45 protein-coding genes are annotated in these 48,098 nt (G+C 40.9%); 28 read left to right on the forward strand and 17 right to left on the reverse strand.

The genetic code is table 11. The features are described 5' to 3' along the window. From JWG41_RS05070 to JWG41_RS05120, 11 genes are all read left to right on the forward strand, one after another. Positions 1-222: ATP synthase F0 subunit C (locus tag JWG41_RS05070; RefSeq protein ID WP_205268861.1), on the forward strand; the 222-nt coding region annotated here is incomplete at its 5' end. 2 nt (positions 223-224) lie between these two features. Further along, the gene (locus tag JWG41_RS05075; RefSeq protein WP_205268862.1) at positions 225-749 is read left to right on the forward strand and encodes a F0F1 ATP synthase subunit B; all 525 of its coding nucleotides are present in this window, start codon (positions 225-227) and stop codon (positions 747-749) included. Beyond that, entirely contained in the window at positions 746-1,309 is a 564-nt protein-coding gene (atpH, locus tag JWG41_RS05080) for an ATP synthase F1 subunit delta (protein ID WP_205268863.1), read from the forward strand. The genes JWG41_RS05075 and atpH overlap by 4 nt, the downstream gene beginning before the upstream one ends. Further along, positions 1,306-2,820, forward strand: a complete 1,515-nt coding sequence (gene atpA, locus JWG41_RS05085) for a F0F1 ATP synthase subunit alpha (RefSeq protein WP_205268864.1) — start codon at positions 1,306-1,308, stop codon at positions 2,818-2,820. Before atpH ends, atpA begins: the two co-directional genes overlap by 4 nt. Before the next feature lie 11 nt (positions 2,821-2,831). After that, a complete protein-coding gene (gene atpG / locus JWG41_RS05090; protein WP_205268865.1) occupies positions 2,832-3,701 on the forward strand; it encodes an ATP synthase F1 subunit gamma in 870 nt (289 codons plus the stop codon). 21 nt (positions 3,702-3,722) lie between these two features. Further along, positions 3,723-5,129, forward strand: a complete 1,407-nt coding sequence (gene atpD, locus JWG41_RS05095; RefSeq protein WP_205268866.1) for a F0F1 ATP synthase subunit beta — start codon at positions 3,723-3,725, stop codon at positions 5,127-5,129. A 5-nt stretch (positions 5,130-5,134) separates the two neighbouring features. Beyond that, a complete protein-coding gene (gene atpC, locus JWG41_RS05100) occupies positions 5,135-5,515 on the forward strand; it encodes an ATP synthase F1 subunit epsilon (protein WP_205268867.1) in 381 nt (126 codons plus the stop codon). A gap of 353 nt (positions 5,516-5,868) precedes the next feature. After that, positions 5,869-8,109, forward strand: a complete 2,241-nt coding sequence (locus tag JWG41_RS05105) for a putative sodium/potassium/calcium exchanger (RefSeq protein ID WP_205268868.1) — start codon at positions 5,869-5,871, stop codon at positions 8,107-8,109. Between the two features lies 1 nt (position 8,110). After that, a complete protein-coding gene (locus JWG41_RS05110; protein WP_205268869.1) occupies positions 8,111-10,354 on the forward strand; it encodes a GAF domain-containing protein in 2,244 nt (747 codons plus the stop codon). A 10-nt stretch (positions 10,355-10,364) separates the two neighbouring features. Then, positions 10,365-11,762, forward strand: coding sequence for an MBOAT family O-acyltransferase (locus JWG41_RS05115; RefSeq protein ID WP_205268870.1), 1,398 nt, complete (start codon positions 10,365-10,367; stop codon positions 11,760-11,762). 9 nt (positions 11,763-11,771) lie between these two features. After that, complete coding sequence (locus tag JWG41_RS05120) at positions 11,772-12,815, forward strand: hypothetical protein (RefSeq protein ID WP_205268871.1); 1,044 nt, start codon at positions 11,772-11,774, stop codon at positions 12,813-12,815. On the opposite strand, the gene JWG41_RS05125 is transcribed toward JWG41_RS05120, so the two are convergent. From JWG41_RS05125 to JWG41_RS05135, 3 genes are read right to left on the reverse strand one after another with little or no spacing between them, the layout of a single operon-like run. Then, positions 12,777-12,962, reverse strand: coding sequence for a DUF5808 domain-containing protein (locus tag JWG41_RS05125; protein ID WP_002975080.1), 186 nt, complete (start codon positions 12,960-12,962; stop codon positions 12,777-12,779). The two genes, JWG41_RS05120 and JWG41_RS05125, sit on opposite strands and share 39 nt — an antisense overlap. A gap of 27 nt (positions 12,963-12,989) precedes the next feature. Next, complete coding sequence (gene carA, locus JWG41_RS05130; protein ID WP_205268898.1) at positions 12,990-14,075, reverse strand: glutamine-hydrolyzing carbamoyl-phosphate synthase small subunit; 1,086 nt, start codon at positions 14,073-14,075, stop codon at positions 12,990-12,992. A 46-nt stretch (positions 14,076-14,121) separates the two neighbouring features. Continuing rightward, the gene (locus JWG41_RS05135; protein WP_332461278.1) at positions 14,122-14,595 is read right to left on the reverse strand and encodes a hypothetical protein; all 474 of its coding nucleotides are present in this window, start codon (positions 14,593-14,595) and stop codon (positions 14,122-14,124) included. Between the two features lie 271 nt (positions 14,596-14,866). Here JWG41_RS05135 and JWG41_RS05140 point away from each other — a divergent pair, with 271 nt between their 5' ends. After that, positions 14,867-15,796 carry a porin OmpL1 gene (locus JWG41_RS05140; protein WP_205268873.1) on the forward strand — a complete coding sequence of 310 codons (930 nt, stop codon included), beginning with the start codon at positions 14,867-14,869 and terminating at the stop codon, positions 15,794-15,796. Positions 15,797-15,916: 120 nt separating this feature from the next. Here JWG41_RS05140 and JWG41_RS05145 read toward each other — a convergent pair whose 3' ends face one another. From JWG41_RS05145 to JWG41_RS05160, 4 genes are read right to left on the reverse strand one after another with little or no spacing between them, the layout of a single operon-like run. Continuing rightward, complete coding sequence (locus JWG41_RS05145) at positions 15,917-16,213, reverse strand: 4a-hydroxytetrahydrobiopterin dehydratase (RefSeq protein WP_205268874.1); 297 nt, start codon at positions 16,211-16,213, stop codon at positions 15,917-15,919. Next, complete coding sequence (locus tag JWG41_RS05150; RefSeq protein WP_205268875.1) at positions 16,210-17,097, reverse strand: DMT family transporter; 888 nt, start codon at positions 17,095-17,097, stop codon at positions 16,210-16,212. Before JWG41_RS05150 ends, JWG41_RS05145 begins: the two co-directional genes overlap by 4 nt. Beyond that, entirely contained in the window at positions 17,087-17,752 is a 666-nt protein-coding gene (ung, locus tag JWG41_RS05155) for a uracil-DNA glycosylase (RefSeq protein WP_205268876.1), read from the reverse strand. The genes JWG41_RS05150 and ung overlap by 11 nt, the downstream gene beginning before the upstream one ends. Next, positions 17,733-18,938 (reverse strand): hypothetical protein, encoded by a 1,206-nt coding sequence (locus tag JWG41_RS05160; RefSeq protein ID WP_205268877.1) that lies wholly within the window; start codon positions 18,936-18,938, stop codon positions 17,733-17,735. Before JWG41_RS05160 ends, ung begins: the two co-directional genes overlap by 20 nt. 42 nt (positions 18,939-18,980) lie before the next feature. Between JWG41_RS05160 and JWG41_RS05165 the strand changes: the two genes are divergently transcribed. Continuing rightward, positions 18,981-19,895 (forward strand): DMT family transporter, encoded by a 915-nt coding sequence (locus JWG41_RS05165; RefSeq protein WP_205268878.1) that lies wholly within the window; start codon positions 18,981-18,983, stop codon positions 19,893-19,895. A gap of 38 nt (positions 19,896-19,933) precedes the next feature. Here JWG41_RS05165 and JWG41_RS05170 read toward each other — a convergent pair whose 3' ends face one another. After that, complete coding sequence (locus JWG41_RS05170) at positions 19,934-20,992, reverse strand: AI-2E family transporter (RefSeq protein WP_205268879.1); 1,059 nt, start codon at positions 20,990-20,992, stop codon at positions 19,934-19,936. Beyond that, entirely contained in the window at positions 20,989-21,510 is a 522-nt protein-coding gene (locus JWG41_RS05175) for a cyclic nucleotide-binding domain-containing protein (protein WP_100791304.1), read from the reverse strand. Before JWG41_RS05175 ends, JWG41_RS05170 begins: the two co-directional genes overlap by 4 nt. Positions 21,511-21,569: 59 nt before the next feature. On the opposite strand from JWG41_RS05175, the gene bioD reads away from it, so the two are divergent. From bioD to serB, 7 genes are all read left to right on the forward strand, one after another. Continuing rightward, complete coding sequence (bioD, locus tag JWG41_RS05180; RefSeq protein ID WP_205268880.1) at positions 21,570-22,262, forward strand: dethiobiotin synthase; 693 nt, start codon at positions 21,570-21,572, stop codon at positions 22,260-22,262. After that, positions 22,252-23,574 carry an adenosylmethionine--8-amino-7-oxononanoate transaminase gene (bioA, locus tag JWG41_RS05185; RefSeq protein WP_205268899.1) on the forward strand — a complete coding sequence of 441 codons (1,323 nt, stop codon included), beginning with the start codon at positions 22,252-22,254 and terminating at the stop codon, positions 23,572-23,574. The genes bioD and bioA overlap by 11 nt, the downstream gene beginning before the upstream one ends. Before the next feature lie 63 nt (positions 23,575-23,637). Then, complete coding sequence (bioB, locus tag JWG41_RS05190; RefSeq protein WP_205268881.1) at positions 23,638-24,693, forward strand: biotin synthase BioB; 1,056 nt, start codon at positions 23,638-23,640, stop codon at positions 24,691-24,693. A 92-nt stretch (positions 24,694-24,785) separates the two neighbouring features. Then, positions 24,786-26,300: an MFS transporter gene (locus JWG41_RS05195; protein WP_205268900.1), complete on the forward strand. Its 1,515-nt coding sequence runs from the start codon at positions 24,786-24,788 to the stop codon at positions 26,298-26,300. Between the two features lie 24 nt (positions 26,301-26,324). Continuing rightward, a complete protein-coding gene (locus JWG41_RS05200) occupies positions 26,325-26,504 on the forward strand; it encodes a hypothetical protein (protein ID WP_002975048.1) in 180 nt (59 codons plus the stop codon). A gap of 19 nt (positions 26,505-26,523) precedes the next feature. Further along, positions 26,524-27,249, forward strand: a complete 726-nt coding sequence (locus JWG41_RS05205) for a GDSL-type esterase/lipase family protein (protein ID WP_205268882.1) — start codon at positions 26,524-26,526, stop codon at positions 27,247-27,249. A 2-nt stretch (positions 27,250-27,251) separates the two neighbouring features. Further along, entirely contained in the window at positions 27,252-28,169 is a 918-nt protein-coding gene (gene serB, locus JWG41_RS05210) for a phosphoserine phosphatase SerB (protein ID WP_205268883.1), read from the forward strand. Here the strand turns inward: serB and mutS are convergent. The 5 genes from mutS to JWG41_RS05235 all read right to left on the reverse strand — a co-directional run bounded on the left by mutS (position 28,140) and on the right by JWG41_RS05235 (position 34,115). After that, on the reverse strand, positions 28,140-30,662 hold the full coding sequence (gene mutS, locus JWG41_RS05215) for a DNA mismatch repair protein MutS (protein WP_205268884.1): 2,523 nt from the start codon (positions 30,660-30,662) through the stop codon (positions 28,140-28,142). The two genes, serB and mutS, sit on opposite strands and share 30 nt — an antisense overlap. Next, complete coding sequence (locus tag JWG41_RS05220; RefSeq protein ID WP_205268885.1) at positions 30,646-31,278, reverse strand: phosphoribosylanthranilate isomerase; 633 nt, start codon at positions 31,276-31,278, stop codon at positions 30,646-30,648. The genes mutS and JWG41_RS05220 overlap by 17 nt, the downstream gene beginning before the upstream one ends. A gap of 17 nt (positions 31,279-31,295) precedes the next feature. Further along, positions 31,296-31,916, reverse strand: coding sequence for a TetR/AcrR family transcriptional regulator (locus JWG41_RS05225; RefSeq protein WP_205268886.1), 621 nt, complete (start codon positions 31,914-31,916; stop codon positions 31,296-31,298). A 62-nt stretch (positions 31,917-31,978) separates the two neighbouring features. Next, positions 31,979-33,178 carry a folylpolyglutamate synthase/dihydrofolate synthase family protein gene (locus JWG41_RS05230; protein WP_205268887.1) on the reverse strand — a complete coding sequence of 400 codons (1,200 nt, stop codon included), beginning with the start codon at positions 33,176-33,178 and terminating at the stop codon, positions 31,979-31,981. 46 nt (positions 33,179-33,224) lie between these two features. Further along, on the reverse strand, positions 33,225-34,115 hold the full coding sequence (locus JWG41_RS05235) for a shikimate dehydrogenase family protein (protein WP_205268888.1): 891 nt from the start codon (positions 34,113-34,115) through the stop codon (positions 33,225-33,227). A gap of 74 nt (positions 34,116-34,189) precedes the next feature. Here JWG41_RS05235 and JWG41_RS05240 point away from each other — a divergent pair, with 74 nt between their 5' ends. Further along, entirely contained in the window at positions 34,190-34,534 is a 345-nt protein-coding gene (locus tag JWG41_RS05240) for a hypothetical protein (protein WP_040917277.1), read from the forward strand. Here JWG41_RS05240 and JWG41_RS05245 read toward each other — a convergent pair. Then, entirely contained in the window at positions 34,439-35,281 is an 843-nt protein-coding gene (locus JWG41_RS05245) for a glycosyltransferase family 2 protein (RefSeq protein ID WP_205268889.1), read from the reverse strand. The two genes, JWG41_RS05240 and JWG41_RS05245, sit on opposite strands and share 96 nt — an antisense overlap. Positions 35,282-35,283: 2 nt before the next feature. Next, positions 35,284-35,988 (reverse strand): histidine kinase, encoded by a 705-nt coding sequence (locus tag JWG41_RS05250; protein WP_135577241.1) that lies wholly within the window; start codon positions 35,986-35,988, stop codon positions 35,284-35,286. Positions 35,989-36,025: 37 nt separating this feature from the next. On the opposite strand from JWG41_RS05250, the gene JWG41_RS05255 reads away from it, so the two are divergent. From JWG41_RS05255 to JWG41_RS05285, 7 genes are read left to right on the forward strand one after another with little or no spacing between them, the layout of a single operon-like run. Beyond that, positions 36,026-37,408: a hypothetical protein gene (locus JWG41_RS05255; protein WP_205268890.1), complete on the forward strand. Its 1,383-nt coding sequence runs from the start codon at positions 36,026-36,028 to the stop codon at positions 37,406-37,408. Further along, a complete protein-coding gene (locus JWG41_RS05260) occupies positions 37,405-38,559 on the forward strand; it encodes a S1 RNA-binding domain-containing protein (RefSeq protein WP_205268891.1) in 1,155 nt (384 codons plus the stop codon). Before JWG41_RS05255 ends, JWG41_RS05260 begins: the two co-directional genes overlap by 4 nt. An 8-nt stretch (positions 38,560-38,567) precedes the next feature. After that, on the forward strand, positions 38,568-39,035 hold the full coding sequence (locus tag JWG41_RS05265; RefSeq protein ID WP_205268892.1) for a tRNA (cytidine(34)-2'-O)-methyltransferase: 468 nt from the start codon (positions 38,568-38,570) through the stop codon (positions 39,033-39,035). Positions 39,036-39,083: 48 nt separating this feature from the next. Next, positions 39,084-39,752, forward strand: a complete 669-nt coding sequence (locus tag JWG41_RS05270) for an ATP-binding protein (RefSeq protein ID WP_205268893.1) — start codon at positions 39,084-39,086, stop codon at positions 39,750-39,752. 6 nt (positions 39,753-39,758) lie between these two features. Next, complete coding sequence (gene uvrB / locus JWG41_RS05275; RefSeq protein ID WP_205268894.1) at positions 39,759-41,753, forward strand: excinuclease ABC subunit UvrB; 1,995 nt, start codon at positions 39,759-39,761, stop codon at positions 41,751-41,753. 13 nt (positions 41,754-41,766) lie between these two features. Further along, positions 41,767-44,139, forward strand: a complete 2,373-nt coding sequence (lon, locus tag JWG41_RS05280) for an endopeptidase La (protein ID WP_205268895.1) — start codon at positions 41,767-41,769, stop codon at positions 44,137-44,139. Then, positions 44,136-46,619 carry a transglycosylase domain-containing protein gene (locus JWG41_RS05285; protein WP_205268896.1) on the forward strand — a complete coding sequence of 828 codons (2,484 nt, stop codon included), beginning with the start codon at positions 44,136-44,138 and terminating at the stop codon, positions 46,617-46,619. Before lon ends, JWG41_RS05285 begins: the two co-directional genes overlap by 4 nt. Here the strand turns inward: JWG41_RS05285 and JWG41_RS05290 are convergent. Then, positions 46,576-48,000 carry an ABC transporter substrate-binding protein gene (locus JWG41_RS05290; RefSeq protein WP_205268897.1) on the reverse strand — a complete coding sequence of 475 codons (1,425 nt, stop codon included), beginning with the start codon at positions 47,998-48,000 and terminating at the stop codon, positions 46,576-46,578. The genes JWG41_RS05285 and JWG41_RS05290 overlap by 44 nt on opposite strands. Positions 48,001-48,098: the final 98 nt, after the last annotated feature.

Below are 48,098 nucleotides of genomic sequence, written 5' to 3' on the forward strand. Positions count from 1 at the left end.
GGAATCGGTATTGGTAGAATTGGTGGATCAGTGGCTGAAAGCATTAGCCGTCAACCAGAAGCAGCTGGAAAGATCCAACTCGTTCTTTACGTAGCAGCAGGTATGATTGAAGGGGCAGCACTTTTCGCAGTGGTTATCGCTCTTCTTATCGCGCTTAAACTCAATGGCTCAATTGATAAAACAATTGGTGCTGGTGCCACTAAAGTAGAACAAGGACAATAGTCTTGGTTATCCTCGCGGCTTCCGGCTTCAATTTGCTGAAAGTCAATCCGGGTCTGGTCATCTGGACCCTGGTCACTTTCGGAGTTGTTGTCCTCGTTCTTAAAAAATTTGCATGGGACAAGATCCTTCATGCTCTCGAAGAACGTGCTTCCGGCATCCAAGGCGATATCAACAAAGCAGAAACTCTTCGCGTTGAAGCAGAAAAGTCTTTAAAAGAATATAAAGACCAACTCTTCAAAGCGACAGAAGAAGCACACAAAATTGTAGATGAAGCTAAGAAAGATGCAGTTGCTCTCCGCACTCGATTGACGGAAGAAGCACACAACGAAGTAAAAGGCATTAAAGACAGTGCAATTCGCGAAATCGAACTAGCGAAAGGCAGAGCTTTATCTGAAATGCAAAACCAAATTGTGGAAATGTCCGTTCTCATCGCGAGTGAGATCTTGGAAAAACAATTAAAGAAGGAAGACTATGCTTCCTTTGTCGAAAAAGAGATCGCAAAACTCGATAAACTTAAAATCAAATGAGTCTGAACCAAATTTCAAAGGTTTACGCAACGGCACTTTTGGAGTTAGCTCAGGAAGCTAACTCGCTTGAGTCAACGGAAGAGGAACTTTCAACCCTGGTTGATATTTTCTTTTCCGATGATTCAATCCGCCATTATTTCCTTTCTCCGTTAGTTGATCCTTCTGAGAAAGAACGAACTGCTGAAAAGTCAGTTCAAGGGAAGGCATCAGAAATCGTTGCCAACTTCATTACACTTGTGGTTCGTAAGAATCGATTTCTATTCCTCAAGGATATTTTGGAAGATTTTAGAACAGGAGTGGACCGACTTAAAAATCGTAGTTCTCTTCGCATTGTTTCCAAAGATTCTCTTGGCAAAGAAGCCGTAGATCGAATCACCAAGTCTATCTCTTCCAAGTTCGGACGCGAAGTTCGCGTATCAGAACAAACGGATCCAACCCTTATTGGTGGATTCAAAATCTATATAGACGACTTTTTAATCGATGCCTCGATCCGTGCAAAACTTGCCGGAATTGAAGAGGCTCTCCTCCAAAAGAAAATCCCAGTCGGAGCATTTGAATGAAAATTAAAACAGACGAAGTAACGTCGGTACTAAAACAAGAAATTAAAAACTTCAAAAAAGACCTTCAAGTTGAAGAAGTTGGAACGGTTCTCGAAGTAGGGGACGGGATTGCGAGAGTTTACGGACTCACTAACGTAATGTCAGGAGAGCTTGTCGAATTCCAAAACGGAGTTCGTGGGCAAGCCTTCAACTTAGAAGAAAACTCCGTAGGGGTTGTAATCTTTGGTGATTATATTAAAATTGAAGAAGGTTTTTCCGTTAAACGTGTTGGAAAAATCTTCGAAGTTCCGGTCGGACCGGAACTCCTTGGCCGAGTGCTGAACCCTCTTGGGGAAGTGATCGACGGTAAAGGACCACTGAACGCAAAAAAAACAAGACCTGTGGAGTCACCAGCTCCAGGGATTGCGATGAGAAAGTCCGTTCATGAGCCAATGCAAACAGGAATCAAAGCAATCGATGCAATGATCCCAATTGGTCGTGGACAACGAGAACTTATCATTGGTGACCGCGGAACGGGAAAAACTTCCATCGCGATCGATACCATCATCAACCAAAAAGGAAAAGGTGTGATCTGCGTTTATGTAGCGATTGGACAAAAAGCATCTACTGTTGCTTCCACCATCGAAATGTTACGTGAAAAAGGTGCTCTTGAGTATACCATCATCGTATCGGCAAACGCATCAGAACCTGCTCCTATGTTATTCATTGCTCCATACTCTGGTGCAACTATGGCTGAATACTTTATGTATGAAGAAGGAAAAGCTACACTTGTTGTGTATGATGACCTTTCTAAACAAGCCGTAGCATACCGACAAATGTGCCTTTTACTTCGCCGCCCACCAGGTCGTGAAGCTTATCCTGGGGACGTATTCTATCTTCACTCTCGCCTTCTCGAAAGAGCAGCGAAACTCGATGACAAATTTGGTGGTGGATCTATGACAGCACTTCCTATCATTGAAACACAAGAAGGGGAAGTATCTGCATACATTCCTACAAACGTAATCTCCATCACTGATGGTCAGATTTACCTTCAGTCCAACCTCTTTGCATCGGGCCTTCGCCCTGCGGTGGATGTGGGAATTTCTGTATCAAGGGTAGGATCGGCAGCGCAAATCAAAGCGATGAAAAAAGTAGCAGGAACTTTGAAGTCTGATTTGGCTCAGTTCCGTGACTTGGAAGCGTTTGCGCAGTTAGGAACAGAACTCGATCCAGTAACGCAAGCTCAGCTTGATCGTGGTTACCGAGTTCTAGAAATTCTGAAACAACCAAACAATTCACCGACTCCAGTAGAAGAACAAGTAATCTCTATTTTTGCGGTTTCTAAAGGTTTTATGGATGTGGTTCCTACAGCAAAGGTTCGTGAATTCGAAACTTTCCTACTCAGAACTATGAGAGAACAACACCCAGAAATTTTAGAAGAAATCAGAACTGCGAAAGAAGTAAAACAAGAAGCAGCTCTGCAAAAAACAATCAAATCGATTGTAGAACATTTTCTAGCAAAGAATAACTAAGGGGAAAGATCTTGGCGACACCGCGTGAGATAAAAAAGAGGATTAACTCGGTTAAAAACACGAGAAAAATCACTCGAACCATGGAGATGGTCTCCACGGCAAAGGCAAAAAAAGCGACTAACAAAGTTAATGCGGCAAAACCATATGCTGACTTGACTCGTCAGTTAGTTTCTTCTTTGTCTAGCCTTGCTTCGATCATCCATAGCCCTTACTTAAGGAAGCCGGACAAAATCCGAAAAGTTGCTATCCTTGCAATTGCCGCCAATCGTGGATTATGTGGTGGTTTTAACTCCAACCTTCTTCGTATGGTAAAAAACCGTATCGAAGAGTTGAAGTCCAAAGGTGTGGAAGTTGAAGTCCATGCTGCAGGAAAAAAAGCGATCGCCTTCTTTAAATTTGCGAAGATCGAATTGGTAACATCACAAACCAATATCGATGATAAAGCGGGAAGTAAAGAAGCGAACGAACTTGCTTCTTATTTTATGGAACGTTTCGCAAATGAATCGGTGGATTCTGTTGAAATTATTTCCACTCATTACTATTCGGCAGCCAACCAAAAACCTGAGATCACAACTGTTCTTCCTTTGAAAATGGAAGAAACTGGATCAAAAGGTTCTTCGGGGCCAGATGTATTGTATGAGCCAGATCCAAAAACAATTTTGGAAAACCTTCTTCCTATGGTGATCAAAACAACTTTTGTTAAGATCATTTTGGAGTCGGTAGCATCCGAACACATTGCACGAAGAGTGGCCATGAAGGCGGCAACAGATGCTGCAGGTGAGATGATCAAACTTCTTACTCGCGGTTACAACCGTGTTCGTCAGGCAAAAATCACGCAGGAAATTTCAGAAATCGTAGGGGGAGCGGAAGCCATCTCCTAACAAAGGTCTTTCGGAGTATATATGAATAAAGGTAAAATTAAACAAATCATCGGTTCGGTATTGGACATCAGTTTTGATTCCGGGAATATGCCTGAAATCTACAATGCCGTAGAGATTCAATCTAAAGTAAACGGCAAAGATGTTACAATTACTGCCGAAGTGCAACAACACATCGGAGACAACACAGTTCGTGCGATCTCCCTTCAGTCCACAGACGGATTAAAAAGAGGACTCGAAGTTGTTGATACAGGAATACCAATCTCTGTTCCAGTAGGAACAAAAACTCTTGGTCGTATTTTTAACGTATTAGGTGAAGTCATCGATGAGTTAGGTGATCTTCCTAAAGACGTAAAAAGAATGCCAATCCATAGAAACGCACCTTCTTATGAAGAAATTAAACCTAAAACAGAAATCTTTGAAACAGGGATCAAGGTCATCGACCTTCTTGCTCCTTATATCAAAGGGGGAAAAACAGGACTATTCGGTGGTGCTGGGGTAGGAAAAACAGTTCTTATTCAAGAGCTTATCAACAACATCGCAAAACAACATGGTGGTTACTCTGTGTTCGCTGGTGTGGGTGAAAGAACTCGTGAAGGAAACGACCTTTGGAATGAGATGAAGGAATCGGGAGTAATTGACAAAACAGTTCTTTGTTTTGGTCAGATGAACGAACCTCCTGGTGCTCGTCTTCGTGTGGCTCTTTCTGCATTAACTATGGCAGAAAACTTCCGTGATGAATCCGGTTCTGATATTTTACTTTTCGTAGATAACATCTTCCGTTTCTCTCAAGCAGGATCTGAAGTATCAGCCCTTCTTGGTCGTATGCCTTCTGCGGTAGGTTACCAACCAACTCTATCTACCGAAATGGGTGGATTACAAGAACGGATTACATCAACGGTTCGCGGATCCATCACTTCTGTGCAAGCGATCTACGTTCCTGCCGACGACTTAACTGACCCGGCTCCTGCGACTGCGTTCACTCACTTAGATGCAACAACAGTTCTTTCTCGTGCGATTTCTGAGAAAGGGATTTATCCTGCGGTGGATCCACTCGATTCCACTTCTCGCATCATGAACCCACAAATCGTGGGAGACGAACACTACAACACTGCGCGTGAAGTACAAAGAATTCTTCAAAGATACAAAGACCTTCAAGATATCATTGCGATCCTTGGTATGGACGAACTTTCTGAAGACGATAAAGTCCTAGTGGCTCGTGCTCGTCGTTTGGAGAAATTCCTCTCACAACCATTCCACGTAGCAGAGCAGTTTACTGGTCGACCTGGAAAGTATGTGAAATTGGAAGATACCATTCGTTCCTTCAAAGGAATTATTGAAGGTAAATATGACACACTTCCTGAGCAAGCGTTCTACATGGTCGGATCGATTGACGAAGTAATCGAAGCGGCGAAACAACTCAAAGGTTAATCAGGATGAGTAAAGAACTGACTTTAACGGTCATCTCTCCTGACAAAATCCTTTACCAAGGCAAGGCAGAGTCTGTGATTCTGCCGGGTTCTGTGGGTTATTTTGGGATTTTACCGGGACACGCCACTCTGGTGTCCCAGTTGGACTTTGGGCTCATCAAATTGCACACAGCCGGAAAAGAGTTCCGGATCGCCATTGATGGGGGATTCTGTGAAGTGAGAAATGACCAAATCCGAGTCCTTACCGAAGGTGGGGATTCTGAGGATGATTTGTCCCATGACCACGCTGTGGAACTCCTGGAAGAAGCGGAAGCCCTTCCGTCCTCTAAAGACAAAGAAATTCTTCTAAAGAAAGCAAAAGTTCGCATTTTACTGCACGAACGTTAATTTTTTTCCCCCCTTCTTGCCGAAAATATACCAGAGGGGGATTTCCTTTGGCTGTAGATTGGATTCGACGTTTTGTATTGGTATCGATACTATTCACCGGATTCTATTACTTAAAGGAAAACCCTGATTTGCGAAAAAGAATCTATTCTGAAGAACCGATTCGTGTTAAAATTGAGGGACCCGTATTGAATCCCGGGTTTTATTCATTGGATGCGGGTTCGAGCGGAAAAGATTTGATTGAGATGGCGGGTGGATACGTACCCGGAGCGCAAATCAAAACGGAGGACAGTATCTTGGAACAGCCGTTAGAGGATGGCGAGATACTAAATTTGGGAAAACGGTAACCGAGGCGAATGGCGGATCAAGAACAGAATAAAAACGAAGATCTAGAAAACATCGAACCTGTACTCGATGAAGACTCGTTTTCTTTGGATTTGGATGATTTTGATATGGGCGATGATGATTTGGATGTCTCGCCAGGGATTGAAGCTCCAAACCTAGACGATATTTCCGCCTTTGACGATGAAGACGATTCCATTTCGGATATGGTCGCATCTTCCGATTCCTATGATGATTTATTAGATATAGATTTAGATTCTGACCTTAATTTACTTGGGGAAGAAGATCCCATTTTACATGATGAAGACATTCACGCCGATTTTTCTGATTACGAAGAAGAATCGGAAAAAGAACAAAGTAGCTCTCATAACCCCACCAAACAATCATATAACGACGATATCAATGATGATGATCTTGAACTAGAGTTTGATGATGATTTGATTGATCTTGATAAAGAAATCGAATCGATACTCAATGGTGAAGACGGAATTCTTACCTCCAAAAAATCCAAACAAGAATTGGAAGAAGAAGAGGAGGGACCTATCTCCCTCTCTCTAGAAGAACTAGAAAACATTACCGGTGATTTAGAAGAGGAAGACCATTCTGGCGAACCGGAACGTTCTTCTTCTTCTTTTGAAGAAGAACATGCACTGATCGATGAACATTCAGACTTAGATTTGGATTTGGATGATTCTGAAATTGATACCGACCTTTCCTTCGATGAAGAAGGAAAACCTGAATTTGATTTAACAGACCTAAACGAAGAAGATTCTTTCCTACCTATAGACGATTTAGGACCCGCAACTGATGAGACAGAGGAAACAGGATTCCAACCACTTGTGGATCCCGAGGAAGAAGAACTATTTGGAAAAACCAAAGAAGATGAAAATCTCACACTTTCCGATGAAGAACTGGGAAGTATCCTTGGTGCTGGTGGCGAAGCAAGTTTAGAAGAAACTCTTGGTTCTGAAGAAGAATTTTTAACTTCGGATGATGAATCCGAACTTCCTAGCTTTTCTGATGAAGAGGGCGGATTTGACCTGTTAGGTGGTGAATTTGAACCGACAGAAGACGAACCTTCCGTTGAAGAAGAGGACGAAGGCCCACTCACTTTATCTTTAGAAGAATTAGAAAATATTTCTGGTGAAGCAGTCGAAGAAGACTACGAAGAACCAAGCTCTGATATCTTAAGTGAGGAATTGGAAGACGAATCCATCACACTCAGTCCAGACGAACTTGGAAATATCATTGCGGGTGATCCGGTTGAAGAATCGGAAGAATCCGATCTAGAAGAAACACACGAATTAGATACAGATATTGGAGATGACTTTGATTTCGCTTTAGGCGAACCTGAATCGGATTTGGAAGAAGCAGAAAGTTCTGAAGAAGGCCTTGAAGGTCAAATGGAAGGTTTCGAATCTTCTGATGAAGAGGATGAAGGTCCGATTGCTCTTTCTATGGAAGAATTAGAATCCATTGCTTCCGAAGCAGAAGAAAGTTCTGAAGAAGAACTTGTGGATAGTTTAGACCGAGCTCCACTCCCTTACGAAGAAGAGTTGGCTCCTAAGTCGGATCTACTGGCTGAAGATGAAGAAGACGAATCCATTGCTTTGTCAATGGAGGAATTAGAAAATATTACAGCCTCTGAAGAAGAAGATATTGAGGAGGAAGACATCACTCTTTCTCCGGAAAGCCTGGATGAAATTTTAGGTGAGGAACTTCCTGGTGAAGGTTTAGACGATATTGCTGACCTTCCTGAAGAAGAAGAATTTTCTTTATCAGAACCAATCGGTGATGAAGAATCTTCAGAATTCGATTTCACTGCAAACGATGGCGATGATTTAGTCGAACACGAAGGTGGAATGGATTTCGGAGATTTAACTTCGGATTCCGTTATAGACGATAGTTTTGATTTATCAACTCCAGACCTAACGAAAGATATACGAAATCCTACACTTGCTGGTGATGATTCCGAAGAATATGAAGTTGATTTGGATGAATATGCAATGGAAGGAAAACTCTCTCCATTGGAAGAACTTCGTAAATCAGATGTATCCGCTCCAGAGACAAAATCATCTTCTGCGGAAGCATTTGCCGATGCGGGTGGGGATAACCTATCTACAGGGGATCGAAAGAAAGTTTTAGGTTACTTAGATAACTTACTTGGAAATCTTCCTGATGATGTGATCCGAGAATTCTCGAAATCCCAATACTTCGAGTTATACAAAAAAATGATGAAAGAATTGGAGTTATAAAGTGGGACTTCTCGATAGAGCCGAAGAAATTAAAAAAACTTCGGGTTCTCAGGCTTCAAAACCTTCCTCCAGTCCCCAAGGGAAACCATCTTTATTAAAAAAAGCAGAGTCCTTTCGTGAAGAGACGGCTCCGCCAAAAAAAGAATCAGTTCCGGTGGCAGATACCGACTCGGAATGGTTAGACGATAGTTTTCCTGACAGTTTGGCTACTGAAATCGGGGACCTTCCCAATCCTGATGGGGAAGAGGAATTTGATCTCAGTGACATTCCTGAACTGACAGACGCTGACTTTGGTGATCTCGCAGAGGAACCTTGGGATGCGGATCCACTCCCCAATCTAGAAAATGATTTGGATGATATCTCTTCTGACTACGAACCTGTTTCTTCTGAAGATTCGGAACCAGAGTCACCAGCCGAACCTGATTTAGATTTGGATTTTGATTTACCTTCTTTTGATGAGGAACCTTCTCCCGATGTTTCGGGTGAAGAGACGAAACCTCAAGAATCAAATCCGGAACCCGTGGCAGAACCTAAACTTCCACCTGCCAGCGAACCAGACTTTGGTGATGATTTAATTGATCGTGATTACCATGACGAAACTGAAGAACCAGATACACCTCTTCCAGAAGTCAATATCTTTGATGAGTGGGAAAACGATGCCAAAAGAGAAGCCGCAAAACAGCCGCTAAGACCAGCCAAAGATGATCCGGCTCCCATTGGAGAAGATGTACTTTTTGATGATGAATCGGATTTTGGTACAGCACCAATGTCCTACCATTTAGCTTCTAAAAAACGAATCGAGAATTACCAAGCTATCTTTGAAATCACAAAAGAAATTGCTTCTTCGAAAGAGTTTTCTGATTATTTCGACAACTTAGTTTATAGTTTGATTGGCCAAGTGGGATGTAACTCTGTAGTGATTCTCACATCTACCAATCCAAAAAATCCAAAATGGGAAGCCGTTGCGGCCCAAGGAATTCCATCCAAAGATTCTTGGTATCTTTCTCCTAATGATGAAATTTATTCTCGTATCTCCGATTCCGAAACCGTTATCTATGCCGGAGAATTTAAATCTTCTCGATTGCCTGATCGAGAATTCAGATTATTAAATGAAATGGGTTCTGAAATCCTTGTTCCCATTCGTCATGGAGAAAAGTGTTTTGGAGTTTTGTCTCTCGGAAAATTAATCAATGGTGAAGAATACATCACTGATGATTTAGAATTTGCTAAAATCGTTGGGGACATTGCGGGTTCTGTTTTTGAAAGAGTATCCGAATTCGAATCGATGACGGATGACTTAGTACAAGCGAAAGAAGTCATTGAAATCAATGAATCGGTTTTGCGATTTGCTCGTGATTTCGCTCGTGTTCGTAAAATGGACGAAGCGTTTGACCTTCTCATTGATAATATCAAAAACAAATTGGGCGTAAAACAATTTTCCTTTTTGGTTTTGGATTCTGAAACTCGCTCCGACTATATTGTGTTTGGTTCTAATTTCATCTTACCGGAACGAGCGAAAGACTTTAGGCTGAGTAAAGATTCTGATATTGTGGGTATGGTCTCCAATGTTGCGGGAGTGTATCGATTAGAAAATTTCCGCGAAGATTCAGAACTAAAATCTATTTTTACAAATGATGAACTAGGGATTATGAGTGAATTCACAATCCTACCAATCATCAATTTAAATTGGCTTGTGGGTATGGTAATTGTTCATTCTACCGGAACGGCATGGACAGATACAACAAGAGATGTGGCGGTTACGCTTCTTGAAACTTCGGCTCCCGTGTTTGCCAACCTTCTCATCTTACAAGAAAAAGAAGCACTATTTAGAAATCCTTTCAATCCGCTGGAATCTAGAATTTTAACGGAAATTGAAAAAGCATCCCAAATGAATACGGACTTTACTGTATCTTTATTTAAAATTCAAAATGTATCTCGCATGGTGCACTTAGTGGGAGCAGGAACATTTGCTCGTTATGCGGATGCACTGCGAAAAACGATGATGGATCATATCGGAGAATTGGATTTTTTTACAAGAGTAGGGCAGGGTAAGTTCGCTATGGTTCTTCATGGAAAAGACAAAGAAGAAACCGATGTTGTGATTAAAAAAATCAAATCTTCGTTTGCGAAAAAAGAAGATGCGATCATTGGATCATTCCGGGCCACATATAGAGTATTGAATTTATCATATCCGCATGATACCAAGGACAAAAATCAATTTTTGGAAATGGTTGAAGAAGCCTAAGTAAGGATCTGTGTTATTTAATTCGATTTCCTTTCTTTCGCATTTTTTAATTTTTTATTTCGTTTATTATTTTGCCTCTAATCGAATTCGGAAGTATTCACTTTTGTTCTTCGGTGTTTATTTTTATTCCCAATGGAATATAAATGCCAGTTTTCTTTTATTCATCTCTATTGTATTTAATTACAGCTTAGCAAGATATCTGACTTACCTTTCCGGGAAACCTAGGAAATTTGTTTTTATCTTGGGGATCACTTCCAACTTACTTTATCTTGGCGTTTTTAAATATTTTGTTTTTGTTTGGGAATTGTTTTCTGATTTAAAAATTGGATTTGGATCCACTGGGCTGGAATGGAAACCAGAGATCCTTTTGCCCATTGGAATTTCTTTTTATACATTTCATAATATCAGTTATTTGATCGAAGTTTATGAGGAAAGAATTCTTCCTTGCAAAAACTTTTTCACATTTGCCATCTATGATTTGTTTTTTCCCTTATTGTTACTTGGTCCAATCGAAAGGCCGGGTAATCTCATCCCACAAATTGAATCGAAACAAACGATCACAAGAGAAAATATTTGGAACGGCCTCTCTCTTTTTATCTGGGGTGTATTCATTAAATCTACGATTGCCGATCCCTTCTCTCGTTATGTGGAAATCCATGCCCAAGGTTTTGAATCTCTAGAAGCGGGCATTTTGTGGATCGTTGCACCGGTAATTGCTTTTCAGGTTTATGCAGACTTCTTTGGTTATTCCCTTTGTGCCATGGGTCTTGCCGAAATGATGGGTTTTCGTTTGATGAATAATTTTAAAAGACCATTTTTCTCCTCGAATCCATCGGAGTTCTGGTCCAAATGGCATATCTCTCTTTCAACTTGGTTACGAGATTACGTATATATTAGGTTAGGTGGAAATAGGCATGGGTTTTTTCGTGAAAATATAAACTTATTGGTCGTTTGGTTTTTGGCAGGAATTTGGCATGGAGCCGGATATGGATTTGTGATTTGGGGATTGTATTTAGGGCTTTGTTTGGTATTGTACAGAACTCTCAAACATTTTGGTTTTGTAAAAACGGGAAGTCGCTTCCAGTCTATGTTTGGAGTGTTTTTTACTTTTTATAGCTTTTCATTGGGACTTCTTCTGTTCCGGATTCATTCCCCATTGGAAACCATATCAATTTTAGAAAACCTTTCTCATCTACCGAAACTTTCTTCTATTCCTCTGATGATTCTTTTCACAACCATTCCGCTTCTGGCATTTGATCTTTGGCAAGAGTGGAAAGAAACAGAACGGCCAGACTTTTTTGTATCATCAAAGCCGTTTTCGTTTTTAGTTATGTTCTTTTTATTATTCCTTTGGTTTTCTTTATTTTCACCATTCGGGAAACAGGATTTTTTCTATTTCCAGTTTTGATCCAAATTTATGAAATTAAGATACATCACAGCCACACTGATTTTTCTTTCTCTTTTTATGCATCTCACATGGGAATGGCTCATCCCTTACTGTGAAACCACATCTACTTATTGGTATTTAGCTCGGAAAAGGAAAATCTCAAACGAAGTTAAAGTACTAGTATTAGGTGATAGCCAGATAGTGAGTGGGATCACACCGAAAACCATTGCTGATATTGAATCTGTATCTGAGAATGAAGTTTTATACCTTCCGAAACCCAGTGAACAACCAGAAGGAATTCTTACTGATTCATTAAAGCTTATCTACAAGCTCCCTAAACTTAAAAAAATCTATGTAAACCTTTCTCCTTTAAATACGAGTAAAAACTCAATCACAGATGCCCATAAACAACTGTTTTATTCTTTTGGGAACTTTACTTTCGATACAATTGCAAATCCATTATTACGTAAGGCATACTTTTCTAATCTAACAGATCTCAGTTGGAAGTTTGTCATCGAAGTGTTTCCTTACTTTGGGTTGAGTCCTAACCTGAACCGTTTGGTATATGACAGATCGGCGCAAATGGATTTGCCAAGAAGGAAAGAGGAATATAGGTCCATCAAACAAAGTATGGAAAAAGAAAACGGAGCTTGGATTTGGAAATCGATAGGTGATGATCCCACTCTCCAGGAATCAGAAGAGTTCCCTAATTTAAATACAACAATCCTTGCTGGGAGGAGAGAACTTTCGATGTTACTTTGGTCGGAATGTTTGCAAGTTTGGGAGAAACAAAACTTAGAAGTGGTTTTTCTTCGAATTCCTTTTTCCCCAAAGATGGAAAAAGATATTTTGTTAACCAAAGCCAATGCAGCTGGAGAGGATTTTTTTTCTCAGATTGTAGCAAGACCTAACAAAGAAAAGGTTGCGGTGTTTGATTTTAAATCAGGGTTTTTGACTGAGTATCAGTATTTTGCAGATTTGACACATCTCAACCAAAAAGGAAGAGATGCGTTTTCTAAAATTTTGAAAAAGAAACTATTTGATCACACCCACTCGTCGTCCGAGGGCATGTAGGTTGATTCCCCAACCAAGACCAAAAAATTGTTTTGGCGTGAGGATCTCCTCAGTACTTGGATCCCAAATATCTTTTACAAATGCTTCTGCAGTGATTTCGGTTCCGTAAGGAATTCCCCAAAAATTTTTATCTTCATTATATGACATGAACTAACCTCCGTAATTTACCAAATCTTAAGATTTGGAGGATTCTACCATAGTATAAAATTCTTGGAAATGGTAGGCTGAATCATGGGGTCCTGGACTTGCTTCCGGATGGTATTGGACAGCCATCACCGGTAGGCCCGTAGTTTTAAGACCAGCCACCGTATTGTCAAAAAGATTGATCCTTGTGATCGGCGTATCACTCGTTGATTCACCTAACACATGGAAACCATGGTTTTGTGATGTGATTTCAATTTTCCCTGTTTCTTCGTTTCGAACCGGATGGTTCCCACCACGGTGACCAAACTTAAGTTTGGCTGTCTTTTTCCCAAGTGCTAGGCCAATGATTTGGTGGCCCAAACAAATTCCAAAGAGTGGTTTTTTTGCATCCATAATGGCTTTTGCCGAAGCGATCGCATAATCTAGTGGTGCCGGATCTCCCGGGCCATTGGAAAGAAAATAAGCATCAAAACCATCTTTGAGTAAATCTTCTGCTTTTGTTTTTGCAGGAAAAACATGGACATTGAATCCAGCAGAGTCGAGAAGTTTGAGGATATTACGTTTGATTCCGAAGTCGTAGACCGCGAGTTTGAACTTACTAGGAGAGTGAGCTCCAAACAAGTATGGTTTTTCGCAAGTGACTACTTGAGCGAGATCCTGACCTTCCATAGAAGGGGCATTTTTCACTGCCTCTAAAAAAGAATCTTCATAGGTTTCACTCACGAAGATTCCGCAAGACATCGCACCCGCGTCTCGGATAATTCGTGTTAGTTTGCGGGTATCGATCCCTTCGATCGCAGGCACTCCAAACCGAATCAGAAACTCGCTGAGAGTTTCTTTGGATTGGAAGTTGGAAGGTCGTTTGACATATTCTTTGACGATGAGGCCGGAAGCCTGGATCCTGTCGGATTCCATATCGTCTGGATTGATTCCATAATTCCCAATCATAGGGTAGGTGAGGGTCACGAGTTGGCCTTTGTAAGAAGGGTCAGTGATGATTTCCTGATAACCTGCCATAGAGGTGTTAAAGACCACCTCGCCAATCGAATTCTTATTTGCACCGAAGGATCGGCCCTTCATGACCGTTCCGTTTGCTAAAACCAAAAAAGCCTGCATCAAATCCATTCCAAAGAATCGAGTCCTATTGACGAACAAAAATTCATCAGTCTTTTGTGTAATAGCGTTTTATCCTGTCATAGCGGTAATCTCCGTTGATTTCTACGGTTTGCATTTGGGAAAGGGATTCCGCCATTTCCTTGGCCAAAGAGGGCTCGATTGTCAAATAGGAGCGTCTTCCTCGGACTAGATAAACAATTTGGCCCGATTCTCCGTCTGCCTCAATCACCTGTCCTTGGATCCTTTTGGACTGAGAGGCCGGCGAACTCACGGAAACTTGGTATTTTTGGAAGATATGGGGTCGTCCCACACAAAGCCAAACATCGGAAGTGGGAGAAAGTTGTGTGGCCTTTCCTTCGATATGGCGTTTTTCAAAGGGTTGGTTGCCGAGAGCGAGACGCATCGTGTCGGCATCGCAGAAGATGATTTTCTCCCTGAGGGTTGTGCTATCCAAATAGCGGAATTGAGGTTCTACCCCTTTTGCATCCCAAAGCACCAATTCGCCCGAAAAACGGATCACTTTTCGCTCCATGGCAAAGCGATCGCTCGAAAACAGAACAAAAAGCAAGAACAATCTGCAAATAAGGAAAACTTGTTTAGAAGGCATTAGACTCATCCGAATTACCACATTTAACACAATTTTCGTTTAGATTTAACAATTTTATTTGACAAATCCTAGAAGAACGACTAGTTTCATTGCAATTGTCGGTATGAACGGCTGCTCACTTGCATTCGTTTGTCCACAGGTACGAAAAAAATTCAGGAAACACTCACTAAGGAGTAATCATCGCATGCTGAAATCTCTACGTTTTGGAATGATGGGGTTCTTACTTTTGTGCTTAGCTGGTAGCTTAAGCGCACAAACAGGTCCTCGTTCTTATTTTATGATCGGTCTTGGAGCTCAATTTGACCTAGCTCAACTCGGTGGAACCATCACTAAAGATGGTCTTGATTCAGGTAACCCTCGGGTAACCTCTACTGGGGCACCTTACGGAACTCCTCAAAAAGCAATCTATGCGGAAAACACATTGATCAGCTTAAAGAGAACGACTGGTGGTGCTGTTGGTGCAAAAACTAGCGGAGCTATGGTTGGTGGAAACGTAAACGTAGGTTACGAAAAAGAAGGGATCTTTGGAATCAATAGCCTTTTTTGGAGAATCAACGTTAACTACACTACCAAAATCTCTGGTGGTGAAACATCTTCAACTGTAATGGGTTACAAATGGTTAGACCAAGAGTGGCACTATACTGCTTGGACTGTTCCTACTTATCTTGGTATCAAATTGTATAACGCTGCAAACGACACAGCGATTTACATTGCTGGTGGTGTGAACTACTTCCAAGGATGGTGGGGAGTTTCTGGAACTATCAACACTCCAGCTCTTCAAGGATTTACTGCTGGATTAAATCCAAGCACTGGTGGACCATTATTAGGTTCTGGTGGTGGAGTTCTTCTTGGTGATGCTCCAAACCCTGGTGTTTACAAAGAAAACGTTCGTTTCGGCGCAAGCGGAATCGGTTTAAACTGGTTAGTGGGTGCTCAAACAAAAATCACTGACAAAGGTCACCTTTTCTTCGAATTGGAAACTATCCTTTCCGCAGGAATGGGAGTTGGTGGAGTATCGTCTATCGGTGGAGCTTCTGCTCTCGCTCCTTGGGTTGCATACCCAGTGGTTGTCGGTGGACAAACTTACCGCGTAGGTTACAAAATCGAGATCTAATCAGTTCTTTACTGAAAAGACAAAAGCCGGTGTTGGATTCCAACCCCGGCTTTTTTTATGCCCCGACAAAATAGGATACTCTATATGTTTAAAAAGGAAGGTTAATCTTTAAGTTCATCATCAATCCATCAGTTTGGTGATAAAATCTTTATCTCTTGAGGTCAGTGCATTGGTTTCATGTGTAAAAAGTTTGAGTCGCACCTTGTTGTATACATTCCAAATTTCTGCATGGTGGTCGAGGGCTTCCGATACTAAGGCAAGTTTTGTGATAAACCCAAAAGCTTCTTTGAAGTTACGAAATTCCTTGTAAAAAACAAAAAAGGTAAGATTCCCTTCTGTTTCTAGTTTCCAATCCAAGTAAGTTTCTAGGAGGTTTTGAATTTCCGATTCCATTAGGTTCTTTGGAATTTCTCTCATGGTTTTACCTTTCGTTTGTGGAATACAATCAAATACAATCCGAATAGAATGAGGCCTGCCCCTAAAAGTTTTTGGCCGTCAACGGGTTCTTTCATAAACAAAATACCAACAAACATTAAGAAGATGGGTTCTATAAGAAGGGTTGCATTCAGTTTACTTATGGGTAAATGGTTGTGCGCTTCGAAGTAAAAGGCCCTTCCTAAAAAATATCCAAGTAACGAGAATAATCCGAGGATGACGATGATCGAAAAATCTGGAATATGAAAGGAATGAATGTATAAAGAATATAAAAAGAAAAACATACTCAAAAGCAAAAGTCGTAAATAAGCATATTCTAGACCCAAAATTTCTGGAATGTATTTTTTAATCATATAACTTTGGATCGCAAAGAGAAAGGCACTGGCTAAAATACAAAAGGCAGAGACAACATGGATTTGTCCTTCCAAAGTAGAAATCATATAGATTCCGAGAATTGCTATGATAATTCCAAAAACTTCTGCACTCCTTAGTCGCTCTCCAAGGAAAAAGACTCCGAGTAACACATTGTACAATACTGTTGTTTTGATAAGAATCGCGGCTGGGCCCAAGTCCGTTTGTTTCAATGCATAATAGTACAAAACAATACCGATTGCATTGGATATGGTTCCTAAAGTAAGGATGGTCCCATCTCGCCTGATGGTTGTTAGAACTTTTATCCTTCGTTTTTTAGAGAATAAAAAATACGGAGTGACGACTAAAAACGCAAAACCCACTCCAAAGAGGGCTGCAATTTCCGGCTCCGTGTTGTAATTACGGAAAATTTCTTTAAAACCAATCACTTCTAAAGCAAAGAATACCCCTGTCAAAAATACAAAGAAGTATCCTTTTTTCTCGTTACCAGTCAATGGGTTCTTTTCCTTGAGAAATTAAGTATTCGTTGGTTTTTGAAAAATGTTTGTTCCCTAAAAATCCTCGGTAAGCGGAGAGGGGAGAAGGATGGGCTGATTTTAAAACAAAATGTTTGTTTGGTGGGATAAGAATTTCTTTTTTCCCTGCAAAAGCACCCCATAACAAAAACACAATATTTGATTTTTTTTCTGCCAAGATTTTGATCGCAGCATCCGTAAACTCTTCCCATCCTTTGTTTTGGTGAGAGCCCGCTTTGTCTTTTTGTACGGTAAGAGTGGCATTGAGAAGAAGCACTCCCTGGTTTGCCAAACGAGTTAAGTCTCCCGATTTGGGGACTGGTTTTCCTAGATCATCGGTAATTTCTTTAAATATGTTTTGTAAAGAAGGGGGAAAGGGAACACCCTCATTCACAGAAAAACAAAGGCCATGGGCCTGGCCTGGACCGTGGTAAGGGTCTTGGCCGAGGATCACTACCTTTACTTTGTCAAAAGGACAAGAGTCAAAGGCATTGAAGATTAACTTTGCTGGTGGGTATACAACCTTGGATTTATATTCTTCTCTGATCCAGTCCCGTAACGCAGAAAAATAAGGTTTTTCAAATTCGGCTGTTAAAACTTCTTTCCATCCTGATTCAATTTGTACGTCTTTCAACTCTCCCCTCCGAATGAAAGTATAATACTCGTAAGTCGATTCCTCCATGTGTGACATGGATTGTTTTTTTAGAAAAATTACGCAATTCTCTCATACAATCACTCCATTTTTCCTCTGTGGGACAAAGAATGAATCCAATGAGTTTGGGGCGATTTTTGGTGAGTTTTAAAAGTTCTTCTAAACGTTTTCCAATTTTAGAATAGAGTTTTTCTTCTGGTTCTGTCCTTTCGTGTTTGCGGAGACCATAGGGTGGGTTTAGTGGCAAAAAATAATGAGCGGTTTCCGATTCTGCTTCGGGTAAAACAGGGAAGGTTCTAAAAAAATCAGAGATACTATGATCCCAATCCTTTACCTGGATTGTTTTTTTCCATCGTTTGAATTCTTCCAACCAATAACTTTCTAAAGCAGGATCTGTATCTTGGATGACAATGGGTGTGGAGTAGGACGTGGAACTTTCTTTTTGTTTCTTTTTATAATGGTCTAATGATTTTTCTGGAAACAAAACCATCTTTTGAAATAAAAACTCTCTCGGTAAAGAAAGCAGGGGGATTTTTTCGGCTTGTAACGCCCATTCGGTGGCAAAGGTGAGTGTCCCTGCAAAAGGGATATATAGTGCCGCTACGTCTTCTTTCGGAATTAAAAAGTGATCAAAACATTGTTGGATGAGGATTTGTGTTAGGTCTTCGGGAACAGGGGCACTGGTCGGAAAATTGGCTTTGATTCCTCGTTTGTATCCCGGCTCTCCGAGGACCGACAGAGAAACTGTAATTTCATCTTCAAAGTAACTGATATGAAGGTTCTCTTTAATTTCATAAAATTTAATATTTGAATCAGTGAACAATGGTTTTGCGATTCCAACTGCTTCTGTAAGGATTCGGTCCCATTCTTCTTCTCTTACATCAGCTGAGGAATCCCAATCCTTTGTGCGTGCAATGACCAGTCGGATGTCCCGAAAACAAAGTCCATGAAACAAAAGATAGGCGATTTGATGAGAATTGGTATTTTCTAATTTGATTTTTTCGGAAAAAACCCGGACAGTAGGCTCTGGTTGGTTTGGTAAGGGAACGGAATCTAAAATTTCTTTGACTTGTTCCCCAACCCAGGTCGCGGTTCCAGGTGGAAAATACAACTCCCAACTTAAGGTTGTCCCGGTTTGTGGTTTTCGGATTCTAAATTTCCAATTCATCTTTTCCTTGCTCTGGCCCTTTCCTTCAAGAGATTGACTCATATGTCCAGGATCTTCACTCCGGAACTCTTTTTGGTGATTGCCGCCATTCTTTGGGGTGGAACCTTTGTGGTCATCAAACTTGCACTGGATTCGGTGCCGCCCTTTCTATTTTTAGCGGTCCGGTTTTGGCTCGCTGGAATTGTCACTTTACTCCTCTACCGAAAGACTTTGTTTTCCAAGGCGAACAGGAGATGGGACTATATCATCCCGGCCTTCCTTGTGGCTTTGTCTGCCCTTTTGGGTTACGCCTTCCAAACCATTGGTCTTGTTTATACGACAGCCACCCAGTCTGGTTTTATGACGGGCGCCTATGTTATTTTTGTTCCTTTGTTACAAATTGCCATCGAAAGGAAATTACCTTCGCTTCGTACATGGATTGCGGTTTTGATTGTAGTGGCGGGATTATTTTTAATTTCACAAAACGGAAAAACCTATGAGGAGATCCTTCAGTCCACAGGTTTTGGATTAGGTGATGGACTCACTCTCATTGGTGCTTTTTTCTTTGCCATCTACATCATACTCATCGATATTTTTAGTAAAAAAATTCCCGCACAGATTCTTGTATCTTTTGAGATCCTTCTCATTGCGATTGTTTCTACGACTTTGTTTCCAGTAGAATCCGTTTTTTTAAACCAACCCATCTCCATCCAATTTGATTTAAAATTTTGGATTGGGATCATCTATACTTCTATTTTTGCAACGATATTCACGACACAGATCCAAACCAGATACCAGAAAGCAGTTCCTCCGGCAAGAGCGGGACTACTTTATAGTATGGAACCTGTGTTTTCCTTCTTTCTCGCCTATTTGGTATTAGGGGAGAGGTTGGGGGTTGTGGGAATGATTGGATCCGGGCTTACCCTATTCGGGATTGTATTTTCCGAAATGGGTAAGTGGAACAAAAGAGAAGAATGAATTTTAAAGGAATGCCTTTTCCTTAACTTAAAATCCAACTAAATGATTTGGTGTTCTTTGAGTGCATGATAAAGAATTCCAATGGTTACTTTTAGGATGGATAAAACGGGAATGGCGAGTAACATTCCAAAGATTCCAAAGAAATTTCCCCCTACAGCAATCCCAATTAAGATCGCAAGCGGATGGAGAGAAACTGCATTGGCAATCACTACCGGTTGCACTATGGCATTATCCACTAACTGAGCAACGACGACCACAGAAGCAATGGAACCAGGCGAAGGTGACATTTCTGGAAAGAGAATCGAAAATAAAATGGGTGGGACAGCACCGACGAGTGGTCCTAAGTAAGGAATGGAATTGGCAATACCCAGAAATACTCCAAATAGAATGAAAAACTTTACACCAACAATATAAAATCCAATGGATGCAACGATTGCCATAATCCCACACTGGATCACCAAACTTTTTAAGTAACTTGTGATCTGTTGGTTCATTCGATAAAAAACCATTAGAAACATTTCAAAAAAACGATTGGGTATAAAACTAATCACAGTTTTGTAAATCAAATTGGCATCCAAAAGTAAAAAGAAACTAATGATAGGGATGATGATCATCCAACTAATAAAAGTGGGAATCATCACCACAAGCCCACGTAAAAATTCTTCCAAATTACTCGTTGCCATTTTGGCAACTTCCTCTGGATTGATGATTTTTTTCCATAACTCTGGGTTTTGTGACACTACGGGGAGTTTATTAAAATCGAGTAACTGAAAATTGGGATCATCCATTTTGTTCGACCACTCGGAGACTATGGGTTGGGCTTTTTCAAAAAGATTAGGTAAGTAAAAAGCTAAAAACCAATAAGCCACTCCTATCAAAATGGAAAAGATAAGAATGATTGTGATCGACCTATGAATTCCTCTGGATTCAAAATAATCCACTATCCCACGAAAGAGATAAAAATGAATTCCTGAAATAAGAAGGGGAATGGCGAGGAACTTAACTCCCACAATCCCAATCAAAATAGTAAGCCCAATCAGACCAAAAAAAGCAGTCCTTAAAATGAATGAAGATATATTGAATTCTTTCATATTCATTTGGTTTTATTTTTTTTACTTTTGAAGTAAGCTGCTTCTAGTGTATCGTTTGTTTTGCGAAGTCTATCTGCAATGATGGATGCAAAACTGAGTAGTAAGTCGTTTCCTACTCTTGGTTTTGTTTCTAAAAGGGTTTTTAATTCTGGTTGAAAGAATCCAAGTAAGATGGAATCAACAAGAGCTACAGCAGTAGCTGACCTGGGAAAGTCTTGGAAGAGAGCTAACTCTCCAAAAAAGGCACCTTTCTCTAGTTCGGCGAGTTTTAAGGTAACACCTTCTCTTTCTGAATAAATCTCTACCTTACCTTGTAAGATGAGATACACTCCCGTTCCTGCTTGGCCTTGGTAAAAGATAGTTTCACCGGCGTAATACTTACGTTTGTGGATCAGCCTTGCGACTTCGCGTAAGGTTCTACGAGACATACCTTCGAAGATTGCAGTTTCGCGTAAAAAATGTGAAATCTCCGTAATCGGGTTTTCGTCACGTTTGAGAATGGATTTCCAAAGGGGAAGTTGCATAGAGCCTCTCCTATATAAATCGGATAGACGGGGCCTGGAATTGATAAAACTTGATCCGTATGGGCCAAGCTTTTTACGTAGCGGGAACCGGAACGGACATAGGTAAGACTTTTTTCTCAAGCCTCTTTATGGCCAAATATGCGAAAAACCATGGGTTTCGGTATTGGAAACCCATCCAAACAGGCCTTACCGGCCCAAGCGATACCGAATTTGTCCAAAAAACAACGGCATTGCCAGATTCCTTCTTTTTAAAACCAGTTTACGAATTTGTTGCGCCCGCAAGCCCACATTATGCCGCCAAACAGGAAGGAAAAATTTTAGATCCTAAATACCTTTTGAACGCAATTGCTAAAGAAAGAAAAACCAATACCCTGATCGAAGGAGCGGGTGGTGTTTTTGTTCCTTGGACTGCGGACTACATTGCCATCAAAGGAATCCAGGAAAGTAACTTACCCGTCGTTGTTGTTGGTTCCACGGAGCTCGGAACCATCAATCATACTCTACTCACTTTGGATGTATTAACCAATCGCTTCATTCCGATTCTTGGATTTTACCTAGTGGGACCGAAAAACGAATTACAAACTGACAATGCAGAAACCATACAAAGATTAGGCGGCACTCCTTGTTTGGGAGTTACCAACTTCCCGGAACAAAAACTTTCCCCCAATGATTTTATTTCCTTTGCCAATGAATCTTTTGATACCAATCGAAATGTAATGGAAAGCCTGCTCGGTCCAGATGATGAAGGATAATCCAGTCCACATACATACTTGGGTTCCCTTAACCATCCAAGACGAAGAAGAAAGTTTACTCGGTATCGTTAAAGCAGAAGCTGAGTTTGTCACTGACTCCGAAGGGAACACTTGGATTGATGCCATTGCCAGTTGGTGGACGATGATTTTTGGCCACCGCCATCCAGAGTTAATTGCTGCACTCAATACACAAATGGCGGAGCTCGATCATGTGATGCTTGCAGGCCATATCCATCCAAAAGCAGAGTCTTTGTCTAAGTCTTTATTAGAACTCACAAACTTTGATTTTCATAAAGTGTTTTATTCGGATAACGGATCGAATGCGATAGAGATTGCTTTAAAGCTAGCCATTCAATACTACCAGAATCATCCAGATCTATCGCCAAGGTCAGAGTTTCTTGTATTTTCCAATTCCTATCATGGAGATAGTATTGGAGCTATGAATGTTTCTGGAAAAAATTACTTCAATCGTATCTTTTCCGATCTAAGGTTTCCCACAAAAGAATTTCCTGCACCCAATTGCCAACATTGTCCTTGGGGGAAGCTCCCAAACACTTGTTCTACGGAATGTTTGGATGATTTAGAACTAACAATCAAACAAAAGAACTATGTGGGAATTGTGATCGAACCTTTGGTATTTGGCGCCAATGGAATGTTATTTTATGATAAAAAAGTTTTGGTAAAACTAAGAGAACTTGCCACAGAAACTCATACCCTTCTGATCTTTGATGAAGTTTTTACGGGGATGGGGAGACTCGGCACCGCTTTCGCTTACCAGAAGGCAGAAACAAAACCGGATCTACTTGTGATGGCCAAGGGACTGACCGGAGGAATGCTTCCTCTCGGAGCCACCCTTGTCTCCGAATTCATTTATAAACAGTTTATCTCAAAAGATCCATACCGTGCTTTTTTTCATGCACATACGATGACAGGAAATCCTTTAGCGTGTAGCGTCGGTTATGCGTCTGTGCAATTATTACAAGAGAGTGGTCTCGAACTTGTGAAACAACTGGAGGTCTCTTTACAAAGCAGAGTAGAACCATTCCAAAGAACACTCGGAAAACGAATTGAAAATGTCCGAGTGATGGGCGGGATTTTTGCTTTTGAATATAAGGAAACCATAGCCGAAGATGAATATTTGAATCCCGTTGGAAAAAGAATTCGTGAAAAAATGAAAGAATTTCGAATTCTACTCCGACCACTCGGCCGCACCATCTACATCACTCCGCCTTATACCATCACGGAAAAATCCCTCGACCAAATTTTTTTGGCTTTGGAACAAACACTCCTCAGCATTGCCGAATCAGATTGAGACTAAATATACGAAGAGATTTTCTTCGTTTACACAGGTTCCGGCAGTCCAGAACCTGTTCTCATGATTGCAGAAATCCAAGAAAAAACAATATCTTCGGCCTCGTCCCTCATTACGGAAGCGGAAGCCCTGGAGATCCTAGAAGGAAAAGCCCCTTTGCTTTCGGTTGTCGCTCGTGCGTCGGAAGAACGAAACCGTTACTTTGCCAATCGTGTTCGCATTCATATATTAGATAATATCAAAAACGGATACTGCCCTGAAGATTGCGGTTACTGTGCCCAAAGAAAAGGGGGAGATTCAGGAATCCAAGAGTATTCTTTGAAGTCTCCTGAAGAGATTTGGGAAGATGCCAAACGTGCCAAAGACAACGGTGCTTACCGATTTTGTATGGTAACTTCGGGTCGTGGTCCAACAGACAAAGCTGTCGACAAACTCGCAGAGACAATCTCCAAAATCAATGGAGAGTTGGGAATGAAGGTTTGTTTGTCTGCAGGAATCTTGGATGCAAAAAAAGCAAGAGTTCTGAAAGACGCAGGTCTCGACAGATACAATCATAACCTCAACACTTCCGAATCCAAATACAATGAAATCTGTTCTACACATACTTTCAAAGACCGACTAACAACACTCGAGGCGGCAAAAGAAGCCGATATCGGACTTTGCTCGGGAATCATCGTGGGGATGGGTGAGGAACTAAAAGATCTAGTCCAAGTGGCATTTGAACTTAAAAAACTTGGTGTGATCTCGATTCCTGTTAACTTTTTTATTCCGATCAAAGGTCATGCTATCCAGAAGTCGTCACTCACTCCTGAATTTTGTATTCGCGTTTTGTCTGTTTTCCGTTTAGTGAATCCAGATTCTGAAATTCGTATCGGTGCGGGAAGAGAAGGTCATTTGGGTTCCTTACAATCCATGGCTCTTTTTGTAGCCAATTCATTGTTTGCTGAAGGATATTTGAATGTGAAGGGAAGTGAGATGGTTCAAACAATGAACCTAATTCGTGACTGTTCTATGGTGCCTGAGTTTACCGAAGGTGTACCAGAAGGATGGGATGATTACGAATCACAAGCCCTCTACGACGAGAAAAATTTTCCAGAGCTCTACAAACATAAAAAGTAGTTTGCCTTTTTTACTTTTGGCGGTATCATGCTCCTACTTTACCGCCTCTAGTGAGAAACATGCGAAAACCGTTTTTACCATTTTCAAAACAGATGAGTTATGCGATCGGCCAATTGGGTTGGTCCACTCTCATCAATATCATTGGTCTCCATCAAGTTTACTTTTATCTTCCTCCGGCTCCAAAACCAGGTCAGGAATGTTTTCCCGATCTCATTGAAAAAATGGCCTTTTGGGGGCTTTCGACCATTGGTATTGTTGCTGCTGTGGGTCGTTTGTGGGACGCCTTTACCGATCCCATCATTGCCAATTCTTCTGATCGGTTTTCCTCGCGGTTTGGTCGGAGGATTCCTTTCCTCTTCCTTGGTGGCCTTCCTGCTGCTGTATTCTGTTGGCTGATTTTTGTCCCTCCCCACAATTTCGTCTCCTCTGCAAACCTCGTTTGGATGACGGGTTGTATGTTGCTTTTTTATTTATTTCTAACGGTGTATGTCACTCCTTTCTTTGCCCTCATCCCAGAACTCGGACATACTCCTGAAGAACGATTGAACCTTTCCACATATATCTCGGTGACATATGCCCTTGGAATCATTGTCGCATCCACAGAGCCCATGATTGCCAATGTATTGAAAGCAAACTTTGTTTTTGATGCAGATCTGTCTGTTCAGACCTTGGTCTCTCGCCAATATGCTTTGGGAATTTTATGTGTGTTTGCTGCAATTTGTATGTACTTCCCAGTATTTACGATCCATGAAAAAACCTATTGTGAATCGGAAGCATCGAGCGTTCCTTTCAAAGAGGCCATCCTCCTTACATTCAAAAATAAGAATTTTCTATACTTCGCTTTATCCGACCTTTGTTATTTCCTCGCCCTTACCATTCTCACAACAGGTATCTCTTACTATGTGACAGTCCTATTAGAATTGGAACGGGAATTTGTAACTCAATTACTTACGGTGATGTTACTCGTTTCTTTTGCTTTTTACCCTGTGGTCAATGCTGTCGCACGAAAGATCGGTAAGAAAAAAACCGTTCTATTTGGATTCTATGTTTTTTTGGCTTTGTTCCTTTCGATTTATTTTATCGGAAAAGATAGTTTGCCTGTATCACCGTATATCCAAGGTTATTTGATCGTGGCTATTGCGGCTGTCCCCATTGCGATTCTTGGTATTTTACCGAATGCCATTCTTGCCGATATTGCTGAACTTGATTCGTTAAAAACAGGATCGAGAAGGGAAGGACTGTTCTATGCCGGCAGAACCTTTATGCAAAAACTAGGACAAACGCTGGCTGTTCTTATCTTTAGTTCTGTCATTCTTCTTGGATTGGACCGAGACACAAAGAAAAATGTATCCCCCCATGTAACGGGGATCATTGCTCCTTCTGTGTCAGAATCTAAGGCAGAAGGGAAAAAAAATTTAGAAGTCGAGGCAAAAATAAGTAAGGATTCCACCATTTGCAAAGTCGAAGAAGTAGAAGCGGGAGGGGAACTCGGCGTACGGCTGACTGGTCCTCTAGCCTCTGCATTCTGTATATTGGCCATCTTTCTCTTTGGAAAATACAAAGAAGATGAAACTTTAGAAGAGATTGCAAAGATACGTGGAAATTAAATCCTGGTTTTTGGAGCTATTCAGATGAGATATCGCATTGAGACAACCAAGTTAAAGAACGGGTATATCGAAGCCAAACTCATCGAGACAACCACAAACAACCCGATCGAGTTTCGGATTTGTGACACGGAAGAATATGCGCAGGCCCAAATCAAAGATTGGCAAAAGCGCTTCCGAATGAATGAACCGCAAGAACAGGATTAAATTCTTCCTTCGATGGGGCATGGTTCTTGCCCTGGTTTCGGGTTTTACTGATTGTAAATCATCCTCGAAACGAGACTATTTCGATACCAGTTTCCAATGTTTTGCAGAGCCAGGGTGGCGAGACGACTCTAACTTTAAAAAGTATATAGAGAAGGCTTGGCTCCCCACACGGTTGTTATACGCAGAAGACAATTCAAAAATCAAAAAAACGGACATAGTGTTCGCTGGTGATAGTTTGGTTCATTTATTTGTACCAGACCTAATGGCCAAAGAATTTCCGGGCCAATCGGTCACCAATCGTGGGATTGGTGGGGATATGACAGAAACTCTACTTTCTCGCATAGAAGAGGATGCCCTTGTCCTCCATCCCGAAAAGGTGGTGATTGAAATTGGTGGGAACGATTTCATCCAAGGAAAGTGTTTGAGTTTGGTGCAAAACAACTTACTTTCCATCATCCAAAAGATTCATTCCAAAAATAGAAATACAAAGATCTTTCTTTTGGCAGTTCCGCCCACGAGGGTGAAGGAGCTAAACCAAATTGTTCCTGTATTCAATTTGTTTTTGAATCAGGTGGCAAGGACTACGGCCAATGTAGAATACATTGAAGTTTGGGACAGTATGAGAAAAATCGATTCTCCTACTCTTCGTGATGAATTCATTCGTCCCAATGGGGACAGTCTGCATTTTAATGAAAAAGGATATGAACTTTGGGGTAAAAAACTCAGACCCTATTTACAAAAGTAAAAATGAATTCACTGTTACTCGTTTCTCGTTCTCCTATTTCCAACTCTCTTCTTTCCGAAACATTTCCCCAAATCAAGTTTGATACGGTAGGTTCTTCTTCTAAAGAAAATTCTGCGAGCGCGGGTTCTCTTCCCTTAATTTCCCATGCGGAAAAGTATGGATTACATTGTGTACGGATATCGCAAAAAGACTCGCTAAAGAGAGAAGAAGTTCTTGTCATTCGAAGGAAGTTAGCAAACCATCAAATTGATTTTTTGTCTGTAGGTCCCTTATTACCTAAAAACAAAGAATCTCTATTTGTATTCGATATGGATTCTACTGTCATCAAAGAAGAAGTCATTGATGAGTTGGCAAGAAAACATGGTGTGTTTGATGCTGTGGCCTCTGTTACCAAACAGGCTATGGAAGGTGGGATGGGTTTTGATGAAGCCCTTCGTTTGCGAGTGAAACACTTGGCGGGACTTTCAAAGGAGAGTTTCAAAGAAGTTTATGATCTATTGACTCTAAATGATGGAATGGAAAAAGTCTTTCAATTTGTTCCAAACAATGGATCCAAACTGGGAATTCTCAGTGGTGGATTCACTCCTGTTCTACAATTGTTCTCGGAAAAATATCCTGTCAGTTTTTACAAGGCCAATGGATTGGAAGAGATGGGTGGAAACTTTACCGGCGAGATTTTTGGTGAGATCATCAATAGAGAAAAAAAAGAAATCTACCTAAAAAGGTACGCTAAAGATCTTTCCATCCCTCTGGATCAAGTGGTGGCTGTGGGGGACGGGGCAAACGATGCCTTGATGCTCGGTGTCGCAGGAATCGGTATTGGAATCCACGCTAAACAAGGATTAAAAGATCAAATCACCAATTGGATTGATTTTACCGATCTATCGGCTTTAGTCTTTCTCTTTGAGGATACGTTTTAATTCATCTAAAATAGACAATGCTTCTAGTGGTGGAATTTGATTGGGATCAATTTGTTTCAATCGTTTCAAAACCTTTTCTTCGTTTGGCGACATGTTAGACGTATTATTGTCCATAAGGCCTGCAAACAAACTCGGCTCTTCGTTTTTAATTTTAATTTCCCTTTTTTTGGATTCGAGACCGGAAAGAATTTCTTTGGCACGATCCGAAACGGTTTCAGGAATCCCTGCGAGTTTTGCTACATAGATTCCGAAAGATTGTTTGGATTTGCCTCGTTTGACTTTTTTCAGGAATAGAATCTCTCCTTCCTTCTCAAAAGTATCCAAATACAAATTAAAGATCCCATTTCCTTTTTCAAGTTCTGTCAACTCATGGTAGTGAGTGGCAAAGATTGTTTTGGGTTTGGGGAATTTGACTGTTAAAAATTCTAAAATGGCCCAGGCAATTGAGAGTCCATCATAGGTAGAAGTTCCCCGACCCACTTCATCAAAGAGAATGAGACTGTTCTCTGAAAACTGATTGAGGATGGTGGCGGTCTCCTTCATCTCTACAAAAAAAGTAGATTCTCCTTTGGTTAGGTTGTCTCCCGAACCGATCCGAGTGAAGATCCGATCCACAACGGCAAGGGATGCTTTTTTTGCCGGAACATAAGAGCCCATTTGGAATAGGATTTGATTGATGGCAATTTGGCGCATAAAAGTGGACTTACCGGCCATATTCGGACCAGTTAACACTGCTATGGCGTTGTCCTTGGGATTGAGCTCTAAACTATTGGGTACAAAACGTTCGCCAATGGGTAAAAAGGTTTCTACAACAGGATGGCGGGATTCGGAATAATTTAGGATTCCATCATTACGGATCTCAGGTCTTGTCCACTGGTATTCTTCTTTGATTTCTGTAAGGGATAGATGGTAATCTAAGGAAGCCACTTCATTGGAGAGAGTTAAGAATTCTTCATAAAGAGAAATGCAGTGGGCCACGAGTTCATCAAATTTTTCTTTTTCAATCCTTTCGATGATTTCGTCGGCTTGGAGGATGGCTCTTTCTAATTCTTCTAACTCAGGGGAAGTGAATCTTTCTCCCGTAACTAAAGTTTGTTTTTTTAGAAAATGAGAAGGAACTTCTTTGGCTTGGGCTTTGGAAATTTCGATAAAGTATCCGAGGATTTTGTTATAACGAATTTTAAGTGAAGAAATGCCGGATGATTTTTTTTCCTTCTCCTCTAATTCCAAAATCCAATCTTTTCCTTTTTCGCGAGCAAGGATAGCATCATCGTATTCTTTATTGAATCCCGATTTTAAAAAAGGTGAATTTCCAAGGAATACAGGTAATTCCCCCTCAAACAGAGTGTCGAAAAATAATTTAGATAAAGCGTTTAGTTCCTTGGGTAGTTTGGAAAAATCGAAACCGATTCCGTCCAAAATGGTTTTGATGGTGGAAGTCGATTCTAAACTTTTATCAATCCCGCGAAAGTCTCGGGGGAGGGCTTTTCCCACGCGAAACCGAGTGAGGACTCGTTCCAAGTCAATCAAGTCACCTAACAATTCTTTAATTTGAAATCTTTCTTTTTTATTGGCCGATAGGATTTCTATTTTATCCCAATGGGCTTTGATTTTATTTTCATCTCGAGTGGGGAATAAAATCCTTTGTTTTAAATATCGTTTTCCAGTGGCAGTGATACAACGGTTGAGTACTCCAAAGAGAGTATGGTTTTTATCATTGGGATTTTCAACGAGTTCTAAATGAGAGACGGTTTGTTCATCTAAGACCAGATATTCACTTTCATCGATTCGTCTAGGTGATTGGAAAACAAAATTTTGTTTGCGATAGTTGTATTGGAGATAGGCATCGAGAACATGGACTACCGTATCAATTCCTGCTCCCTTTTTTTTGGGAATATAGTCGGGAGGAATTTGGGAAAGGATGATTTTGGAATCTTTAGTGATTGGGGGAGCTACATCAGTAAAAATGATTTCTTTGGGTGAAAACCGTTTAATAGTGTCGTTGATTCGTTCAGTTTCTGTTTCGGAAAAAAAGAAATATACGAGTTCGGATGTAGAAACATCAGCAAACGCTAAATATACAGATGTTTTCTCTTTATAATACAAAGATAAATAATTGTTTTGGTATCCGCCGAGTAAATTGTCTTCTACGACTGTGCCTGGTGTGATGATTCGCACCACTTCTCTCGACATGATTTTGGCTTTTGGGTCTTCTGCTTTTGTTTGTTCACAGACCACCACTTTTTTTCCAGCAGCAATCAGTCTTGAAATATAACTTTCTGTAGCATGATAAGGAATCCCCGCCATTGGAATTTGGTTTTGTCTTTTGGTGAGAGTGATGTCTAAAATTTGTGCAGCAATCTTGGCATCATCTAGAAACATCTCATAAAAATCGCCCATCCGAAAGAATACAATCCCATCAGGATGTTGTTCTTTTACTTCCATATATTGGCGCATCACGGGAGTATTTAAGGCTTCATAATGTTCGGACATTTTGTACCAATTCTTGTATTTTCTTTGGATCTTTTTTGCCGCCTGTTTCCACACCACTGGCCACATCAATCCCGTAAGGATGGACAGTTTCTAAAGCAGTTTTTACATTTTCCGGAGTGATGCCACCAGCAAGTAAGAATGGTCGTTTTACGGATGTTACATACTCCCAAGGGAAACTATGCCCAGTCCCACCACCCAAGTCTTTATTATAACTATCTAAAATCACTAAGTCTGATTTTGGTTCTAAGTCTGCATCAGAAACTACTTTCTCTTGGATCCGAATGGCAGGCAGGAGGGATTTTTTTTCTGTTAAGCTTTCCCAGAGTTCTTTTGTGAGAAACTTGTCCCCACGAATGAGCTGTACTAGGTCTGGTTGGAAACGCATCCTAAGATTTTGGATTTCGGTAACAGGGTTTTCAAAAAATAAAAATACGAGTTTAGGAAATCCTGGTTTGGATTTGAGTGTGAGTAAAGTCTCCGCTGTCTTTGCATCAATAGAACGTGGAGAGCGAGGGGAAAAGTTGAGACCAACAAAATCGACCTGGAGATCCACACAGAGTTCCAATGTGGCCAGGTCTTTGATTCCGCAGATTTTGATTTTGTATCCGGTTCCCATTCAAGAACCAGATTGAATCAACTCAGATCAGAGGCAATCGATCCTTTGTATCCGTAGTGCAAAAATTTAAGGAAACTATCCTGATAGAATAACATATCCTGTTTGGAAATTCCTTGTCTCACCATCTGGACGAAGATATTGAGAAAGAAGGAAAGGATATTGCGAACAACAAACTCACTCACTTCCCCTTTATAACTCGGAGTTTTTTCTTTAAAGGCGGTGTACTGTTCAAAATTGATTTTGGTCAAACGCGTGAGGACGGTATCTGGAAATTCTTCTAGATGCGAACCTTGTGATTTGGTTAACAAAAGGATAAAGTCATCTCGGTTGGAGTCAACATATTCGAGTGCAATATGGAAACGTTCTTTCCAAGCATCATAACTGTCGTTAAATCTTTTTTCGAAATAATCGGGATGGGAAACGTAAGCAAAAGCTTTTTCCATCCCAGAAAGAACTGGTTGTAAAATCTCTGTTAGAAGGTGTTCTTTGTTTTCAAAGTAATTGTATATATTACTCGTTGAGACCTTTGCTTTTTTGGCAATGGTTCGCATACTGGCCTTCTCAAATCCGAGTTGAATGAATTCATCCCGAGCCGCTTGTAAGATTTCTTTTCGTGTGTGTTCTTTGGGAGTTTGCATGGTCCTGAACGATGTTTCCTAAAAGAACAATGTCGTTCAGGATTCATTTGTAAAGTCCAATTTTACATGTTTGTTGTATTTTGTATTAATTTTGCCACAATTCCATACAGGCGAAAACTTCCTAACACCAATACCGGGAGTCTGCCCCGGAATAGAGGTATGAGTTCGTCTTCTGTCTGAACCTTGGTGGTTTTGGTTCTTAACACCTCTGGGAGTTCCGGAAAGCTACCAAATCCAGCTCCTTCCCAAAGATAAAGGGAGTGGATCGGGAGGTCCAAGAGTTCCGCTAGAATTCCTTCCCGGTCTTTGTCGGGAAGGCTCCCCAAAACCAAGGAAAAGGAAGGGTGGGACTTGGCAAATTCATGGGTAGTGGTTGCGATCGCCTCCGGGTTGTGGGCAGGATCAAAGACAATTTCTGGAGAGGGTCTTAAGACTTCCATCCGGCCACGAGGAGGTTCTGTATCTATCCAAGTTATGGATTCGATTTGAATTTTTTTTTCGGGAACGAAGGTGGCAAGGGCAGTCTTTGCAAAAAGAAAGTTCGTTTCTAAATACGTGGGTTTTTCTTCCAGGGGGACGATCCGAACGGGGGTTTTGTTTTTTGGATAATTCTGGATCATAGTTTCTAGGCCTTGGTCCTTCGGATCCATTACCACAAGTCCCCGGCAAACATCGGTTAGAATTCCTAGTTTCTCAAGGCAGATTTTTTCTTTCGAATCTCCGAGGATTTCGGAATGATCCACTCCGATCTTTGTCAGCACCACAAAATCTGCTTGGACAAGTTTTGTGGCATCAAGCCTTCCTCCAAGTCCCGCTTCCCAAATTTCAAACTCCGTCTTTTGAAAAGAAAAGTAGAGATAAGAAAATATAGTTAAAAATTCGAAGTAGGAAAGGGATTCAAATTCTTTCCGATCGGGGAGAATGGAATGGATAAAGAAGTCCTCCACATCCTTTTCATTGGGAAGTTGTGGTTTGCCATCTCGAAAGATTTGGAACCGTTCCAAAGGAGAGAGAAGGTGGGGTGAGGTATAGAGTCCTGTTTTGTACCCTAAAATGGATAGAAGAGAAGCTAAGTAATGTGATGTGGAACCTTTTCCATTGGTTCCAACAACACTGATCCGAATGGGTTTATGAACTTTGTGTTTGGAACTCTGAGATAGAAAGAGTTTAGATAATCCTTCCAATGTATAGGATTTGAATACATTGAAGTTTCTTGTTTTTTCTATATTTTGTAAACTATGTAAAAAATCTAAAAACTGCATGGCCTATTTTATTGGATCAAAGGAAACGAATTGATACTCATAAAACCTAAGATCTACTTTTCAGTTGTTTCAAAAGTAAAGATTCTACTTTTTCGATCCATTTGGTTTTGGCTTTCGAGTTTGTAAACAGTTCAAATTGTTTGATTCCTTGGTAAAGTAACATATGATACCCAGGAATGATCTCTGCTTTTTTCTTCTTTGCTTGTTTTACCAAATCCGTTTCTAACGGATTGTAAACAATGTCGAATAACGTGTGTTTTTTGGTGAAAAATTGCGAATCTAGTAGTGGCTCCCCGCCATATCCTTTCATACCCACAGGGGTTGTATGAATGATTAAATCATATTGGTCTTTTTCCTTTTGGCATTCTTCTTTCGTAGTGAGTTCCAACCAATTCGGATTTCCGAGAGACGTTTGGATTTCTTGAGACGTAGATGCATTCCTTGCGAGAAGTTTGATCTTTCTTTGAATCTTTTTGTCACGAGTGTTATTTTTAAGAGCCTCGGCCAATGCAAAAACAATTCCTTTGGCACTTCCCCCGCTCCCGAGAATTAAAATTTGTTTTTCGATTCCAGGATCTAAGAGCTTTGGATTGGATTTCGTGATGGAAAGAACGGCACCAGTTCCATCGGTATTCACAGCTTCGATGCCATCCCGCAAGAGTAAGGTATTGGAAGCACCCATGGTTTTCGATGCGTTACAAACAATGTTCGCTTGTGAATAGGCCCATTCTTTGAAAGGAATGGTAACAGAAACACCTTTTACACCCAAATCCATGAGGGGGCGTAGTCCGATCTCCTTCCACTTTTCGTTTTCAAATACCAGATACACTCCATCATATCCAGAGAGTTGGAATAGGGTATTATGAATCCAAGGGGAAAGGGTATGGCCTAAGGGATATCCCAAGATCCCAAATATCTCAGTGTGTTTTGAATACAAGGAAAACCTCTTTTTTTATCTTATGGACTAAACAATGGCTTACCGAAAATAGGTATTAGACAGGTACAAGAACAATGATTTCATTACCGCTTGCCGCACCATCGGAACCATGGACAATTCTAGTAGATATTTTATTCTTTTTTCTCGCATCCGCAGCCTGTGCCTATTATTTTTATTATTATAAACGTAAAGACTTACTCGGAAAATTTTGGGGCTCTACTTTTGTAGCAGGGATTGGTGCACTCATCGTTTTTGCAACCTTCCAAACCTACATTCGCGATATCATCATGTGGCTCATGTCCCCAAAAATTGGATCCACGCAACTATCCAACGTGAATTTGGTTGCCATCTTTCTTGGTGGATTTACCGCTCTTTACATCATGAACCGAATCAACCATAACAAAGAAAGAAGAGATTGATTTCGATTTTTCATATAACTTTAAATACTTAAGAAAATTATAATAAAACCCTAGAAGGGCGAGAACAAATCCTTGTTTCCCATCTAGGATTCCCAACCGAATCCAATACATATAAAACCCTTTAAAACACGCCTTTAAAAAAGCCCAGAACACAGAACTTGTTTTGCCTTTTCTAAATTCTTCTTCTGCAAATAGACTAGAGTAACGATCAATGAATTGTAAATGATCGGAAATGTTTTTATAAGAATAATGATAGAGTGGATTTTTTAGTTTGATTGGTTTTCCGATGAGTTTGACTCTTTCGTGCACCAAACCACCGCTAAACTCTCCAGCAGTTTTTTTAAACAAACGAATTTGGTAGTTAGGATAGTATCCACCGAAACGAATCCACTTTCCTAAATAATAAGTCAAACGAGGAACAAGGTATCCAACGGATTGTAATTGGTTTTGGGTAAATAAATCAGAAATTTCTGTTTGTAGACCATCTGACACCACTTCGTCGGCATCAATGGCAAGCACCCAATCAAACTTGGTTTGTTCAATCGCAAAGTTTTTTTGATCCGCGTAGTTTACGAATTTACGATAAAAAACACGAGCTCCCATAGACTTTGCAATCTCAACAGTTTTGTCTGTGGAACCAGAATCGATGACAACGATATCTTCAATAAAAGAAAGGGCAACGAGTGTGCGAGAAATGTTATCCTCTTCGTTGAGGGTAATGATGGCACAGGATAAAGGAAGAGGCATATTTAAATTTGGTTGGGGTCGCGGACAGAGATGAACTTATCAGAGAGAGGAATTTCCAAACGAGCGATGGTGGAATCTTCTCCGATGATGATGCGAAAGAAATTAGGGTCGATACCTTCCCCTTTGAGCATAATGAGAATGAGAGCAAGGCCAAGACCTGCACCTTCTGTGGTGTCAGCATTGTCCATGTAGAACTGAGCGATGTCATCATACACCATTCCTTTCTCCAATCGTTCTCTAATTGCTTTTTCTTCTTCTTTGGCAATGGGTGTGTTGTTGATGACTTCGATGGTGATTCCATCGTCAGTGAATTTAAAGTTAATTAAACAATAGTATCCTTTCTTTTTGGCTTTCATTCCAAATTCGTTGGACATCTCTTCTGAAAACATTTCGCGATACTCTCTGACTCCCCTTGCATATTGCGATGGGTTTAACATACTGTATCCGCGTTCTTCAAAAAAGACACGTTTTTGGTTGGCTTTGCAGGCATTGATGGCCAGTTCTTTGATGATGGTATAGAGAGTCGGGACAAGAGTGGGGTAGGTGAGACGATCCAGGATAAGGCCTACGGCCTCCTTGATGTGTTCCTCAACGGATTTGGAGACCCGGTGAGTCTTTAGCGAGAGAATTTTCCCATTTTCGATGTGTAATTTGATGTGATCAGAAATCTCGCTTGTTTCCTTTCCCATACCCGAAATCTTTTCCATTCTAGTCCTTACTGTCAAGGTAACTAAGACCGCTAGTATGAAAAACCGCAGGCTTCTATTCCTCTCCTTATTTCTATCGGCTTTTGCCCCCACGATACTTTTGTCTCAAAATTTGAAAATGAAATCAGTGCGGATCTGGAACAGTGAAAAAGCCAATTTTGGTGGATTTGTTGATTTAGAGGTGGTGCAAGGGAAAATCATTTCTTTGAAAGAAAGTACACCCATTGTACATCCTAAGTACTTATTGCCTGGATTTTGTGATGCTTCTGTCACTTTGGGATCGAATTCTCGTGGCGGAAAAACAGGCCGCGAAGAACTTCCCACATACCTTTCGGGGTATCTCGCTGCAGGATTTAGTCATATTGAATCTGTAGGGGATCCTAATCTTTCCCACTTACAAAATGAAATCATCAAATCGAAATGGCTTTCGCCCATCCTCACCCAATCCCAAAAACCGGCTTTATATTCCGAGTTGTCTGTGGGAGAAGGTGGCCTTTACACTTCGGGTCTTACTCTGGCCCTGGATCCCAAACGAAATCGCCACCTCCCCATTTTTTTAAAAGAAGTGGAAAACCGAGGGTTTTCGCAAACCGAACTCTATGCCAAACGAAGAGAAGGAGAAGAGAAAGGATACCTTCCTGTGGCCTATACTTTCTCGGACAAAACCAGCTGGGAAGATGCTTTGGATACAGGTTTTCCTGTGATCTTCCATCCTATGCCGGAAGGAACCAATCTCTACCGAGCCCAAAAACGGGACTTCCGCTGGGCTCCCATGTTATCCATTTTGTATCTCCAAAGCCTAAAACAAAAACCAGAAGATTGGAAAGAAGAGATCCAAGTTTGGTCTCGCCTCCATTCCGTCTTTGGATCTCGTTGGAAGGATGCGATCTCCACGGAACCAGATGGGGAAGAAGAGGAGGGAAACCTTACCAGTAACTCTTTTTCGGAATACCAAAAAACCTTCCAAACCGAAGTTGAAGCCAGAAGGAATCTCCTTTTTGCCAGTGGGGCCGGGCATTGGGGACTTTTCCCTGGGCAGGCTGCCATTGTAGAAGTGCGACTTTGGGAGAGTCTTTTGGCAAAACGACCTAAAGATAAAGCGGATGCTCCCGCAGGCAAACCGGGATTTTGGTCTTCGCTTTTTGGCAGTTTTTCTCCTAGTTTACGACCCACCAATGCGGATCCAGAGACCTTGCCACAGATTCGTCGGGAGATCCTCCAAACTCTGACCCTAAAGACTTGTTCCTTTATTGGTGCTGATCACGAGGGAAAGATCCGGATCGGTGGCCCTGCCCATTTTTCAGTGCATGACGAAAATCCTTTGAAACGCGCTTCCGGAATATTTCCAATTGAATCCATGGTATTAGGAGGAAAATTGGTCTATACCCCAAAACCCACCAAGGAAGGAACCGCAAAATGAAAGGCCCATCCTCAGAATTTGAACGTTTATTAGAAGAAAGTTTTAAAAAAAGACAATCCATCGAACCTGGCTCACGTCATGAAGCCAAAGTAACAGCTGTTAAGAATGATTATGTTTTCATTCGTACTGTAGAAAATAAAATCACAGGAAATATTTCCATTGAAGAATGGAGAGAAGAAGTATCCCCTAAGGTTGGTGATTCTCTGGTTGTTTATTTTTTAAAAGAAAACTCTGGCGATTTTTATTTTACCACCTGTCTTTCTGGAGACAACCTAACAGAAGAACATATGGAGATGGCAGCGCAGTACGAAATCCCTGTACTTGGTCAAATGCTCGTCGAAGCAAATGGCGGCTGGGATGTCAAACTGGGTAGTTATTCTGCCTTTGTTCCCTTTAGCCAATTGGATGTTTCCTTAAAAGGTACAAACATTGCTGGAAAACGAATCAGATTTGTGATTTCGGAAATTGGCAAAAAACAAAACAAAATTGTTTTATCTCAGAAAAAAATTGCTGATAAAGAAAGAGAGACCAAAAAACAACTGTTACGTGAAGAGTTGAAGGCGGGAATGTTTGTTTCCTGTACAGTCAAAAGCATTCATAAGTTTGGTCTCATAGTAGACATGGATGGGTTTGATGCTTTGGTTCCGCAATCGGAAGCAACATACAAAAAGAACGCCGACCTCACAACGGAATTTCGTGTGGGAGAATCTCTTCGTGCAAAAATCCTGACTCTGGACTGGTCCACAAACAAAATCTCTCTCAGTGTAAAAGATTTCCTAAGTGATCCATGGTCTGGAAAACTTCCTTTTAAAGAATCGGACATTGTATCTGGAACTTTAGAATCGATCAAACCATTTGGACTCTTTGTTCGGTTAGGTGATGATTTTTCCGGTCTTGTGCCAAACAAAGAAACGGGTGTACCTTCGCGAACTCCTTTAAATACGGTATTTAACCCCGGTCAAAAATTAGAAGTTTTTGTAATGGAAATCAATCCAGAAAAAAGACAAATTGCTTTGTCTATTTCTAAAGCATCCGAAGCCAAGGATCGAATGGAATACCAAGAATATATGTCCAAGGAAGAAACTTCCGGATCTGTCTCTAGTTTTGGACTCGCCCTTCAAAAATCTTTGGAAAAAAAGACCAAGAAGTAATTCACGATTTGGAGATCGCACTTTACCGTCCCGAAATCCCACCTAACACGGGAAACATCGCTCGCCTTTGTGTCAATGTCGGAGTCCCTCTTTCCATTGTGGGGGAGCCGTCTTTTGACCTTTCCGAAAAGGCCGTCCGGCGGGCCGGTCTTGATTATTGGAAGGATTTGGATTTAAGACGATTTGCCGATTTCGAAGAGTTTCGCGCCAAAAAAGAGGCGGAAGGAAGCCGGATTTTCCTGGTTTCTAAGTTTGGAACTAAGGTTTACTGGGATGTGGACTTTCAGGCGACGGATGTCTTTCTTTTTGGAAGGGAAACATCAGGACTTCCCGAAGAAATCCATAAGTCCTGCCCTCCAGAACATATTATTTCCTTACCTATGGCAGAGGTGAGTCGTTCTATCAATCTTTCCAATGCTGTGGCCATTGTACTTTATGAAGCACTGCGTCAAGAGAAAACACGGACTAATCCCTAAAGGATAAAACAATTTACAACTCCTCCGTTCCCGTTGAAATGGGAATATATGCCGTTCCCTCTCTCCAGAACTGAGTTAGAGAAAGAAGTGAAGACTTTGTTCTCCAATGGCCTCTCGGGGAATGTGAACGATTTTCACTCTTGGGTGTTTATGGAAACCCAGAGAAAATTCAAGGACAATCCAAATACGACTTTGGAAGTTATGACGGCTCTCCTTGAAGACTTAATCAAAGACGGAATCATCACAACAAATCCCATTGACCCAAGGGAGTATCTACTTCCCGACGCTTCTCCTATCATTCGTAAGATGGGAACCACCGAACAGTTCGTAATCCTTGGTGCACTTTCCTACAACCCGATGCAATATGTTAGGGCGAGGTTAGATTATTTTCTGAAACGGAATGGAATCGCTGAAGAGTTACGAATGGATCTTTGTATTGCGACTGTAGAAGCAGTAGAAAACGCAGCAAAGTATGGTGACGGTGGTGGTGTGGAAGTGATTTTTAAAATCGACAAACACAATACTTTCACCATAGAAATGATCAATACTGTAAAAGACTTTAATCTAGAAGATGATATTCAGAGAGGTAAGTTTTCTTCCACAGCAACACTCATGCGTGGTATGATGGTCATGCAAAAACTTTTTGATTCCGTTGATTTAGAAATCAGCGACAATCGAAAACAAGCTATACTGAAAGCAACTCGTAAACTAACATAGGTCCCTATGGCAAATTTCAAAATGGTTTCTCCTTTTAAGGCTGCCGGAGACCAGGTCGAAGCAATTGAAAATATTGCAAAGTCCTTCGGCGAAGGTAAAAATAAAATTACACTAGTTGGTGTGACTGGTTCTGGAAAAACCTTTACCATGGCCGAGGTCATCACCCGTGTTAAAAAACCAACTCTCATTTTGTCACATAACAAAACACTGGCGGCACAGCTCTTTCGGGAGTTTAAAGACTTTTTTCCAGAAAATGCTGTAGAATACTTTGTTTCTTATTACGATTATTACCAACCAGAAGCTTATGTTCCTTCTTCCGATACATTTATTGAAAAAGATATGTCAATGAATGAGGAAATCGACAAACTTAGATTACGTGCAACATCAAGTTTACTCGAACGAGATGATGTGATCATTGTCAGTTCTGTTTCCTGTATTTATGGTTTGGGTTCTCCCGAAGACTATATGAACTCGGTAGTCATGTTGAATGTTGGGGATAAAATCGATCGGGACCAAATTATTAGAAAATTTTTACATATCCAATATGCTCGCAACGATATTGATTTTAGCCGGGGAAATTTCCGTGTTCGTGGAGATACCATTGAAATTATGCCTTCTTACCAAGAGGAAGGAATTCGGATTGAACTCTTCGGGGATGAAATTGATGGGCTTTCGAAAATTGATCCGCTGACGGGAAAGGTAAAAACCAAGTTAGACCGAGTGGTTGTTTATCCAGCAAAACACTTTATCACCTCAGGCCCAAAAATCAAAGACGCTATCGAAAAAATTAAAGAAGAGATGGCGGAACAAAAAGAAAAATTCCTCAAACAAGGAAAACATTTAGAAGCCGAACGAATCGAATCCAGAACCAATTACGATATGGAAATGCTTGTGGAACTTGGGTATTGTAGTGGGATCGAAAATTATTCTCGCCACCTAACAGGAAGACAGGAAGGGGAAAGGCCGGCTTGTTTACTCGACTATTTTCCCAATATGGATTTTTTACTCATCATTGACGAATCTCACGTAACTCTTCCGCAAATCGGAGGTATGTATGCCGGAGATAGGTCCAGAAAACTAACGTTAGTTGACTTTGGGTTTCGACTTCCGAGCGCTCTCGATAACAGACCTTTGAATTTTCAGGAATTCGAAACCTTAACTCCGATGACTTTGTATGTTTCTGCCACACCGGACCAAAATGAAATTAATAAAAGTGAAGCAGTCATTGAACAAATCATTCGGCCTACAGGACTACTTGATCCTGTTGTGGAAGTTCGTCCGACCACAAATCAAATCGAAGATTTATTAAACGAAATCCGACTTCGGATCGAACAAAAAGAACGAATCCTCATCACCACTCTGACAAAAAAAATGTCGGAAGATCTAACGGATTATTATAAAGAAGTGGGTTTGAAGATTGCTTACCTACATTCTGAAATTGATACCATTGAAAGAACAGAAATCATCAGAGACTTACGCAAAGGTGTTTATGATTGTATTGTTGGGATCAATTTACTCAGAGAAGGTTTGGACCTCCCTGAGGTTTCTCTCGTTGCCATTTTGGATGCTGATAAAGAGGGTTTTCTTCGAAATTATAAATCCCTCATCCAGACCATTGGACGTGCGGCAAGGAATGTAAACGGTAAGGCCATTCTTTATGCAGACCGAATGACTGATTCGATTAAAAAAGCAATCAGCGAAACAGAGCGACGCCGTCTAATCCAGGAAGCTCACAACACAAAAATGGGGATCACACCTCAAAGTATCATTAAAGAAATCCATGACATTCTACCGCGAGAAATGGCGGAAGAAAACAGTAAAGAAGAAGCTCTCAGGGAAATGGAAAAAGAATTTACCCTGAAGAAATACAAAACCAAAGACAAGTTACGCGATGCATTGAAACGAGAAATGTTACGTTTTGCATCCGACTTGGATTTTGAAAAGGCCGCTATGTTTCGTGATAAAATGTTAGCACTAGGGCCCGATAAGATAGAATCATAAGGTAGGACTCCGATTGGAAACAAATGAATTTTGGGAAAACCCAACAAAATTGGCGAGATTGGAAGATTCGCTTCCGAAACAAATTTTCCTTCTCCCCATTAAGGTAAGACCTGTATTCCCAGGAATCATCACTCCATTAATTGTTCCCCCAGGTCGTTTCATTCATTCCATTGAAGAGTCATCGAAGGGTGCAGGTTTTGTGGGTCTCATTCTTTTAAAAGAAGATGAGTCGGACCTTCCTTCCGAGGATAATATTTTTCAAATAGGGGTTGTGGCTCGAATTTTAAAAAAAATCAATCTGCCTGATGGTGGGATGAATATCCTTGTGAACACCATCCAAAGATTTAAAATCAATTCGATCCATACAAAAGAACCAATACTTATTGCTAACGTAAGTTATCCGGAAGAAGAACTCGGTACAAGTAAAAATAATATCAAGGCTCTGATGCGAACCTTACTCATTTTGACAAAGGAACTTGCGCAAAACAATCCTTTGTTTACTGAGGATATGAAACTTACGATGATGAATGTGAACGAACCAGCGAAAATGGCTGATTTTGTTTGTTCCATTTTGAATTTAGAAAAAGAAGAATACCAATCAGTGATTGGTGCCATCCAAATCAACGATCGTTTAGAAAAAGTATTATTATACCTTAAAAAAGAAATCGAGTTGGTGGTTTTACAGAAAAAAATCCAAGAACAAATCAACGATAAAATAGACAACCAACAACGCCAGTTTTTTCTCAGGGAACAACTAAAAGCCATCCAGCAAGAGTTAGGTGCCGGTGAAGACAAAACAGAAATCAAATACGAAAAACTTTTAGAGCGACTCAAGGCAATTCCTGTTTCTGAAGAAATCATTGTAGAAGTGGATAGGGAAATTGATAAATTCAAAAACTCCGATCCGATTTCCAGTGATTATAATGTGATCCGAAACTATTTGGATTTGGTAGATGCCCTTCCTTGGGAAAAACCTGCCGAAAAGGAAGTCAATCTGATCCATGCCAAAAAAATTCTAAACCGAGACCATCACAAACTAGAAGATGTAAAGGAAAGGATTTTAGAATTTTTAGCAGTTCATAAATTAAATCCCAAAAGCAAAGGATCGATCCTTTGTTTGGTGGGCCCTCCTGGTGTGGGGAAAACATCCATTGCTAAGTCTGTAGCGGAAGCTTTGGGGAGAAAGTTCTACCGGTTCTCTGTTGGTGGAGTGAGGGATGAAGCAGAAATCAAAGGGCATAGACGCACTTATATTGGAGCTATGCCTGGAAAACTCATCAGTGCCCTAAAGATCGCAAAAGAAAGAGATGCTGTGATTTTACTAGATGAAATTGATAAGATGTCCCAAGGTTACCAAGGGGATCCGCAAGCAGCCCTCCTTGAAGTTTTAGATCCAGAACAAAATTCCAATTTTCGCGATCACTATTTAGATTTACCTTTTGACTTGTCAGATGTTTTGTTCATTGCTACAGCCAACACGTTTGAACCGATCCCGCGTGTCTTACTCGATCGTATGGAAGTCATCCAACTCTCCGGTTATATCACGGAAGAAAAAGTGCAGATCTTTCAAAAGTACCTTTGGAAAAAAATCTTTGAAAAGAATGGTTTGAACCCAAATTCTTTTTCGATGAAAAAAGAAACGGTGGCCTTACTCATCAATTCTTATTCTCGTGAGTCGGGACTACGTGGACTTGAAAAAACATTCGATAAGTTAGTTCGTAAAATTGCCTTAAAACAGGTGTTAAAGGAAAAATATTCCAAAGAAATTCGAGAAAAGGATTTGGTAGATTACCTTGGCACTCCACCGTTTGTGGATGATCGTATGACCATTCCTAAGGTTCCGGGAACGGCCCTTGGCCTTGCTTGGACCAATGCGGGTGGATCTACTCTTCTCATTGAAGCGGTTCTCATTCCTGGAAAGGGAGGAATCACTCTGACAGGGCAGATGGGAAAAATGATGGAAGAATCAGCGACCATTGCTTTGTCTTTTGTTAAGAATTATATCAATAACGATCTTTTGTTTGATAAAAAGGCTGTCCACTTACATGTTCCTGATGGTGCGACTCCCAAAGATGGCCCAAGCGCTGGGATTACCATGGCAACTGCGATTCTCTCCCTTGTAACCGACAAGGTCATTGCGCCGGGGTTCGGTATGACCGGTGAACTCACGTTAACTGGTGAGGTTCTTGCGATTGGGGGACTCCGTGAAAAGATCGTAGCCGCCAAACGAGTTGGTGTCAAAAAAATCATTTTCCCGAAAGACAATGAAAGGGCATTCCAAGAAATCCCTGACTATGTCAAACGTGGGGTGACCTTCTATCCTGTAACACGTTTTGAAGAAGTGGAAAAACTTGTTTTTCCAAAATCCAAAGGTAAAAAGAAATGAACCAGCAACCTAGTTCCTTTGTTCTCATCTTAGAAGTATTGTATGGACACCTAACAGATCTTCTTCGTTTTTTCTGGGTACGGCGAGTCCGATTTTTCACACTCGGGCTTGTACTTGGAATCTTTTTGTCTTTTTTCTTTTTGGGTGGAGCCTATGTGGTTTGGTCAGGTGAGGAAGCTCGTGTCCATAAATCACTCGAGAAATACCGATCGGAAGTATCCAACTTTTACGATAGTTTTCAACCCAAGTCTGTCAAAATTTTAGACCGCAGTGGGAAGGTGATGGGGGAATTCTATCGTCGTAACTTCAGGCCCATCCGCACTGATAATTTAGCAAAACATAATGTGATTGTTTGGGCCGTTCTTTCTTCGGAAGATCGAGAGTTTTTTTCTCATTCTGGATTGAATTATACGGCCATTGGTCGTGCGGTTGTAACCAACTTAGTACAGTTTCGATTGTCGCAAGGTGGGTCTACCATTTCCCAGCAGTTAGCCAAACTCACGTTAAACTTAGGAAAACGAAATTTATTCAATAAACTGACAGAACTCTATTGTACATTCTATATAGAAAGCCAATACTCTAAAGAAGAAATTTTAGCCATGTATCTAAACCAAATTTTTTTGGGTGAAGGGAATACAGGTGTGGAAGAGGCGGCAAGGTATTATTTTCGTAAACCCGCTTCGGAGCTCAGTCCTGAAGAAGCAGCCCTTCTTGTTGGAATCATTCCCGCACCAAGTGTATACAATCCAGTTCGAAATTTAGGAATCGCTCTTTCTAGGCAAAAACGCGTGTTATATGATATGGCACGAAATCCAGAACTCCATCCTTCTGAAAAAGAAATCCCACATAAGTTTTCTGATTCGATTGAACTGAACTTAAAAAAATTTCGAACGATCTACAAAGTCAAAGAATTCAAGGACGAGGATGGAAATCCTAAATACTCTAGCGAAATTGGAAAATACGGTGCCGATAAGGATTTCCGTGTCAATTTAGCTCCCGATTTTAATTCGGAGATTCGACGGTTTATTTTAGAACGATTTTCCAATGAAGATTTAGAAGAACGGGGATTACTTGTTTATACTACATTGGATTTGGAAAAACAAAGACTCGCCGAAGATGCGTTACGTGTCGGTGTGGACTCAGTCAGAGCCGATTTGACAAAACAAGAATCCGAATACCAAAACAAAGGTAAGGCGGACTTAGCAGAAGTCACCAGGGCCATTTTACCCCAGCTGAGTGGATCTATGATTTCCCTTGATCCCGAAACCGGAGACGTGGAAGCCATGGTCGGTGGATATAAAATATCGAATGTATTCCGATTCAATCGTGCAGAGGATGCGAGACGCCAACCGGGATCAACAATCAAAGCTCTTGTTTATGCACTTGCCTTTGAGAAACGGATTGTGAATCCCTCTTCCAAAATCAAAGACGAAAAATTAGACATCTCTGGTTATTCACCTAAGAACTGGTATAAGGGATATAAGGGTGATATTACTGTGAGGCAAGCCCTTGCCCAATCTGTGAATACAGTTTCTGTAAAATTATTACATGAAATTGGAATCTCTTATTTTGTTCAAAAACTAAGTGCGATTCTTTCCATCCCAGAGGAAGAGGCCGATGCCCGGTTCCAAAGAAATTTATCTTTAGCACTTGGTTCTGGCGAACTCAGCCCTATGGAACTTTCTGTCATTTATGCCACCCTAATGAATGGGGGAAGGCGAGTCACACCAAGAAAAATTATCAAAATTACCGACTTAGATGGGAATGAATTTTATAGCACGGTTGCCAATGAGGCCGCAGAACAAATATTAGATCCTGTTGCCTGTGCCATGGCTATCAACACTTTACAATCTGTGCTTACCGAAGAAGGCACCATGACGTTAAAGAAAAAGGAAGGAGAACCTTTTTTATATGCCGGAAAAACGGGTACGGTGCAATCTCCTAAATTAAAATCATCCAGATGGAAGGGACTGAAAGGTGTTCGCGATGTATGGTTTGCCGGGCTCACTCCTAGAAATGTAACAGTCGTTTGGGTAGGTCATGATGAAGGAGCTCCTTTCCCCGGATCGGGATCTGGAGTCTCTGGTGGGATTTGGTACAGATACACACAAAATGTAAAATCAAAACTCGGAATGGGAAATCAACTGATTTCTAATTTTGTGGGAGACTTCGTTAAAGTGGATGTTTGTGCGGATGATGGAACCATTATGGAAACAACACCAAATTACATTTGTAAGGTGCCACTGTATGCGCAGTATTATTATATCGGGGACTTACCTCCCAAACGTGCTGGTTTTGTAAAACAAGAACCTCCAACACAAAACTCAAACCTTAAGCCAGAATTAATCGATGATGATTCTGAAATTTCAACTTATGACGCACAAGGGAGTCGTATCCAGCCAACGGCTGTAGACTCAGTGGAATTAGAGCCACCACTTATAGAAAATCGGCGAGCGCGTTATAACGAAGAAAATCCTTAGACACCAAATAATTTTCCTGGATAGACCAAAGGAAAATCCAGGGTTTATCTTCTCTGATTTTCTCAATGGCTCGGAGAGCATCCTCATCCGTTTTGGAAGGTTTGTCTAGAATTCTACCAACCTCAAGATTACGATAGAAGGAACGATTTCCTCCATTCCCCACTTTCTCTGGATGAAAGAGCGGGTCTAAAAAATTCCAAACAGAATCAAAATCAGAATACCAAGTAAGAAGAGTGAGATCTCCTTTCCCTTCTCCGTTTTCTTTGTATAGGGGTGCTTTCTCCATTGGTCTTAATTTGATCGTAAGACCAATCTCTTCTAATGCTTGTTTGATGGCGCGTCCTTTGGCTTGGTTTTCGTCATCCCCACGCATCCGAAATTCCAAAATTGTGGTTTTGATTTTGGGATAACAAGTAGACAATTTTAATTCTGTAATCGCTAAATCCTTGTTATAGTTTTCCACTTGGTTATTTTTTACTTTTACCATATTTCCCAAATAATGGAAAGGGATGGGTCCATAAGTTAAATCTGCATGATTTTCTAACAATTTCTGAATGATCAAATTTCGAGGGATGGATAAATTGAGAGCCGATCGAAAGTGATGATCAAAACAAGGATTGTTTTGGTTGATGGCCACGTATTGAACCGATCTTCCTTTTTTAGTCAGCGTAGATTCTTGATTTGCTTCCGGCAGAGAAAGAAGAAAGTCAGTGAGTTTGAAGGCATCTAACTGGCCCTTGCGATACAAAAATAAAGAAGTAGAAGATTGAGGTAAGATCAGAAATCGGATCTTCTTCGGAAAGTTGGGATCTGTTTCTCCATTAAAGTTTAAGTCTATGAATTCATTTTTTTTCCATGTGATCAGTTTGTATTTTCCATAAGTATGCAAAACTTCGTGTTCCCATTCCGCTTTGCCGATGATGGATGCAAAAGGTAAACTGAGTTTCTCTTTCCATTCCGTTTCCATGGTGCCCTTTTGAAATTCTAACTCCAGTTGGTTTTCGGATAAAGAACGAACTGCCAGTAAGAACTGGTAATCTCCCTTTCTCGGATACGTTTCCTTTATGAGTCGTGATAAACTGAACTGGATATCTTCCACGGGAGGCGCTGTAGGGCGGAGTTGGAAACGCCAGATTTCCTTGTTTGGGTGGGAAATTTTCTGGTAAGAGAGAATCCAAGGCGACTGAAAACCCTTGGTCTTGCGGGAAAAGAGGCCCTGGTGCAGGAATTTTGCCAATTTCTGGCCAGACAAGTCAGTGATATAGAGCGGGTCCAAATGGGCAGGATCGGAAGGAAGTGCGATTTTTAGGTCAAAATCGAGAGTTTCCTTTCGGCAAAAAGTGAGGGACAAGAGAAAGAAAACGAGGGATAAGGTTCTCATACGTGAAGATTTACCGAAAACTCTGGCCATACTTGGCAAAATACAAATACAGACTTAGCTTCGGTGTTTTCTTGTCCATATTTGTTTCCATTTTTAAT

Origin of the sequence: Leptospira chreensis (assembly GCF_016919165.1) — a bacterium.
In the GTDB taxonomy this organism is placed as follows: domain Bacteria; phylum Spirochaetota; class Leptospiria; order Leptospirales; family Leptospiraceae; genus Leptospira_A; species Leptospira_A chreensis.

Excerpts from the sequence above, each read along its gene's own strand:
- atpH (WP_205268863.1), top strand. The coding sequence starts at position 746 with ATGAGTCTGAACCAAATTTCAAAGGTTTACGCAACGGCACTTTTGGAG.
- atpA (WP_205268864.1), top strand. The coding sequence starts at position 1,306 with ATGAAAATTAAAACAGACGAAGTAACGTCGGTACTAAAACAAGAAATT.
- atpD (WP_205268866.1), top strand. The coding sequence starts at position 3,723 with ATGAATAAAGGTAAAATTAAACAAATCATCGGTTCGGTATTGGACATC.
- atpC (WP_205268867.1), top strand. The coding sequence starts at position 5,135 with ATGAGTAAAGAACTGACTTTAACGGTCATCTCTCCTGACAAAATCCTT.
- JWG41_RS05105 (WP_205268868.1), top strand. The coding sequence starts at position 5,869 with ATGGCGGATCAAGAACAGAATAAAAACGAAGATCTAGAAAACATCGAA.
- JWG41_RS05120 (WP_205268871.1), top strand. The coding sequence starts at position 11,772 with ATGAAATTAAGATACATCACAGCCACACTGATTTTTCTTTCTCTTTTT.
- JWG41_RS05125 (WP_002975080.1), bottom strand. The coding sequence starts at position 12,962 with ATGTCATATAATGAAGATAAAAATTTTTGGGGAATTCCTTACGGAACC.
- carA (WP_205268898.1), bottom strand. The coding sequence starts at position 14,075 with ATGCAGGCTTTTTTGGTTTTAGCAAACGGAACGGTCATGAAGGGCCGA.
- JWG41_RS05140 (WP_205268873.1), top strand. The coding sequence starts at position 14,867 with ATGCTGAAATCTCTACGTTTTGGAATGATGGGGTTCTTACTTTTGTGC.
- JWG41_RS05145 (WP_205268874.1), bottom strand. The coding sequence starts at position 16,213 with ATGAGAGAAATTCCAAAGAACCTAATGGAATCGGAAATTCAAAACCTC.
- JWG41_RS05160 (WP_205268877.1), bottom strand. The coding sequence starts at position 18,938 with ATGAATTGGAAATTTAGAATCCGAAAACCACAAACCGGGACAACCTTA.
- JWG41_RS05165 (WP_205268878.1), top strand. The coding sequence starts at position 18,981 with ATGTCCAGGATCTTCACTCCGGAACTCTTTTTGGTGATTGCCGCCATT.
- JWG41_RS05170 (WP_205268879.1), bottom strand. The coding sequence starts at position 20,992 with ATGAATATGAAAGAATTCAATATATCTTCATTCATTTTAAGGACTGCT.
- JWG41_RS05175 (WP_100791304.1), bottom strand. The coding sequence starts at position 21,510 with ATGCAACTTCCCCTTTGGAAATCCATTCTCAAACGTGACGAAAACCCG.
- bioD (WP_205268880.1), top strand. The coding sequence starts at position 21,570 with ATGGGCCAAGCTTTTTACGTAGCGGGAACCGGAACGGACATAGGTAAG.
- bioA (WP_205268899.1), top strand. The coding sequence starts at position 22,252 with ATGAAGGATAATCCAGTCCACATACATACTTGGGTTCCCTTAACCATC.
- bioB (WP_205268881.1), top strand. The coding sequence starts at position 23,638 with ATGATTGCAGAAATCCAAGAAAAAACAATATCTTCGGCCTCGTCCCTC.
- JWG41_RS05195 (WP_205268900.1), top strand. The coding sequence starts at position 24,786 with ATGAGTTATGCGATCGGCCAATTGGGTTGGTCCACTCTCATCAATATC.
- JWG41_RS05200 (WP_002975048.1), top strand. The coding sequence starts at position 26,325 with ATGAGATATCGCATTGAGACAACCAAGTTAAAGAACGGGTATATCGAA.
- JWG41_RS05205 (WP_205268882.1), top strand. The coding sequence starts at position 26,524 with ATGGTTCTTGCCCTGGTTTCGGGTTTTACTGATTGTAAATCATCCTCG.
- serB (WP_205268883.1), top strand. The coding sequence starts at position 27,252 with ATGAATTCACTGTTACTCGTTTCTCGTTCTCCTATTTCCAACTCTCTT.
- mutS (WP_205268884.1), bottom strand. The coding sequence starts at position 30,662 with ATGTCCGAACATTATGAAGCCTTAAATACTCCCGTGATGCGCCAATAT.
- JWG41_RS05220 (WP_205268885.1), bottom strand. The coding sequence starts at position 31,278 with ATGGGAACCGGATACAAAATCAAAATCTGCGGAATCAAAGACCTGGCC.
- JWG41_RS05225 (WP_205268886.1), bottom strand. The coding sequence starts at position 31,916 with ATGCAAACTCCCAAAGAACACACACGAAAAGAAATCTTACAAGCGGCT.
- JWG41_RS05230 (WP_205268887.1), bottom strand. The coding sequence starts at position 33,178 with ATGCAGTTTTTAGATTTTTTACATAGTTTACAAAATATAGAAAAAACA.
- JWG41_RS05240 (WP_040917277.1), top strand. The coding sequence starts at position 34,190 with ATGATTTCATTACCGCTTGCCGCACCATCGGAACCATGGACAATTCTA.
- JWG41_RS05245 (WP_205268889.1), bottom strand. The coding sequence starts at position 35,281 with ATGCCTCTTCCTTTATCCTGTGCCATCATTACCCTCAACGAAGAGGAT.
- JWG41_RS05250 (WP_135577241.1), bottom strand. The coding sequence starts at position 35,988 with ATGGAAAAGATTTCGGGTATGGGAAAGGAAACAAGCGAGATTTCTGAT.
- JWG41_RS05255 (WP_205268890.1), top strand. The coding sequence starts at position 36,026 with ATGAAAAACCGCAGGCTTCTATTCCTCTCCTTATTTCTATCGGCTTTT.
- JWG41_RS05260 (WP_205268891.1), top strand. The coding sequence starts at position 37,405 with ATGAAAGGCCCATCCTCAGAATTTGAACGTTTATTAGAAGAAAGTTTT.
- JWG41_RS05270 (WP_205268893.1), top strand. The coding sequence starts at position 39,084 with ATGCCGTTCCCTCTCTCCAGAACTGAGTTAGAGAAAGAAGTGAAGACT.
- uvrB (WP_205268894.1), top strand. The coding sequence starts at position 39,759 with ATGGCAAATTTCAAAATGGTTTCTCCTTTTAAGGCTGCCGGAGACCAG.
- JWG41_RS05285 (WP_205268896.1), top strand. The coding sequence starts at position 44,136 with ATGAACCAGCAACCTAGTTCCTTTGTTCTCATCTTAGAAGTATTGTAT.
- JWG41_RS05290 (WP_205268897.1), bottom strand. The coding sequence starts at position 48,000 with ATGAGAACCTTATCCCTCGTTTTCTTTCTCTTGTCCCTCACTTTTTGC.